The following is a 57,671-nucleotide window of genomic DNA, read 5'->3' as shown; positions in this document are numbered from 1 at the left end:
AATTCTTCCGTTTGAGTGAAATAAGCTCTGATTTAACGTTGTTTCCTAGGGGGTTATACACAACGGCGTTTAGCGTGGTTATGAACATTGACGCATTTGAAGATCTGAGTAAAAAAGACCAAGACGCTATCATGAGAGTCTCCGGCGAGAAACTATCAAGACTGGCTGGCGCGGCTTGGGGTAAAGCGGACGAAAATGGTATATTGGAGGCCAAATCTAATGGCGTCAATGTGGTGTTCCTAACTGAGGATGATCAACGAGTAAAAGATCTTAATAAGTTAACAAAAGGCATTGATCAGCTTTGGATTGATTCTGTCAAAAATCGCGATGTGGATGCAAAAGCCGGTTTGGCGGCATTCCGTAAATACGTGAATGAGATTAATAGCGAAAAATAACGTTATGTTGCTCTGATTTAGGGCGCTTGTTGACAGACTAAAACGCCCGATGGTATTCATCGGGCGTTTTTTTTAAGACGTTTTGATTTATTACTGATCGTATAAACCTTTTGTTTTTGCAAATAACCTGGTTAAGCCAAATAAAGACTCGATGTTAGGTGTGCTTATTTCAAGTCTTTGTGCGAGTTCATAAACGATGCCTAGAATAGAGTCTAGTTCTATGGCACGACCGTTTTCAACATCCTGTAACATGGAGGTTTTAAACGCTCCTAGCTTTTCTGTACCTTCGTGTCGGCTTTCTGGGTCTTCATTGATCTGACAGCCAATCTGCTCGCCTAGGATAGCGGCTTCATTCATAACGGCAGAGCAATACTTTCGAACGAGAGGGTCTTGAAGAATTTTATCCGCTGTGGCGCCTGTTATTGCACTGATTGGATTTGTTGTCATGTTACCCCACAATTTAAACCAAATTTCAGAGCGAATATTCTCTGAATGGTTACAGTCAAAACCGACTTCAGTAAGCATGTCTGCGAGCATTTGAGCTCTAACGGATGTGCCTCCTTCTGGCTCCCCAATCAGCAGACGATTCCCTGCTTTATGTTGAATAAAACCAGGTTTGGTACGGGTGGCGGCGGCATGGACAACTAAGCCAATAATATTTTTGTAGGGAACGGCTAGATGATGAGCGCCTTTGGGGTTTACTGATTGGAAGGGGAGGTTAGATTGCTCTTCAATATCTCGGAAAAACCACCAAGGAATGCCATTCATAGCTGAAACAATCAGTGTGTTTTCACCAATAAGAGGGGCTAAAGTTGGTAAAACTTGCACTAGAGCCGGCGTTTTTAAAGCGATGAAGACAATGTCTTGAAGGCCTAAATCGACAGCAGATTCTGCAGCAACACAAGGTCGTTGAATGATTTCTCCGTCTTGCTCTAATCGCCATCCATGTTCGTTAAGCGCGCGTAGGCTTTCCCCGCGAGCTAATGCATTAACAGTAAAGTGACTGTTTGTTGCAAGGCGTGCACCAATAAATCCGCCGATAGCGCCAACGCCTACGATACATATTTTCATTTTTTTTCCTTTTTTATCTATGTATTGTCTATGTTTATCAACATGTTAAAAAAAGCGTGGAGGGAGCAAAACACTAAAAAATATGGTGGTGCTTATAGTTTTTTATGGAGGACCTAGCTTTGGAGCGAATTGGTGCGTATTTAGATAGAAATACTTGATGGTCTATACCGTGCGACTTGATGTATTAGAATGTTTATTAACATGTTAAATAAATGACTGGCTATAAAAAACTAAAATGATTATGGTGAAGCTCTATATTTTTTATGTAGCTATTTGATTATGAATACTAAGCAGTTACGGTTTTTTCTTAAAACCGCGGAGATTAATAGTATCGCGGCCGCGGCACGGGCGTTAGATGTGGCTCAACCAAGTATTACGCTGCAGATTGAAAATTTAGAGCATGAGCTTGGCGCGAAATTGTTTGATCGCAGCTTTCGTGGTGTGGTGTTGACAGAAAGCGGATTGATTTTTAAAGCGCATGCGGAGTCTATTATTCGCCAAGTCGAACAGGCAAAGTTCGATGTCCATCAATTCGAAAGAGAGCCTGCCGGTCAGTTGTCTATAGGCATGACTCAACCGATAGGGAATATTATTTCTGTTCCCTTATTGGCTTTGGTTGAGCAGAACTATCCTCAGATTAAGTTAGAACTCTATACAGGATTGTCTTATAGCTTGTCTAATCAGCTATTGGCAGGAGAAATAGATGTGGCTATATCGTCACCGGATGGCAGTGACTTAAGCCAAATACGTCAAGAAAAACTGTTTCGAGAAAAACTGTTTATTTCCATGGGCTGTGATCCGAAAGTGCCATCACATAAAGCGCTAAGAGCGAAGTCAACGATTACTTTTGCCGAGTTGGCGAACCACGAAGTAATTGTGACAGGGGAGCGGGATTCATTAGGTTATATCTTGCGTCAGTATGAAGAAAAGACAGGGATCAGGGTGCCTCACAAACCTGCTTTCGGGCAATTGATGACGACGCTGCGTTATGTAATGGATGGTTATGGTATTTTATTGTCTCCCACTTCAGCTTTTTATCATTTACAAAAGACGGATCAGATCCATGCTCTGGAGATCGTGGAACCGACGTTATGGCGAGATGTATACATATCAACTTCCGCTAACCGTCCTGAAACAGCGATGTTAAGAGCGGTTGTTCCGCTGATTCATCAAGTAACTCAGCAAGAGTGTGAGTCTGGTCGGTGGCAGGGTGATATTTTTGATCCTACCGCGTAGGCTTACGGTGGTGTTGCTGGAATGGGAGTAGGGGATGACGATCTATTTTTATTATGAATTCATGAAAATGGTTTCCTCATGAAACCCGTAGTGTTCATTCTTATGGTCTTCAATGAATAGCTTTATTGTTCTACTGACACTGCTGAAAGCGAGCTCATCCCAAGGAATATTATCTAGATCAAAAAGCGCCACTTCAGAACTTTCGTCTGTGGCGTGGAAGTCGTCTCGTTCTAGTTCAGCAAGATAAAATAGGTGAACTTGATTAATATGAGGGATGCTGATCATGCTGAAGGCTTGCTTACAGACTGCGATTGATCCGCTTTCCTCCAGTGTTTCTCTTAATGCGCCTTCACTGGTGGTTTCTTGGTTTTCCATAAAACCTGCAGGCAATGTCCAGAAACCTAAGCGTGGTTCGATATTACGTCGACACAACAAAAGTCGCCCTTTATACAAAGGAATTGTCCCTGTGATGATTCTAGGGTTGTCATAATCTATGTACTCACAACTTGGGCATACCGCTCTAACACGATTATCCCCAATAGGAATTTTCATCTCTACGGCATGACCGCATTGTGGGCAGTATCTCATGAATTTCCTTTAGCGCTTCAGACGAAGCTTGGCGTATTTGACGACTTTATCTTCTATTTCCTGAATTTCAATCATGTAGTGACCCACCCATAAACTAATAGGGTGTTCAGGAATGAATTCTAGCGTTTCAATAATGAGGCCGTTAAGTGTTTTTGGGCCGTCAGTCGGTAAGTGCCAATCGAGTGTTTTGTTGATTTCCCGAATGTGTGTCGAACCTTCTATCCTAAAAGCGCCGTCTTCTAGAGTTTGAATTTCCTCTTCTTCATCCAGTGTTGGCGGAGTGAATTCGCCTACGATCTCTTCGAGTACATCTTCTAGTGCTGCGATGCCTTGAACGTCACCATATTCATCTACTACGATACCCATTTGTTGGTGATCTTTTTGGAAATTGAGTAATACGGTGTTTAATGATGTACTTTCAGGGATGAAATACGGTTCAACGGTCGCTTTTAGAAGTGCTGCTTTAGAAGGCGTTGGATCACGAAGGAAAACGGCCGCGTGTCTAGCATGAAGTATGCCAATGACTTTATTAATTTCGCCATTATAAACGGGCATTCGAGTGTGTCTGCTTTGGCAGATTTGCTCAATGATCTCTTCGATGGAGTCTTCGATATCAATACCGATCACTTCATTTCGAGGCACCATGATGTCTTCGACAGACACTTTTTCTAGGTCGAGAATGGAAAGCAGCATGTCTTGGTGCGCAGCTGGTATGAGGCCACTTGCTTCATTAACAACGGTCCTCAGCTCTTCAGAGTCGAGTGTGTTGTGATTGTTTTGAGAAGCATGAACGCCGATTAAGCGTAATAGTCCATTAGACAAGCCATTTACCAACCAGACCAGTGGATACAATACCTTTAATAAAATGGCAAGAATCCAAGAGGCCGGAAAGGCAATTTTTTCTGGGTGTATTGCTGCCAGCGTCTTTGGTGTTACCTCTGCAAAAATTAGCACCACCATAGTGAGTGCGGCGGTTGCTATTGCTACACCGGCATCGCCCCATAGACGAACGGCAATGATGGTTGCTATTGCTGAAGCAAGGATATTAACAAAGTTATTTCCTATTAATATGACGCCAATAAGTCTATCTGGTCGTTCTAGAAGGGAGTTTACCTTGATCGCGGATCGGTTCTTAGTTTTAACAAGGTGCTTTAGTCGATATTTGTTAATCGACAGCATCCCTGTTTCGGAACTCGAAAAGAAAGCAGAAAGTAAAATAAGACAAAAAAGTATTCCACTAAGAACACCTAAGGGTACTTCGTTCAAAAAGGGATCGCCTCAATTATGTAGATAAAAGGATTATTAGTTCTTAAGGTCTTACTGTCAAACATACTTTATCTCATTGTCGACTAGTTGGATAAAATTTGTAGCACAATTTGACTGCCAAAATAGCCTAGCATTAGCAAGAAAAAGCCGCTCAAGGTAAGCTTTACCGCCAATTGTCCACGCCAGCCTACAATATGTCTGCCTAGCAGTAACCCTGCAAAAACAAACCAAGAAGCTATTGTGAAGAATGTTTTATGGACGAGGTGTTGGGCAAACATGTCTTCAATAAAATAAAACCCAGTCGCTATTGTGATGGTTAGCAAGATGAAGGCAGCCCAGATGAATTCAAACATCAGCTGCTCCAATACTTGTAATGGAGGGACTCTGAGTAGTTGTTTAAGCTTATGGTGCTTAAGTTGGTACTCTTGAATAGAAAGGAGTATTCCTACCCCGCAAGCGGTGGTAAATAAACTATAAGCTGCGGATGCTATAAGTATGTGGGCGCTAGTGCCCCATGAACTACTGTGTAGCTGCGTTAAATCCCATGGTTTAATGGCGTTTAGCGCAATGACGATGGCACTCAGCAGTAAAGCAGTGCCTAGTAACAGGGATAAGTCTTTATCGCGATTACTTAACCAAAGTAAACTGTTGCCGATAATGGCGATCAGAAGCCCGATGGTCAAAAAATTAAAACCGTCATAGTTAAGTAATAATTGAGTTAGTGAAAAGGTATGTACGGCGATTGCAATCGCCCCAACATACTGGGTGGAGCGATTTGTCGGACGAAAATAATACGCTGTGCCAGCGATCAAACAAGCAATACAAGCAAGCCAAAGCGATAATTGAGTCATGAAACTAAAGGTTCCGAAGAGTAAAGGTATAGGGTGACAAACATTTATCCGTTATAATAGAGATAATTTCACCTTGGATAAACTGAAACCGTAGGTTTTTTCCATTTAGAGCCAAAATTTGAGGGCAATATGTTCGACAATTTATCGAATCGTTTAACTTCCTCGCTTGATCGTATACGAGGTCGAGCTAAATTAACTGACGACAACATAAAAGAAGTGTTGCGTGAAGTGCGTATGGCACTTCTTGAGGCTGATGTTGCACTGCCTGTTGTCAAAGATTTTATTGAAGCCGTCAGAGAGCGTGCAATAGGGACTGAAGTCTCAAAAAGTTTGAGCCCTGGACAGGTTTTCCTGAAAATTGTTAAGCAGGAACTTGAAAATGTAATGGGTCAGGCTAACGATGGGCTGAATCTTCGTGTTGCTGGCCCAGCTGTTATTTTATTGGCAGGTTTACAAGGGGCGGGTAAAACTACCTCGGCGGCTAAGCTTGCTAAGTACTTAAAAGAGCGCGAGAAAAAATCTGTCTCTGTTGTCAGTGCGGACGTTTATCGTCCTGCCGCTATTAAACAGCTTGAAACACTTGCTGGTGAAGTGGGTGTCGACTTTATCCCAAGCGATTTGTCACAGAAGCCAATTGACATTGTTAATAGCGCAATTGATTACGCCAAAAAAGCCCATAAAGATGTTTTGATAGTCGATACCGCGGGTCGTTTGGCAATTGATGACGATATGATGGCGGAGATTAAGGCGCTACACGCAGCGGCTAATCCGATCGAGACCTTATTTGTTGTCGATGCAATGACCGGTCAGGATGCGGCAAATACGGCAAAAGCATTTGGCGATATTTTACCTTTAACGGGCGTTATCTTAACGAAAACTGACGGCGATGCTCGTGGCGGTGCCGCGTTGTCTGTTCGTCATATTACCGGTAAGCCTATTAAGTTCTTGGGTGTAGGTGAAAAAACCGATGCACTAGAGCCTTTCCACCCTGATCGTTTAGCGTCTCGTATCTTGGGTATGGGTGACATGCTTTCTTTAATAGAGGAGGCAGAACAAAAAATAGATAAAGAAAAAGCTGAAAAATTAGCCGGGAAGCTGAAAAAAGGCAAAGGCTTTGACTTAGAAGACTTTAAAGAGCAGCTTCAGCAAATGAAAAACATGGGCGGTATGAGCTCAATGTTAGATAAAATGCCAGGCATGGGTCAATTGGGTAATGTTAAGGATAAAGTGAATGACAAAATGTTCGTTCAAATGGAAGCCTTAATTAATTCAATGACGTCAGCTGAGCGCCGCAACCCTGATGTTATTAATGGCTCGCGAAAAAAACGTATTTCAACGGGTGCAGGATTGCAAATACAGGATTTGAATCGTTTGCTTAAGCAACATAAGCAAATGCAAAAAATGATGAAGAAGATGACCGCGAAAGGTGGTATGCAAAAAATGATGCGTGGTTTGGGTGGAATGATGCCTGGTGGTGGTATGCCGGGTGGAGGGAATTTCCCTAAGTTTTAAACATATCTTCTTGTTTTTATTAACGGTAGTTAAAAAACTGCCGTTTTTAATGTCTGGGTGAGTGATTCGCCCTTTCGTTTTTCTAGTTTATCGACTAGAATATGCCGCCTTCTTGTAGTATGAGTCAAAAATCGACTCGGCAAGAGGCGTTTCGTTAAGCAATAAGGAACCAATAATATGGTAACTATTCGTCTTTCTCGTGGTGGCTCTAAAAAGCGCCCATTCTATCATTTGAACGTGGCTGATAGCCGTCGTGCACGTGATGGTCGTTATATCGAGCGTTTGGGTTTCTTTAACCCTGTTGCTCGTGGTCAAGAAGAACGTCTACGCATCGATTTAGATCGCGTAAATCATTGGGTTAGCCAAGGCGCTCAACTTTCTGACCGTGCTGCGCAGCTTGTAAAAGATGCTGGCAAAAACGCTTAATATTGAGGTAGTGCTATGTCTGCATTAAAACAAGCGGCCGCTCCTGAGCAAGCGCTTGTCGTTGGACGCATTACATCAGTTTATGGTGTTAAGGGGTGGGTGAAGTTATATTCACACACTGACCCAATGCAAGGAATCTTCGATTACAAGCATTGGTGGTTGAAAACTCCTAGTGGGTGGAAAACCATAGAATTAAGCCAAGGGCGTTTGCAAGGGCGTGGTTTGGTGGCATCGGTAATAGGCTATAGCGACAGAGATCTTGTAAAAGAAATTTGTGGTATGGATGTTTATATTGATGCGGCAGAACTGCCAGAATTGGAAGAAGGTGATTATTACTGGAGCCAACTGGAAGGTCTGAGGGTTATTACCAAAGAGGGTATCCTCTTAGGGAAGGTTTCTCAAATTATGGAAACTGGTGCGAATGATGTGATTGTTGTCCGCGCGTGTGAAGGTAGCTTTGATCGTGAAGAGCGATTGATTCCTTATTCTCCAGGAACTCATGTTTTAAACATCGATTTAGAACAGCAGGAAATGGTAGTTGACTGGGATCCAGAATTTTAAACAGATAAGCTGAGGTCACAACGTGAAGGTTAGCGTTATATCGCTCTTTCCGGAAATGTTTCAGGCCATTACCCAATATGGAGTAACAGGCAGAGCCATTAAGTCTGGGTTGGTTGAGGTGGATTTTTATAATCCCCGAGATTTTACTCATGACAAGCATAAGACAGTAGATGATCGTCCTTATGGTGGTGGTCCAGGGATGCTCATGAAAGTGCAGCCTCTCAAAGACGCCATTGCGAGTGCCAAAGTATCGGTGCCCAATGCAAAAGTTATTTATCTATCCCCTCAAGGGCGTACGCTAACGCAAGAAGGCGTGCAGCAGCTTGCTAAACAAGCAGAATTTATTCTGGTAGCAGGTCGCTATGAAGGCGTTGATGAGCGTTTAATTCAATCTGAGATTGATGAAGAATGGTCCATTGGCGACTTTGTCCTAAGTGGTGGCGAGTTGCCGGCTATGGTGCTCATGGATACTGTATTCCGTATGGTTCCAGGAGTGTTAGGAAAGCAGGCGTCTGCGGATGAGGATTCATTTGCTGACGGTTTGTTGGATTGCCCGCATTACACTCGCCCTGAAGTACTGAATGGTGAACCTGTGCCATCTGTGCTGCTTAGTGGCAACCACGAGGAGATTAGGCGCTGGCGATTAAAACAAAAGCTCGGAAGAACTTTTGAGCGCCGGCCAGACCTTCTGCAATACCTTGAGTTGGACAAGGAACAGCAGTTGTTGTTAGAAGAGTTTATTCGCGAAACTGAAGATTCAACCTCGGCAGAGTAGGAATTGCGAGCTTATCAGAAAGAAGAGCCTTCATGCTGATAAGAAACCATATCATTAGGAGTCACATCCATGAGTAATAAAACTAAACTGATTCAGCAGATAGAAGCTGAACAAATGACAAAAGAAATTCCAGCCTTCGGGACTGGTGATACTATTGTTGTTCAGGTTAAAGTTAAAGAAGGTTCACGCGAGCGTCTACAGGCCTATGAAGGCATTGTAATTGCTAAGCGTAACCGTGGTCTTAACTCAGCATTTACCGTTCGTAAAATTTCTAGCGGTATTGGTGTTGAGCGTGCTTTCCAAACGTACAGCCCTTTGGTTGAAAGCATCGAAGTTAAACGCCGCGGTGACGTGCGTCAAGCTAAGATCTACTACCTACGCGAGCGTTCTGGTAAATCTGCACGTATCAAAGAGAAATTGGCAAAACGTTAATTTTTCTGTTCTAAAAAAAGGCGACGTGAGTCGCCTTTTTTTATGGAACTAACCCCTTTATGTATGGCCTAATAGTAAATAATTCCCTATTTACTTGAGGTGTCCAGTGTCGATTCTTTCCCGTTTTTTGTTTTTATGTGTTTTACCAGTTTTTTTTTCTAATGTCATTTGGGCTGATGAGGCTCAGATCCTCTCATCTTTAAAAAAAGCCCTTCCGCAATATGATGTCGGAAGTGTTAACTTTCACCAAGCATCAGGATTGTATGTTGTTGAAATGAGTGATGGTCCGACGCTACACGTTACCTCGGATGGCCGTTACTTTGTCGCAGGAGATTTGTATAAAATTAATGGTGAGCGATTAGAAAATGAAACCGAGAAAGCGAAGCTTGCTAAGGTTGAAGCTTTACCAGAATCCCAAATGATTATTTATAAAGCGAAAGATGAGAAGGCCCATATTACCGTTTTTACGGATGTGGATTGTGGCTACTGTCGAATGCTGCATAATGATGTTCCTGCATTGAATGAAATAGGCATCACCGTGCGCTACGTGGCCTTTCCTAGAGCGGGTGTTGGCTCAGGTGCTTATAATAAAATGGTGAGCATCTGGTGTTCTGATGATCCTAAATCTTGGCTAACAAAAGTGAAGTTAGGGGAAGAGATACCAGAAAATAAATGTGCAAATCCTATCGCTGATCAATATAATTTAGGTCGGATGGTGGGGGTGCGAGGTACGCCGTCTATTGTTTTACCCAACGGTACGCTGTTACCGGGTTATTTGCCTGTAGATAAACTGGCAAAAGAAGTTGGGTTATAGTCTTATCGCAAAATATTCCATTAAACATGAGGCTTCTTCAGTCTTTTCTACGTTGGGTTTAAATGATACTGGCGTTATAATAAATCAGTTTTTCAGTTAACTAAGTGATCTATAAAAATTAAATTATCTCTGTGGGGTATTGTTTTGAAACCGGTAAAAGTCGGAATTTGTGGGCTGGGGACTGTGGGGTCCGGCAGTTTTAGCATTCTTCGTAATAATGCAGAAGAGATCACACGCCGTGTTGGTCGCAGTATTGTTATCGAACAGATCGGTGCTCGTCGTGACAATGACACGTGCGACACCTCCGGGGTAGACGTTACCCGCGACATTTTTGATGTGGTTAATAATCCAGAGATAGATATTGTCCTTGAACTCATCGGCGGAACAACGGTTGCGAAAGAGCTTGTGCTTACCGCGATTGAAAATGGCAAGCATGTTGTAACGGCCAATAAGGCTTTAATTGCTGAACACGGCAATGAAATTTTCGCAAGAGCCCAAGAGAAGGGCGTTATTGTTGCCTTTGAGGCTGCTGTAGCGGGTGGAATACCAATTATTAAGTTGATACGAGAAGGTCTGTCTGCCAATAGAATTGATTGGTTAGCGGGTATTATCAATGGTACTGGTAATTTCATTCTGTCTGAGATGAGTGAAAAAAATCGTAATTTTGATGATGTGCTAGCAGAAGCGCAAGCGCTTGGCTACGCTGAAGCAGATCCGACGTTTGATATTGAAGGCATTGATGCCGCGCATAAGTTGACTATTTTAGCGTCCATTGCTTTTGGTATTCCATTGCAGTTTGAAAAAACGTATACAGAAGGCATCAGCCGTATTACATCGGAAGATGTCGCGTTTGCGAGTGAACTTGGTTATGCCATTAAGCATTTGGGCATCGCGCGCCGTTCAAAAATGGGTATTGAGTTGCGAGTTCATCCGACCTTAATTTCCCGCAAGCAGCTTCTAGCCAATGTAAATGGCGTCATGAATGCGATTATGGTTCAAGGTGATGTGGTTGGCCCGACGTTAACGTATGGCGCTGGCGCTGGGGCATTACCAACTGGGTCATCTGTTGTCGCAGATGTGATTGATGTTGCTCGTACACTAACTGCGGATCCAACCAATCGTGTTCCTCACTTGGCTTTCCAAGCAGACGCTTTATCCAACGTGCAGATTTTGCCAGTAGAAGAAATTGAGTGTGGTTTCTTCCTTAATATGACAATCAAAGACCGCGCTGGCGTGTTGGCTAATATTACGCAAATTCTGTCAATGAATGATATTAGTATTGAGTCTCTTATTCAGCGAGAGCGTGAGGGTAGTGAGTTGGTGCCCTTGGTTGTGATGACTCATGATGTAAAAGAACGCAACATGAACGCGGCAATTGCAGCGATTGAAGCTTTGCCGGACGTTGCGGGAACGGTGCAACGAATCCGCGTCGAAAACTTGGCGTAAGAGAGAGCAAAATATGAAGTACATTTCTACTCGTGGTAAAGCCCCTGCGCTTTCTTTTGGCGATGTGTTGTTGGCTGGTTTGGCGAATGATGGTGGCTTGTATGTGCCGGAAACCTTGCCGCATTACAGTAAAGAAGAAATAGCATCATGGGCGAGCCTTAGTTATCAAGCACTCGCTTTTAAGATTATGTGGCCCTTTGTTGAAGGCGATATTCCTGCTGATGCGTTTAAGAAAATGATCGATGACGCTTACGCTAGCTTCAACCATTCATCGATTGCACCTATGGTTCAAGTTGGTAATAACGAATGGATACTTGAGTTGTTCCGTGGTCCAACGCTTGCTTTTAAAGATTTTGCATTGCAGCTACTGGGCCGTTTGATGGACTATGTTCTGTCTGAACGCAAAGAAAAACTTGTGATTCTTGGTGCAACGTCAGGAGACACCGGATCAGCTGCTATTGAAGGTTGTCGCCATTCTGAACACCTTAGTATTTTTATTTTGCACCCATATCAACGTGTATCAGAAGTACAGCGTCGTCAAATGACCACAGTGATCGATGATAATGTGTTTAATATTGCCGTCAAAGGTAACTTTGATGATTGCCAAGGTATGGTGAAATCCAGCTTTGCCGATCAGTCTTTCTTGAAAGGCGCCAAGTTGGGTGCGGTTAACTCGATTAATTGGGCGCGCATTATGGCTCAGATCGTTTATTATTTTTCGTCTGCTTTGTCTGTTGGCGCGCCTCATCGTAAAGTGTCTTTCTCGGTTCCAACGGGTAATTTCGGTGATATTTTTGCCGGATATTTGGCGAAAAAAATGGGCTTACCAATTGATCAACTCGTGGTAGCAACAAACAAGAACGATATTTTGCATCGTGTGATTACCCAGAACGACATGAGTCGTCAGTCGTTGAATGTCACTTTATCGCCAAGCATGGACATTATGGTATCGAGCAACTTTGAACGCCTATTGTTCGATGCTCATGGCCGTGATGGCGCCAAAATTGATGATTTGATGGCACGCTTTAATAAAGGCGATGTTTCTCTTGATGATCAAGCATGGTCGTTCGTGAAAGAGAACTTTGATAGCTATAAAGTGGACGATGAAAAAACGTGTGACGTGATTGCGGATGTTTTTGATAAGACTCAGTACTTGCTTGACCCTCACACGGCGATTGGTCTTGAGGCCGCTCGTCATTGTTGGAAAGACAAATCAGTTCCAATGATTACATTGGCCACTGCGCATCCGGTTAAATTTCCTGAAGCCGTTGAAAAAGCAGGCTGTGAAACGCCGGTGTTGCCTGAACACATGGCAGATCTTTTCGAACGAGAGGAATCCTACACTGTGCTTGATAATAATCTGAGCGACGTTCAAGCTTTTGTAACGCAAAAAATATAACTTACGATCTGGCTAGGAATTATCTAGCAACAGTAACAACGGCCAATCAATGATTGGCCGTTTCTTTCCTCTTTAACATGCCCCTCATATGAATCTCATTTTATTAGACCCAAAAAACACATTAGATTCTGGCCAGTATGCTCTAAATACTCGACAGCAAACTCATATTTCGAAAGTGATCAAAGCAGAACAGGGCGATGTACTGCGAGTGGGGATATTAAATGGAAAGATAGGCGAGGGAGTGTATGAGCCACCGAAAGACGATCGGCTGGGGTATATCCATTCTGTATATCTGTCTATTCCTGCGCCTCAACCGCTACCCATGATTTTGGTAATGGCTTTGCCTAGACCCAACATGCTTAAGCGAACTCTGCAGAATATTAGTGCGATGGGTGTGAAGGAGTTGTACTTGATTCACTCTGCCAAAGTAGAAAAAAGTTATTGGCAGAGTCCTGTGCTGCAAACTGAGCCCATTCAACAGTGTTTGCTTGAAGGGCTTGAGCAGGCAAAAGACACCATCATGCCGACATGGTCTTTGATTCCAAGATTTCGCCCCTTTGTTGAAGATCAGTTGCCGGCGTTGTTGATGGACAGAGTGGGCTTGTTAGCTCACCCTTACTTAGCTAAACGCTGTCCGATCGATATACAAAAACCGTGTGTTCTCGCGCTTGGGCCGGAAGGAGGGTGGAATGAATTTGAAGTGGATAAGTGGCACGAGGCTGGTATGGAGTCTGTTCATTTAGGTGATCGTATTTTAAAAGTAGAAACAGTTGTCCCTGTATTATTGTCGCGTCTATATCCAATTTAGAGTTAAATGCATGAAATGTTGTTATTTGTAACGGAATGGCATTAGAGAAGGAGCTCTTTTAGACTTTGCTGTAGGATTATCCTATTCGTAAAGTAACGATCCAGCTTTGCTGGGTCGGAGAGCATTGATGGCAAAAAACGTAGAGCGTATTAAAAAAAATAAAATAAAAGATAAGACGAAATCTACTTGGCTTACATTTTTCTATGTTGGTGAAAACGAAGGTGCGTTCTCTGAGGATGCTCGTCGAGTTTTTATTATTAATCTTTTTGCAACTGTCGGTGTTCTTTTTACGCTTCCTTTAGGCCTTTCTTCATTGTATGAGGGGAAGGTTATCCTCGGTGTAGTGCTGATTTTTATCGCTTTCTTGTATTCGATGAATCATGTCTATTTGCGTTACACTCACAATCATTCCATGTCCGGTAATTTTGTTATTTACCCTTTGTATATCTTGATGGTTTATCTCATTTATACGGGTGGCGTACATGGTACTGGGCATGTTTGGATTTATTGTCTTCCTGCTGTGGCTTTATTCTTACATGGTCTGAAGCGAGGTCTCATAGAGCTTGGGCTTTTTACCTTAGTGCTAGTGATTGTTATGTTTTTCATGGACAGTCATTTTGTCGAGTCTGGTTACCACCCTGCGTTAAAGTCTAGAATCCTATTTTCATTTTTTGTTGTTATTTTTCTTTCTGCCATTTATGAATATTCGATGTCTCGTTCGAATCAAGAGTTAAAAGAGACGACTGCAAAACTTAAATTAGTTGCTAATACGGATGAATTAACCGAACTACTGAATCGTAGGGGGATGATGCAACGTTTAGAAGGTACGACTTATACCAGCTATCACCTATTATTGGCGGATGTGGACTTTTTTAAGCGTATAAATGATGAGTACGGACATGATGTCGGTGATTACGCCTTAGCTGAGTTGGGCAGGATTATTCAGAAGCCGCTTCCAAAGGGCGGCCTGGTTTCTCGTTGGGGAGGGGAGGAGTTTTTGGTTGCTGTATGCGATTGCACAGAGCTTGATGCTTTTAACTTGGCTGAATCCATACGGCAGAAAGTAGAAGAACATGAGTTCGTATATTTGGATCAAAAATTTCGTATGACGCTGAGTTTTGGTGTGGCCACTATGAATGAATTTACGTCTTTAAGAGAAACAATCACCCTCGCCGATAATCGTTTGTATAGTGCGAAACGCGCAGGCCGAAATCAGACGCGAAGACGTTGAGTTGCTATATCGAATGATTTTTAGTGCAGCACCAATAAAACAGTCTACTTCTTCTACAGTAATGTTCGGCATTGGCCTCATAAGCTTGTAATAGTTTCAAGCCTAAAGAAATTGATCAGTCTGCTTCCGATAGCACCTTCCACACCTACAAACCTGAAAATAGTCACAGCTCCTAGTGCAGGTGGCGACCCTGTTGCACAGTCTTGATTACTGCTTCGTTATTGCCTCTTTGGCTTGTACTCGCACGAGAATCGTCGTTTTCATGATACTCTTTTCCTATTTATCATTATTTTGGTTGTTGAGATTTTTATGCGTATTGAACGTCGTCCGGTTCCGGCTGAACAAAATGACTTTCCTAATAGTATGTCCGCGACCTTGCAGCGAGTCTTTATGGCACGTGATGTGATGACCGTGGCTCAACTCGACTACCGACTGCCGCATTTATTAAGGCCGGATTCGTTATTTGATTTAAAAGCAGCTGCCAGTATTTTGGCTGATGCGATTGAGGCAGGGCAGAAGATTCTGATTGTTGGGGATTTTGATGCTGATGGCGCGACGAGTACCAGTCTTGGCATTCTTGCTCTAGAGGCGATGGGGGCGATTTCGCCAGACTATTTGGTGCCAAATCGTTTTGAATTTGGTTATGGACTGACGCCAGAAATTGTCGAGGTGGCGAAAGAAAGGGAGCCGGCGGTATTGGTGACGGTCGATAATGGCATTGCCAGTATCGATGGTGTGTTAGCAGCAAAGTCTTATGGCATGAAAGTGGTAGTAACCGATCATCATTTACCCGGTGATAGCTTGCCAGTGGCCGATGCCATCGTGAATCCGAATCATCCAAAATGCGGTTTTCCAAGTAAAAACTTAGCGGGTGTTGGCGTTATATTTTATGTGATGTCAGCACTTCGCGCAGAATTAAAGCATCGGAATTGGTTCATTGAGCAGCATATTCCTGAGCCGAAAATGGCTGACTATTTGGATTTGGTCGCTTTGGGAACAGTCGCTGATGTGGTGCCTTTGGATGCCAATAACCGAATTTTGGTACAGCAAGGTATTAAGCGTATACAAGCGGGCTTGGCGCGACCTGGTATCTTAGCTTTATTAGAGGTGGGGCATCGAGATCATACCCAATTAAAAGCATCTGATTTGGGTTTTGTTGTTGGGCCAAGGCTAAACGCGGCGGGTCGTCTTGATGACATGTCGGTTGGCATTGAATGTTTGTTGGCGGTGCATCCACATCAAGCGCGCCAATACGCTCAGCAGCTCGATCAGTTTAACCGTGAGCGTAAAGTGATCGAGTCGGATATGAAAGAACAAGCCGAATTAGTGTTGGTTTCTTTATTAGATGACGAACAAGACATGCCTAATGGTATGTGCTTTTACGATGCGGATTGGCATCAAGGCGTCATTGGGATTCTAGCTTCTCGGATGAAAGACAAATGCCATCGCCCTGTGATTGCGTTTGCCCGAGTCGGTGAAGATGAACTAAAAGGTTCAGCTCGTTCTATTCCCGGCGTTCATATTCGGGATGCTTTAGATTTATTGGCCAAGCGTTATCCGCAACTGCTGAGCAAGTTTGGCGGTCATGCAATGGCGGCAGGTATGTCGATTAAAGAATCTCATTATGAAGCATTTCGTTTGGCGTTTGATGCGATCATTACTGAGTGGGTAACGCCTGAGCAACTAGAGGCGACGCTTATGACGGATGGGCCGTTGGCGTCAGAAGACTTTAGTTTGAGTTTTGCTGAGCAAGTTAGATTGTCTGGGCCTTGGGGGCAGATGTTTCCAGAGCCTTGCTTTGATGGTGTATTTGATATCTTGCAGCAGCGGATTGTTGGCGAAAAGCATCTTAAATTGATGGTGCGTGAACCAAGTAGTGGTCTTTTATTAGACGCGATTAGTTTTTTTGTGGATCTGGAAAAATGGCCCAATGATAAGTCGTCACAGGCGCGTCTGGTTTATAAATTGGATATCAATGAGTTTCGAGGTCAACGTAATCTGCAGTTGTTAGTGGACTATTTAGAGCCTGCTTAAACCAAACACAAAGATTGGTTTTTTTGCCGAACAAATTGGATTTGGCACTGCATATCGGATCAAAAGTTGAGGTATAATGCGCCTCCCTCATACATCACTCTATTTTTACTGGAGCTCATTCATGACAGCACTGGTTCTTGACGGCAAACTTTGCGCCAAAGAAACTGAAAACCGCTTACAAGCACAAGTTGCCGAGCTTAAAGAGCGTACCGGTCGTACCCCAATTTTAGCGACCATTTTAGTGGGTGCTGATCCAGCATCAGCCACTTATGTGAAAATGAAAGGCAACGCTTGTCGTCGAGTAGGCATGGACTCTATGGCAATTGAATTGCCAGAAACCACGACGACAGAGCAGCTTTTAGCCAAAATCAACGAATTGAATAATAATCCAGATGTGCACGGTATTTTGTTGCAACATCCGGTGCCAGCACAAGTTGACGAACGTCTTTGTTTTGATGCGATTGCGGCTCATAAAGACGTTGATGGTGTTACTTGCCTTGGCTTTGGTCGTATGGCGATGAAAGAGCCAGCTTACGGCGCGGCAACGCCTGCTGGTATCATGCGTTTGCTTGAAGCCTATGACGTAAATCTAGAAGGTAAACATGTTGTTGTGGTTGGTCGTAGCCCGATTTTGGGTAAACCGATGGCAATGATGATGTTGAACGCCAACGCTACTGTCACTATTTGCCATTCTCGTACGCACAATTTATCTGAGTTTGTAAAACAAGCTGACGTGATTGTTGGGGCAGTGGGTAAGCCTGAGTTTATCAAAGCTGAATGGATCAAAGATGGCGCGGTTGTGGTTGATGCGGGTTATCACCCTGGTGGCGTCGGTGATATTGAACTTTCGCCTTTAGTTAACCGCGTTACGGCTTATACACCAGTTCCAGGCGGTGTTGGACCAATGACGATTAATACACTGATTTTGCAAACTCTAGAATCCGGCCTTAAACAACTAGGCTAATGGACTTGAAAGGTTTGTATCGCTGCCCCATATTATTGATATAGAGTCGAAAAATGGGACAGAAAGGCCGCGCCATTAGGTGCGGCTTATTTTTTATGAATTGAACAGAAATAGGCAGACATTATATGTCCACAGAAATGTTAAAAGATGCGTTGGACTTCGATTTGATCGCCGATGTGTTTGTTACAGAATCCATTACCGCCTCGCCGTCAGAATTACACGGTCAATTATGTGGCTACCTAGCTTCTGGTGTGACCTTGCCGTTGGAAGATTGGTTGACGATGGTGGTTGAGTTTTGTGATATTGAAGGGTGGAAAGAAGACGCTAGCCGTGTGGTTATCGTTGAGCTTTATACCGCGACGCTGACTCTGCTTCAAAATGGTGAGTTTGCGCTTGTGCCAAGTATTTCAGATGAAGACGCGGATTTGTGCGAAAGAGGTGTGACTTTATCGCAATGGGCGCATGGTTTTTTAGCAGGCTATGGTTTGTCTGGACAAAAAAACACCTTATCGGATGAAATCAAACAAATCCTTCGCGACTTTGCCAATATATCGGGTATGCAAGCTGAAATGCGTGCACTTGAAGACAGCAATGACAATGAAGCAGACTTGACTGAATTGGTTGAATACGTGAGATTGTCAGCGATGATGATGTACACAGAACATCATGCTATCAATCCCGATGTGGATCATACCAAGAAGAATTCATTACATTAAAAGCGAGACCTTTTATGAAAATCGACACTCAAACTTATCAGGCGCGCCGTGAACGTTTGATGCAATCCTTACCTGAAAATAGTGTGGTTGTGGTACGTACTGGTGAGTTGTCAACTCGTAGTAATGATTGCGAGTATGAGTTTCGTCCTCATAGCAGCTTTTTCTATTTAACGGGATTTCCAGAGCCAAGTGCGTATGCCTTGATTCATGGGCATGGCGATATGACCTTAGTTACTTTGCCGAAAGACCCTGAGAAGGAGCAATGGGATGGCTTTCGTTTCGGTATAGAAGGCGCAATAGCGAACTTTGGTGCAAATGAAGCCGTGGCATTGGATGAGTTAGACAGTGTCGCTTTTGCTGCATTGGATGGCGCATCACACGTTGCTTACTTATTTGATGATTCTACCTTAAGAGAAAAAATTGCACCTTGGCGCAGTGCTGTTGCGGCTCGCGCTAGAATGGGCGCGGTGGCACCGACGAATTTTATCGATCTGGCGCCTGTGGTCTCAGAAATGCGTTTGCGAAAAGACACTGAAGAAATCGCCATTATGGAAACGGCCGCGCAAATTAGTGTTGAGGCTCATAAACAGGCGATGCGTACAGTTCGTCCTGGAATGAATGAGTATCAGCTCGAAGCTGAGCTTAATTATGTCTTTATGAAATCCGGCGTGCGACAACCTGCGTATAACAACATAGTGGCTTCCGGTAGCAATGCTTGTGTGCTGCATTACATCAAAAATGATGAAGTCATTGAAGATGGCGATCTTATCTTGATTGATGCTGGCGCGGAATTAGGCTGTTACGCCGCCGATATTACGCGTACTTTCCCCGCGAATGGCAAATTCAGTGAACCCCAAGCGGCGTTGTATCAAGTGGTATTAGATGCGTACCATGCCGGTATGGAAAAGCTTACCGTGGGAACCCCTTATGAAGCTTGTCACAATGCAGCGGTACGAACGTTAACAGAAGGTCTGGTCACTCATGGTTTATTAATGGGGGGGGTTGATCAGCTGATCGAGAGCAAGGCATATCGAGATTTTTACATGCACAATACAGGGCATTGGTTAGGGCTTGATGTTCATGATTGCGGCGCTTATAAAATTTCGGGTGAGTCGCGTTTACTTGAGGAAGGCATGGTGTTGACCATTGAGCCGGGATTGTATATTTCTGCTGATAATCAGTCGGTTGATGAAAAATGGCGGGGTATAGGGATTCGAATTGAAGACGATGTGCAAATTCGTGCTGATGGCCCTTATGTATTAACTCATGGCCTACCAAAAGAAATTAAAGAGATTGAAGCTTTAATGGCTGAGAATCGTTAATCAAAAACGCGAAGCGTTGGAGTAAGGTTAGATGGCTAAGTCGTACGATCTGATTATAGTGGGTGCCGGTATGGTGGGTGCTCTGTCGGCGATATTGTTGGCTAAATCTTCTTTACGAATTGCGCTTGTGGATAAACACGATGGTGACTATCGTTTGTCTACGCCCCCCGCTTATGACTCGAGAGTCAGCGCTATTTCCAGTCAGTCAAAAGCCTTGCTTGAAACGGCCGGAGTATGGCAAGGCATTCCCCTAGAACGTATAGCATCTTATGACAATATGGTTGTTTGGGATGGCCTTGGTGACGGTCATGTTGATTTTAATGCTGAAACAACGTCGATGCTTGAACTAGGTTGTTTGGTTGAAAATGCGGTTTTGAATCAACAGCTTATGTTGAAAATTCGAGATGTTAAAAACATCGATCTTTATTTGAGTGATACCCTAGAGTCTCATGAACTGAGTGAATCTGGTGTTAGGGCAGAGCTGTCTTCGGGTCACGTATTAGAAGCTCAGGCAATAGTGGCTGCTGATGGCGCCATGTCCAAACTTCGTACAGAGAATGCGTTTGATACGGTCGAGTGGGATTATGGCCATAGTGCCATAGTGGCAACCATAGAAATTGATAAATCACATCAAAACACCGCGTGGCAAAGTTTTGGCGAAGAAGGTATTTTAGCCTTCCTTCCATTGCCCAGTGTTGACCAAAGGCATTTTGTGTCCATCGTTTGGTCTGTACCGCCCAAAGAAGCCGAATCATTGATGGCGCTAGAGGCTGACGCCTTTTGTCGTCGTTTGCACTACGCTATTGATAAGCGATTTGATGTCTTGGGGGTTACGCAAGCCCGTCAATCGATCCCGTTGCGACAGCGTCATGCCAAAGAGTATGTGAAGCCAGGTATGGTTTTGATCGGTGATGCCGCCCATACGATCCATCCTTTAGCAGGGCAGGGTGCAAACCTAGGTTTTTCTGATGTTAAAGGATTAGTGGAAGTATTAAGCAAGGCGCATCGTCGAGGAGAATGTTTGGGTGCCAGTAACGTCCTAAGGCGTTATCAACGAGCTAGAATGCTAGATAACATTGCCATGTCGGTAGGGATGGAGGCTTTCAAGCGTTTATTTTCGACACAGCAGCCAGTGTTTGTTCAGCTTAGAAATATTGGAATGAAACGTTTCAATCACGATGTCGCGTTAAAGCAAAAACTGATTGCTCGAGCGGCAGGGCTAGCTTCTTTTTCTTGATACATTCTCATTATCCACGTTACTTATAATGGAAATACGCCACTTTTTTTCAATACACTACGTATTTCTTCTTGAAAAAAACGATTGTTGTCATACTCTGCATAACTAGATACATCACTAAACACTTTACAAGGCGGAATGGAATGCAAGTCCAAGATCTTCTAAAACAAACGGATAAACTCCCCAATGTCCCCGACGTCGTCCGCGAACTGATTCAGCTTCTTAACGATTCAAATGCAAAGTATTCGGATATTGCTGAAAGGGTTTCCCACGATCAGACGATTTCACTAAAAGTGTTGCGGGTAGTAAATTCCGCGTATTTTGGTTTGTCTAGAAAGATCTCTTCTATCGATGAAGCGACGGTTTTATTGGGTATCGATAAACTGAAAACCTTGGTAATCGCTTCTGGTTTTTCTAACTCTGTGACCAGCGTAGAGGGTATTAAGCTATCTGAATTTTGGGCCGATTCTTTTCGTGTTGCTGAGTTGGCGCAATGGATAGCAAAGCGGACTTCATTGGTTGAAGCGGAAGAGGCGTTCACGGTAGGGATTGTGCATAATATAGGTCGTTTACTTTTACATCTTACCGAACCAAAGATCGCAAAAGAGATTCAGGTTTTGGTCGCAAATCGAAAAGCGGGCCGAGTGAAGGCAGAAAAAGATTTGCTTGGTTTTACATCTCAGGATGCAGGGAAGGCGTTAATGGATCTGTGGAAGTTTCCTGTTGGGCTTGGTGACGCAATACAGCATCATAAACGACCATTTGATAATGATGAACCAAAACCATTAGCGTGCGTTTTAAATTTAGCCTGTTACTTGAATGCCTGTATTCGTAATGATCGTGACTACGACTTAGTGAGAGAAGGCTTTCCTATGGCAGTGGCTAAAGCGGCGGGCTTACCGGAAGGCATAGTGTATGAACTAGACGATGCACTTATGATCGGTGATGAGCTTAATCAATTGCTTCATTAATGCTTCTAGATTGCTCTTTGAATCGGTTAGTTTGATTGGAAAGGTGATTTAATTCACCCGATTATTATTAGTACGTTAGAGTGCTTTATGGGCCACTTGAATAAATGATAATCGCTAGTGTTTAGTATTGTGTTGTGCTAATTTCTTGTCTCATTTTTTCTGTCCCTATTTTTTTTCTCTATGATGCATGGAAGTGTCTGTGATGCGTAGAGAATGTTTTCAAATTGTGGAAGGTGAGTACGGCGATGAAATCACATAAAACAACTCATATTACAGAGCGTAAGCTTTTTTTCAAAAGGGCTGGATTAATCACTCTGGCATCATTTTTACTTATATCTACTGGTTTGCAGGCGAAAGGAGAGGTCAATATTTACTCTGCTAGAAAGGAGTCTCTTATTGCGCCAGTACTGGATACTTTCTCGAAAGAAAATGATGTTGTTGTAAACTTGATAACCGGCTCAGCCGATGCGTTATTGAGCCGATTGAAAGCCGAAGGCGATGCCAGTCCTGCCGATATGTTTATTACCGTTGATGCTGGCCGTTTACACCGTGCAAAGGCCGCTGGTGTGTTGCGGGCTCTTAATAATAATGTCTTAAATACTAACATTCCAAGTCATTTACGCGACAGTGATGGTTACTGGTTTGGTTTGTCTCAACGTGCTCGTGTTATTTTTTATAACCCTAAAAAAGTATCTCCGAAAGACCTGTCTAGCTACGAAGACCTCGCTAGTTCGAAGTGGAAAGGGCGTATTTGTGTCCGATCCTCTGCCAATATCTATAACCAATCTCTAGTTGCGTCTATGTTAGAAGCGGATGGTCGTGAGAACACACAGACTTGGATTAAAGGCTTGGTATCTAACTTAGCTCGCCCACCTTTTGGTGGAGATATTGATTTATTGAAAGCCGTTTCAGCCGGTGTTTGTGATCTGACATTGGCAAACACTTATTATTACGGCCGCTTAGGGCAGAGTGATAGCGCGGATGAACGAGCGGTGTATAACAGCGTAAAATTATTCTGGCCAAATCAGGGTGAAGGTGAACGCGGTGCTCATGTGAATGTCAGTGGTGCTGGTATTACCGCCGCCGCAACGAATATTGAAAACGCTACTTTACTGCTTGAATTTTTAACGAATCGTGCATCTCAGGAATGGTATGCGCATGTAAATAATGAATACCCTGTTGTAAAAGGCGTTGGAGCACCAGAAATGTTGGCGCCATTTGGGACTTTTCGAGCGGATACCATTTCGTTAAGTCAATTGGGTGAAAACAATCGTGAAGCGGTTGAGCTTATGGACATCGCCGGTTGGAAGTAACCTTTATCTGGCATGGCTCTGTAACGTGAGCTTTCTGAAATTGGCTCTTTGAAATGAGCTTTCTGATAGGATTTTTAATAGTTAATGGCTGATTCAGCTTATTCTAGTGCCGCAAGTAAACCTAAATTTAACGGGTTAAAAATGGCGGCAATGCTTATTGCGGCCATTTTGGCTTTGCCCATATTGGTTGTATTGGTCAACGTCCTGATCGGTGATGGTGATGTGTGGCGACACCTTTACGATACCGTGCTGGCTGAGTACATTTCGAATTCACTTTTACTTATGCTGGGAGTGGGAGTGGGCGTGTTAGTCATTGGCGTACCGTGTGCTTGGTTGACCAGCATGTGTGACTTTCCAGGGCGTTCACTTCTATCTTGGGCGCTGCTTTTACCAATGGCTGTGCCAGCTTACATTATTGCTTATACTTACACTGGTGTACTGGATTTTGCGGGTCCGGTGCAAACCTTTATTCGAGATATTACTGGCTGGCGTTACGGCGAATATTGGTTCTTTGAAATACGTTCGCTTGGAGGCGCCACGGTGATGCTCACCTTGGTTCTCTATCCCTATGTTTATTTAATGAGCCGTGCTGCCTTTTTAGAGCAGTCTGAAAACACCTTAGAAGTCAGCCGTACATTGGGTTACTCAGGTCGTGCTGTCTTCTTTAAGCTTGCTCTGCCACTGGCGCGTCCTGCTATTGTGACCGGCCTTACTTTAGCGCTTATGGAGACATTAGCGGATTACGGCACGGTGCAGTATTTTAGTGTAAATACTTTTACGACAGGAATTCTACGTACCTTTTACGGTTTTGGTGACGTAGCCGCGGCATCACAGTTGGCGGGAGTATTGTTGATGTTTGTGGCCACGCTGATCTTACTAGAACGATATTCACGCCACCGTATTCGCTATCATGCTTCTGGGCTGAAAAAGGCGAGCAATCGACGAATGGCCCTGAAAGGTGGTCGCGGTATTTTAGCTAGCGCTTTTTGTCTGGTGCCTATTCTTGTTGGCTTTATTATCCCTGTCAGTGTATTGGCGTACTGGGCTATTTTTAAAGCAGACCGGCCGGGGGCAAACTTTATCCAGCTGGCTTGGAACTCCTTTTATCTTGCCGCCATTGCATCAATGATTGTGGTGAGTTTGGCGTTGGTACTCAGTTATGCCATCCGTTTGAATAACAGTCGTAGTGTGGGTGTGTCGGTTGGTATTGCAGGTTTAGGCTATGCTTTGCCCGGTACAATTATTGCCATTGGTACTATTGTGCCATTAGCTTGGCTTGACCATAGAATTATTGATTTAGTGAAGTACTACAGTGGTGACAAAGTCGGTTTGATCTTTTCAGGTACCTTGGTTGCACTTTTGTTTGCTTATACGGTTCGTTTTATGGCTGTGTCTTTAGGCGCGGTACAAAATGGCTTGGGAAAAATTAAGCCGAGTATGGACATGGCAGGTCGATCGCTTGGAATGTCGTCCTTTAAGGTGCTGACGCGGATTCATATTCCTCTTCTAAAAGGCTCTGTTCTGACGGCAATATTAATTGTGTTTGTCGATGTATTGAAAGAGTTACCAGCGACCTTAGTGCTTCGGCCATTTAATTTTAATACGTTGGCAGTCAGGGCGTTTGAGTTGGCTTCTGATGAAAGGCTTGTGGATGCGGCTCCTGCCTCGTTAATGATAGTGCTGGTGGGCTTAGTGCCAGTGATTTTACTGAGTCGTTCCATTTCTTCACGCACGGATTACTCTAAATAACGGGTACTTTAAATAGTGAGCACTCTAAATAGGATTCAATATGGCCTCGTTACCTCTTCATAAAACGTTGAAAGAAATGACACTGACCAATGTATCAGTTGGTTATGATGGTGGCGTGGTGGTTAAAAATGCAGCTTTTCAGTTATTGGAAGGACAGATTGGTTGTTTGCTAGGCCCTAGTGGCTGTGGAAAATCGACTTTGCTGCGTGCGATTGCTGGTTTTGAGTCTTTAATGACGGGCGAAATAATGATCGATGATCAGATTATTTCTAATTCTTCGCTTAGCGTTAATCCAGAAGATCGTCACATTGGTATGGTGTTTCAAGACATTGCCTTGTTTCCGCACCTGACTATCGCACAGAATATTGCTTTTGGTTTGTCATCTTGGTCAAAAGAAAGCGCGCAGGAACGTGTTGCTTATTTATTAGAATTGGTTGGTTTAGCGGGCTTTCAATCACGGTATCCTCATTCGCTATCGGGTGGTCAACAACAGCGCGTTGCCCTAGCAAGAGCGATTGCCCCCAAACCAAAGCTGTTGCTAATGGACGAACCCTTTTCTGGCCTTGATGCAAAATTAAGAGAAGAGTTGGTACCGGATATACGTGACATATTGCAGCATGAAAAAATGAGTGCGCTCTTGGTTACGCATGATCAAATGGAAGCGTTTGCCATGGCGGATCAAGTGTCCGTAATGGACGCTGGCGTAATCCATCAAACAGGGTCTCCGTATCAAATTTACCACCGTCCAGAAACACGATTTGTTGCGAGCTTTATTGGTCATGGAGATTTTTTATCTGCTACCGTATGCGGGCCAGACTGTGTGCATTCTGATCTAGGTAATATTCGTGGCGACCTAGATCATGGGTTCGCAGATAATGCGCTGGTGGACTTATTGGTTCGTCCCGATGATATTTTGCACGATGATGATAGTGCATTCGTCGGTGTGATTGTGAGTAAGTGGTTTCGTGGATCGCATTTTTTATATCGAGTAAAACTGTCCTCCGGTAAAGTGGTTTATTGCTTTGCTTCTTCCCATCATAATCACGCTTTAGGGCAGAAAATTGGATTGAGTGTTCATTTAGATCACTTGGTGCTTTTTCCGCGTTAGGAAACGTCTGCGATTTTATAGTATTTAGAGAATACTTGTCTTTTGAAAGGCAAGTAATTTCTGTTGTGTAACTTTCCTTAATAAATGGCAATTGATTCTAGAGTCTCTATAATAGCGTTTTTTTAAACATATACTGGGTGAAAACTTTGAGTGTTATTCGACTAAAGGGTCAGGCTGATCGCCGTCTTCGAGCTGGGCATCAATGGATCTACAGCAATGAGGTGGATACCTCAGCGACGCCATTAAAGCAATTTACGCCAGGGGATCAGGTTGTTGTCGAAACAGCACAAGGAAAACCTCTTGGTATCGCCATGATAAATCCCAATACATTAATTTGTGGACGGCTGATTAGTCGTAGCACCGATACTGTATTGAATAAGTCTACCTTGGCTCATCGTCTTAACATTGCGTTGTCATTACGTGAAATGACGTATCCTGCGCCGTATTATCGCCTTGTCTTTGGCGACTCTGATGGATTGTCCGGTTTGGTAGTGGATCGTTTTGCAGACATTCTTGTTGTTCAAATTTCGACGGCAGGCATGGAGCGCGTAAAAAACGAAATCATTGAAGCTTTGCAAGATGTTGTGAAACCATCTGCTATTTTGATGAAAAACGACGGTAAAATGCGCCAAATCGAGGGCCTGGATAGCTACGTTGAAGAAGCGTTCGGGACAGTTCCAGAAACGGTTTTCTTACAAGAAAATGGCGTTTTATTCGAGGCGCCAGTTTGGGATGGTCAAAAAACAGGTTGGTTTTATGACCATCGCGAAAACCGCAAAACCATGCAGAATTTTTGCGACGGTAAGCGCGTGTTAGATGTATTCTCATATGTTGGTGGTTGGGGGGTTCAAGCGGCTTCTGCTGGCGCCACAGATGTGACCTTTATTGATGCTTCTGAAAAAGCGCTTAATTATGTTACAGGCAATTTACAATTGAATCAGTATGAAGGTGGCTCTAACTTGATGCATGGCGACGCATTTGAAGCCATGCAGTCTTTGATTGACGACAAGCAACGCTTCGATGTGGTTGTTATGGATCCACCGGCTTTCATTGCTCGTCGTAAAGACATCAAAGCAGGTGAAGGGGCTTATCATCGAGCAAATCAATTGGCGATGAGATTGGTCGCGAAAGGTGGAGTTTTAGTCTCAGCTTCTTGTTCTATGCACCTTGAAACAGCGCGTTTACATGACCTTGTTCGAAGTAATAGCCGTCAGCTAGAGCGCTTTTCCCAGCTTATTTATCGCGGCACGCAAGCGCCAGATCATCCAGTGCATCCTGCGATTGAAGAAACAGAATACTTGAAAGCCTTGTTTTATCGAATTCACAACAATATGGGCTTATAAGCGTATTGATTGAATTTGATCTATCAGATCATGGCCAAGATACGAAGTAAAAAACGTGGTTAGAGCCTTTCTAACCGCGTTTTTTTGTTTTAGCGAACGTTTTACCAATGGGTGGCTTAAGTTAATTTCGTAAGGAAATATGTTGCCAGCCTCGGTCTTGTGCAATTTTTGTCAGTGTTTCATCGGCATCAACGGCGATAGGGTGATCGACCAATTCCAATAGCGGCAAATCATTTCGTGAGTCGCTGTAAAAGTAGCTGCCTTCCATTGTGTGTCCTGTTTCGGCTAACCATTCGTTTAAGCGTGTTACCTTGCCTTCTTGAAAGCTGGGAATGCCGATAATCTTTCCTGTGTAATGGCCGTCAATGATTTCTGGTATCGGTGCGATAATATGATCCATGCCTAAAGCATCACTGATTGGACCGGTAACAAATTGGTTGGTGGCGGTGATCATTAATAAGAAATGGCCTTGATTCTTATGGTCTTTTATCAAGTCTTTCGCTTTCTTCAGCATCATTGGCTGCACTTTTTCTTGCATGAATGTCTGATGTAAGTGGTTAAGCTCAGTGCTGGAGAATTGCTTTAATGGCGCGAGGCTAAACGCTAGGTATTCATGGATATTCAGTGTGCCTGATTGGTATTGTTTAAAGAACGTATCGTTCGCTTCTTTGTATGCTTGGGTATCGACTAACCCTTTCTCAACCAGAAATTGTCCCCAAGTGTAATCACTGTCACCGTTTAATAAGGTGCCATCTAAGTCAAATATTGCGAGTGTCACAAGCTGTCCTCAATTCTTCTAAAGTGCGCGAATTATAGCCTTGGCGATAATAAATAACAGTAGTCTTAATTGTGCGGATGGGGGAATTATGGAACAATGAATCTAATTTATTCTTATATAAGAAGGTGATGGCTCGTGATTGATGCAGACGGATACAGACCGAATGTGGGCATCATATTGATGAACGAGCGTGGCCAGCTTCTTTGGGCGAGACGTGTTGGGCAAAATGCTTGGCAGTTTCCTCAAGGCGGCATTAAATCTGATGAAACACCGGAAGAAGCGTTATTTCGAGAACTAAAAGAAGAAGTAGGGCTGGATCCTGATCAGGTTGAAATCGTTGGGAAAACCCGCGGTTGGCTGCGTTATCGTCTTCCTAAGCGCATGTTAAGACACAATAGTAAACCTTTATGTATTGGACAAAAGCAGAAGTGGTTTCTTCTGTCTATTCGTTGTCCTGATGCTTCTGTGTGCGTGGATGGAACTGAAAGTCCTGAGTTTGATGGGTGGCGTTGGGTAAGTTATTGGTACCCACTTGGTCAAGTGGTAGCGTTCAAAAAAGACGTCTACCGAAGAGCCTTAAAAGAGCTTATTCCTAGCGCACATCGTCGACTAGAAAAGTGATAAACTTACAGGCTTAATAATGGAGGTTATGTAGATTGATGGGAGCGCTATGCTAGCTTTGTTAAGACGTATTACACAAGAGGTGACTGCTGCGCAGTCTTTACCGGCTGCGTTGGATATTATTGTCCGACGGGTTCGTAGAGCGATGCGAGCAGAAGTGTGTTCTATTTACCTAGTAGACGCCAATACAAAGGATTATGTCTTGATGGCAACCCGCGGTTTAAATGCGGATGTTGCGGGCAGTGTTAGCTTAAAGGCAGATGAAGGTCTGGTCAGTTTGGTTGGTCGAAGAGCAGAACCTGTCAACCTTGAAGACGCTCATATTCACCCTTCGTTCCATTATTTAAACGGCACAGGTGAAGAACGCTATCGCTCTTTCCTAGGCGTGCCTATTATTCATCATCGACAAGTCTTGGGAGTGCTGGTTGTGCAGCATGAAGACAAGCGTCGCTTTGATGAAGGCGAAGAAGCTTTCCTGATTACCTTGTCTGCGCAATTAGCAGGCGTTATTGCTCACGCTGAAGCGACAGGGGCTATTACCAGTTTAAACTCTAATACTATTCCTAGTGGCTCTGATTTTCGCTACAAGGGCGTTCCTGGTAGTTCTGGTGTTGCGATTGGTCGCGGCATTGTTATTTTCCCTCCAGCCGATTTGGATGTTATTCCGGATCGTCGAACCACCGATTTTGATGAAGAGATTCAAGATTTTTATCAAGCACTTGATGCCGTTCGACACGATATTCGCCGTGCTAGCAATCGTATTAGCCAACATCTTTCTGTCGATGAAAAAGCGCTTTTCGATGTGTACCTTAAAATATTGGATGATAATTCCATTGCTGGCGAAATCGTTCGAAAAATCAAAGAGGGTAACTGGGCACAAGGCGCATTAAGGCAGGTTATTCAGGCACACATTGCCCAGTTTAATCGCATGGATGACCCTTACCTACGAGAACGCGCGTCTGACCTACGTGATCTTGGTCGCCGTATACTGTCTCATTTACAAGAGAAAGCGCCGAATGTTGCTGAGCGCTTTAGCGAACCGTCTATCATTATCGGTGAGGAGCTGACGGCTTCGATGTTGGGTGAAATCCCAATTGATAAGATCAAAGGTCTTGTTTCCGTTATGGGGTCTGGTAACTCGCATGTGGCAATTTTAGCGCGTGCTATGGGTATACCAACCGTCATGGGCGCGTTGGACTTACCTTATGCCCAATTAGACAAAGTCGATCTTATTGTCGATGGTTATCTTGGGAAAATATTTACTTATCCATCTGAAGCGCTGATAGAAAACTACCAGCAAATTGTGGATGAAGAGCGTCAACTAGAAGAAGAATATGAAGCCCTTCGAGATTTACCCTGTGAAACTCTGGATGGTCAGCGTTTATCTTTATTTGTAAACACGGGGTTGTCTGCCGATGTTGCTCGATCTTTGGATCGTGGCGCGGAAGGAATTGGTCTTTACCGAACGGAAGTGCCTTTTATGGTGCGGGATCGTTTTCCAACCGAGGCTGAACAAGTTGTTATTTATCGCCAACAGTTAGAAGGTTTCGCGCCAGCGCCAGTAACCGTTCGTACGCTGGATATTGGTGGTGATAAAGCGTTATCTTATTTCCCTATCAATGAGGCAAACCCTTTCTTAGGTTGGCGTGGGATACGAGTGACGCTCGATCATCTGGAAATTTTCATGGCACAAATTCGTGCCATGATAAAAGCCAGTGCCGATCTTCATAACTTGAAGATCATGCTGCCTATGATTTCAAATGTGGCGGAAGTAGAAGAGGCGTTGGCCTTGATTCGTCGAGGTTATGCAGAGGTTAAAGAAGAAGGTTACAACGTTAAAATGCCTCGCGTCGGTGTCATGATAGAAATCCCCGCCGCGGTTTATCAAGTCAAAGAATTGTCTGAACTGGTCGACTTTTTATCCGTCGGAACGAACGATCTAACCCAGTACTTACTGGCGGTAGATCGAAATAATCCTCGTGTTGCTGACTTATATAACTCGTTTCATCCATCCGTTTTACGCGCGTTGCTTAGCATCGTCGATCAGGTGAGAGGAGAAGGTGTTGGATTAAGTGTGTGTGGTGAAATGGCGGGTGATCCAATGGGCGCTATTTTGTTAATGGCGATGGGATACGAGGTGTTATCCATGAGTTCGACCAGCTTGCCTAAAGTGAAGGCGGTCATTCGAAACATATCCATGAAACAAGCTCAGGACATGCTTGATGAGGTGATGAAACTTTCTCATGCAGAAGCGGTCACACAAACCATGACAAGACTCATGCGTGAAGCCAATATTGAACGTTTGATACGCCCATCCAAAACCACCAATGTGGATTAATATCTACCTGAGGTTCATTACAAAATTATGATTTCATATCCAGACATTGATCCTATTGCTGTATCTATAGGGCCGATTTCCGTGCATTGGTACGGCATTATGTACCTGATTGGTTTTGCCGGTGCGTACTTTTTCGGCATGTATCGAGCTAAGTGTTCTAACGGACTTTGGACACCAGAGATGGTCAGTGATGCCATATTTTATGGTGCACTTGGTGTCATTTTAGGGGGCCGTGTCGGTTATATTTTATTTTATCAATTTCCTGCGTTCATCGATAACCCACTCATAATAGTGCGTATTTGGGAAGGCGGAATGTCTTTTCATGGTGGTTTACTGGGCGTGATTGCTGCCATGCTTCTTTTTTCTCGCCGCTACAAAAAACACCTTGTTGATGTGACCGACTTTATTGCCCCCTTTGTTCCTATTGGTTTGGGCGCTGGGCGTTTAGGTAATTTCATTGGTGGTGAGCTGTGGGGCAAGCCAACAGACGTGTCTTGGGCAATGATCTTTCCAAATGACGCATTACAACTTGCTCGTCATCCTTCTCAACTGTATCAATTCGCATTAGAAGGTGTCGCGCTGTTTTGCATTTTATGGTTCTTTTCTCAAAAAACAAAACCTCGTTATTGTGTTTCCGGTATGTTCCTACTTTGCTACGGCATTTTTAGAATCTTAGTTGAATTTGTGCGCGAACCAGACAGTCAAATTGGTTACCTTGCTTTTGGTTGGTTGACGCAAGGACAACTGTTGTCTTTGCCTATGGTTATTGTCGGTGCCGGTTTGATTATCGCAGGCTTCAAGTTGAAAACATTCCCGAAAAATTAAAACCTTAGAATTGATATAAAAAAACCAGCCGTGTGGCTGGTTTTTTTATATCTAAGCATTTCTACACCGAGAATGGGTAGGCGATGGGGTCGTGAAATTGGTAATCTTCCACTTCAAAATCGTCCATGGTAACCCATGTTTCTATGTCTTTTAGTGTTTTAATCTCTGGGTTGATTTTTAGTGTTGGTAGTGGGTAAGGCTCGCGTTTTAACTGCACGTCACGCATCAATTCTAGCTGATCTTCGTAGATGTGTGCGTTCACTATCTTATGGAACGCTTGGCCTGCTTTTTTGCCTGTAATTTGCGCGACGATGGCGAGGAGTACGTAAACTTGAACCATATTGAAATTGAGCCCCAGCGGAACATCACAGCTGCGTTGGGTACTGTTTAGGTAAAGTGTGTCGCCGAGTAGCGAGAAATGATGGCTGTACAGACACGGACGAAGGCAAGCCATATGGAAAGCACCCGGATGATAAAAGGTGAGGATTTCGCCACGGTTATCAACGCCACGGGTTAGGTCATCGACGATTTGTTTTAATAGATCGATGTGGCCGCCGTCTGGTTTTGGGAAATGACGGCCAATTGCGCCGTAGCAAAGCCCCATGTCATCTTCGCCTTTGCGGTAAGAGTTGTTTAGCCAAACCTCATTTTTATTGGCATTTGCGTCCCATGTTTTAGTGCCTAGTGCTCGAAAGTCGGCGGCGTTGTCGTAACCTCTTAAATAACCAATGATTTCCGCAATCGCAGACTTCCAGAAACTTTTACGCGTAGTGACGAGCGGAAATTCGCCTTTGCTCACATCGTAGGTGAGGTCGGCATTAATGACTGTTAAGCAGCGTTTACCAGTGCGTTCATTGCTTACCCATTCGCCTTCGTTGACGATGCGCTGGCAAAGGTCTAGATATTGTTTCATTGAGGCTTACCTTGTTTTGTATTGAACGACGACTTGTGCTTAGCGTCTCCTGAAGTGTGTCTAGGAAATGCATTCTAAGCTGCCATAGGTATAATGATTATTATCGATTATATCAGAAGCTCTTACTCTTTGATCCCAAGAGTCAGGCTGTCTTACAAGAAAGGTGCTTGCTATGTTGTCACTGATTGTTGCTATGTCTACCAACCGAACCATAGGTATTAATAATTCGTTGCCTTGGCATTTGCCGAATGATTTGAAATATTTTAAGCAGGCGACCATGGGTAAACCCATTGTGATGGGACGCAAAACGTTTGAATCTATTGGTAAACCATTGCCGGGCCGTCGCAATATTGTGATCAGTCGTGATGTCGCTTATCAAGCAGAAGGGATTGATGTTGTGGCTTCTTTGGAAGACGCTATCTCTCTCGGTGAGGATATTTGCTTGGTCAACGGTCAAGAGGAAGTCATGGTGATTGGTGGTGCTCAGATTTATCAGTTAGCACTTGAGCGTGCTGATCGTTTGTATATTACCCATGTGGACGCCGATGTAAAAGGCGACGCGTTTTTCCCAGAAGTAGATTGGCCGTCTTTTACCTTGATGGGGGAAGAGGTGTTTGCGGCAGAAGGGCCCAATCCATACGATTATCGTTTCTCGGTATATCAAAGAACCAGCGCAGAGTAATCCGTATGTGGCAGCAAGTTGAGATTAAATTACCGCCGATGCGTCGTGGTTTTCATTTGATCACCGATCATATTGAGGCTGCTTTACGTAATATGTCGCCTGTTTCTATTGGTTTGTTACATGTTCAATTGCTTCATACTTCCGCGTCTTTAAGCATTAACGAAAACGCAGATCCTTCAGTAAGACGCGACATGGAGCGTCATTTTTCTCATATGGTGCCAGAAAATCAGCCGTATTATGAGCATGTGTATGAAGGAAGTGATGATATGCCAGCACATATTAAGGCAAGTCTGTTAGGGTCATCTTTAACTATCCCTATTCGAGATAAAAGATTGTACTTAGGGGTTTGGCAGGGCGCTTATTTGGGCGAACATCGAGACCATGGTGGTGTTAGATGTATTGTTTTGACCTTGCAGGGCGAACCTTGTAAATGAAGGTAATACAATAGAAGAGTAACAAGCGACATACTGATGAGCATGTCGTTTGTTTTTTTTAGACTTTAATTAACGACGATCTGCTTGCTCTCGGCTTGTCCATCTTCAACCGCCTGGTTAGCGCTTAAAGCCAATTCATCAATGGTTTCACCATCTTCTGGGAAGGTTGCGATCCCGATACAAAAATCCATAGGATCTGAATTGCCTTCTAACAAGACTGTTTTTTCATCTTCGGTTGGATTGATAATGTGGTTAAGCAATTTTTTGGCGTCTTTGACACTGGTATTGGGTAGCAGTAATAGTAATTTATCGCCTTCAACGCGTGCTAGTACATCGGCTTCTCTAATCTTTTTATAGATATGTCGAGCCGAGGTTTGAATCGCAATGTTACGAGCTTCCATAGAAAGTGTTGACAGTCGTTCGTTGGCATCAAGGTGTATTTTAGCCATGGTCAGTGGCGTATACTGACGCTTTGCCAACCCTAGTTGCTTTTTAAAGTGTGTAAGCGCCGCGCCTCTTGTTAACAAACCAGTCAGCTCATCGAAAGTAGCTTGGTTTCTGAGGTGCTCTTCAAGGGCTTTTTGATGACTAATATCGACAACAAATCCGATGACTTTTTTAATGCTACCATCGACTCTTTTAGAGTAAGTCCTTCCGCGTTCTTTGACCCACAAATAGCTTTTATCACTCTTCTGAATTCGGTATTCGACTTCATAGTAGTCTTGATTGTGGGCGACATGTTCATCGACCAAATCTCCCAATCTTTTAACGTCGTCAGGATGAACAATGGCATGCCATTCCGCGGTTGATTGAGGTGTTTTTTCTTGTGGAATCCCCAGTAACGTTGCAATGGATTTTGAGCAAGAAACCAAATCTGATTCCGTTTCCCAAATCCACAAACCTGCAGATGACTCGGTTAGGGCGAATTTAAGTAGCGTATTTTCCGCCGCTGAAAAATCCATGTGATCGGTATTGTAAACGCAAGCTAATACCGATTCGCCAAGATGCTGCAGCTCAAGTTGCATGTTTACTAACTTGTCACCGACTCGGATCAAACTTTCACAGCGTTCAATACTGCCGTTTTGGATCTTGGTGTTGAGCTTGTGCCAATCTTCTACCGACGTGGCATCCGCACAAAGAGATTCCCATGTATTCGAAGGTGTTGCGTTGAAATTCTCAAACATGACTTCAAAGTTGTGATTATATGACACTAATTTTCCGCTACTGCTCTCCACTATAAAAGCGGGCGTAGGCATGTACTTAAACGCTAATTCGAAAGGGGTACTCATAAACGCGCTCCTTTATAATGATGATGGATTATTCTGGCGTGATCCAAGTAACTTGATATGTCGCCTCGCTGTCTTCTGCTAATAGTTTGCTTAGAACTGGTAAAAATTCCTGGGCTTCTTTTTCGAGAGTCCAAGGTGGATTAACAATGATCATACCGCTTCCGGCCATTCCACGCTCTTCTTCTGTGTTTCTAATGCAGAGTTCAAGTGAAAGTACATTACGAATATTCGTTGTTTTTATTGAACTCAAAAAGGCGTTTGCTTGCTGGCGATTTAACACTGGATACCAAATAGCAAAGGTACCTTGAGGAAAACGCTTGTAGCCATCTTCTAATGCTTGAACCACATATTTGTAGTCTTTTTTGACTTCATACGGCGGATCCATTAAAACAAATCCACGTTTTTGTGGTGGTGGTAGCATGGCTTTTACGGCGGCAAAACCATCGTCTTTGACGACATTGGCTTTACGTTTGTTTGGGAACAGCGCGGCCAGCGTTGGGTAGTCGTTCGGATGTAGCTCGCATAAGTGTAGTTTGTCTTTTTGACGTACGTAGTAGTCAACAATTTTTGGGCTGCCAGGGTAAAGACTTAGCGTGTTTTCAGGGTTCATTTCCCGAACAATGTCTAACAGGTTTTCTAAAGGCTCTGGTAGGTTGTCTTCGGTAAATAGACGAGCAATGCCGGAGTGAAACTCTTTATTCTTTTGCGCTTGCTCAGAGTTTAATGAGTATTGACCAATGCCAGCGTGAGTATCTAAATAGAAAAAGGGCGCGTCTTTCTTTATAAAATGACGGCAGATTTGACTTACCGTCAAATGCTTTAAGATATCAGCGTGGTTGCCTGCATGATAAATATGGCGATAGCTGAGCATGCTGTGTCCTGTCGTGAGTAATCTCGTTATGAATGAAAAAGGCCGCGAGCCTAATATGGCAAAGCGGCCTTTTGCGTATTATCTTAAAAATTAGTCTATTTTACTGATGTCGCGTACGGCACCTTTGTCTGCACTGGTGACAAAGTGAGCATACACTTTCAATGCAGGAGAGACTTTGCGAGGACGCGTTTCTGCGGGCTTCCAAGCATCTGCGCCTTTTGCATTCATCGCGTCACGGCGAGTTTGTAGTTCTTCGTCGCTTAGTAATACGTTAATAGTACGGTTTGGAATATCGATGCGGATAATATCGCCATTTTCTACTAATCCGATGGCTCCGCCAGCACCCGCTTCAGGAGACACGTGACCGATAGACAAGCCGGAAGTGCCACCAGAGAAACGTCCATCCGTTAAAAGTGCACAGGCTTGACCTAGGCCTTTAGATTTAATGTAAGAGGTCGGGTAAAGCATTTCTTGCATGCCTGGGCCGCCTTTGGGTCCTTCGTATCGCACGATAACCACTTCGCCTGCTTTGACTTTGTCATCAAGAATGTTCTTAACGGCTTCGTCTTGCGATTCAGTAATGTGGGCTGGGCCTTCAAAGACTAAGCAAGATTCGTCTACGCCGGCGCTTTTTACAACACAGCCATCTAGCGCAATGTTTCCGTACAATACCGCTAAGCCGCCTTCTAAAGAGAACGCGTTTTCAATAGAACGGAAACAGCCGTCTTTACGGTCTCCGTCTAAAGATGGCCAGCGAGTCGATTGGCTGAACGCGGTTTGCGTTGGAATACCCGCGGGGCCCGCTTTGTAAAATTCAATCACTTCTGGCGTTGGTGAACGCATGATGTCCCATGTTTCAAGCGCTTCTTCCAATGTTTTGGAATGAACGGTATGACATTGGTTGTGCAATAGACCGGCACGATCTAGCTCGCCTAGCAGGCCAAAAATACCGCCTGCCCGATGAACGTCCTCAACATGGTATTTAGGCGAGTTGGGTGCGACCTTACACAACTGAGGGACGCGACGCGACAATCTGTCGATGTCTTCCATCGTAAAGTCTACGCCAGCTTCAAGAGCGATCGCTAATAGATGAAGAATGGTATTGGTTGACCCACCCATTGCAATGTCCAGCGTCATCGCGTTTTCAAAAGCGTTAAAATTCGCAATAGCGCGTGGCGCCCAGTGGGCTTCATCATTTTCGTAGAAACGTTTTGTGATGTCGACAATACGACGGCCGGCTTCTAAGAATAAACGGCGACGGTCGGAATGTGTCGCCAGCGTCGTGCCGTTGCCAGGTAAACTTAGTCCTAGTGCTTCGGTTAGACAATTCATTGAGTTGGCGGTAAACATGCCAGAGCAAGAACCACACGTTGGGCAGGCAGAGCGCTCGTACTCGGCCACTTTCTCATCTGATGCCGTTGGGTCCGCTGCGATTACCATGGCATCGACTAGGTCGAGCTTGTTTTCGGATAATTTTGTCTTGCCGGCTTCCATTGGTCCGCCAGAAACAAAAATAACAGGAATGTTAAGACGCATTGCCGCCATCAGCATTCCCGGTGTAATTTTGTCACAGTTAGAAATACATACGAGAGCATCGGCGCAATGCGCATTAGCCATGTATTCCACTGAGTCTGCAATCAAATCACGTGAAGGCAGGCTGTACAGCATACCGTCATGACCCATTGCGATACCGTCGTCGACTGCAATAGTGTTGAACTCTTTCGCTACACCACCTGCAGCTTCAATTTCACGAGCAACTAGTTGGCCCATATCTTTTAGATGAACGTGGCCGGGTACAAATTGTGTAAAAGAGTTGACCACTGCGATGATGGGTTTTTGAAAATCATCGTCTGTCATTCCGGTGGCGCGCCATAGCGCACGAGCTCCTGCCATATTGCGGCCGGAGGTAGTTGTCTTGGAGCGGTATACTGGCATTATTTTCCCCACAGTTTTTTGCTTTATAATCTCACCCATGTTACCAAGATTATTGTCTATGCCCAATGGCAATTTTTAGGCAATATTGAGACACTATTAAAATACGCTACTGTTGCTTTATTGGTGCTCGTTGTTAAGCGGAAATGATATGGACGAAAATGTGTTATTAGCTCACTCTAATATTTCCTTGGCACGACAGCCTATTGTAGATAGTCGTCTTTCGGTTATGGGATATGAACTTTTATACCGTAAGAATGCTATCGCTATGCAGGCGGATGTAATTGATGGCGTGGGAGCGACCGCTCAAGTAATTTCTGCTAGTCTTTTTGAGTTTGGTGTGGAAAATTTAGTGGGCTCCAACAAGGCGTTTGTTAACTTCCCTAGGGCGTATTTATTAAGTCCTAACGGGATGCCTATTCATAAAGAAAACCTCATTATTGAAGTGATGGAAGACGCAGGCTTTGATGCCATTCTACTGTCGTCTTTACGACATTGGGTTAAGGCCGGTTGCTCTATTGCATTAGATGATTTCGTTTTTCACAGTAAATTAACGCCTTTTATTGATCTGGCCGAATACGTTAAATTGGATATGCTAACGTTAGGCAATGAAAAATTTCATCAACAAGTTGAAGCGCTAAGAGGCTTCAACGTCAAAATCATCGCTCAGAAAGTAGAGACATGGGAAGATTATCAATTTTGCCGATTGTTGGGTGTGGAATACTTTCAAGGTTACTTTTTTGAAAGGCCAGAAGTCATAACCAGCAAAACCTCCAAAGTAAACAGCATGACGCTCCTGCAAATTATGTCGTCATTATTGAATACTTCCTCATTTAGTGTGGATGAGCTGGAGAGAATTGTTAGTCAAGATGCTGGGCTTGTGCATAAGCTACTGCGTTATCTGAATTCTCCTTTGACCGGTCTGGTTGCATCAGTAGATTCCGTTCGTTTAGCCATTATGTTGATTGGCGTTGAGCAGCTTAAATCACTGACTAATTTATTGCTAATGTCCGAAATGGTTGGTGATAGGCACGTGCTGCTTGAGCAAATTATGGTGCGGGCTAAGCATGCAGAATTGTTTGCCAAAAACCGAGGGTACGATAATCAAGACAAATATTTTTTAGCTGGAATGTTGTCTATGATTGATGTGTGTACAGGAATGAAGCTGGATGAAGTACTTGGAGAGCTGCCTCTGCCCAATGAGTTTATTAATGCCATTATGTATCGCTCTGGTCGAGTGGGGAATGCTCTTGATTTGGTGGAATATTATAATAATGGTCGAATCATTAAAAACCAGCAAGATTTTGAGGATCTGAAAATAACCTATTTGAGTGCTGTTAAATGGGTAGATGAGTTTCTTGTTGCGATATGAGGCGTTAACATCGGTACTGAATCTTGAGTGCTTGTAGTCTATATCTTACACGCCTGTAGGCTTTCTCCGTTTGTTATGTGATCAAATATAACTTACTGTTGTGATTTAAGTTTATCTATTTGATAAATAAAGAAAAAATATATCTCATCCTTTCTTTTGTCAATTTTGAAAAGCAGACTAAAGCTGGTAAATTTAAGCTTATCCAAACGGATTTCATGGATGAAAAGCGCATGATGTGCTGAATAAGATACCAGTGAAGGTATTTAGGATCGAACTTGGATGTTCGAGAACAAAGGATTGTTCAAAGGGATACCGTGGTTCGATGGAAGGCACCATGTAATAAGGATTGTTTGGATGCTTCATGATGAAGCAAACAGTGATGTTTTACTTATCGGAAGAGTTGCTTAACAGGATGTGAGCAAAATGTAGGGTGGCCAAAAGCCACCCTTTTTTTTGTTTTTGTCTTAAACTGCAAATCTACCAGATACAAAAAAAGCGACACATTGGTCGCTTCCTTATACATTCAAGTACATCAAATTAACGTTCTAAATGTTCCAGCTTGTCTTCCACACCATCCCATTGTGCTGCATCAGGTAGTGCGTCTTTTTTCTCTGCAATGTTGGGCCATATCAAAGATAGGTCTCTGTTTAACTCTACAAATACTTCTTGATCTTCCGGCAATTCGTCTTCAGAGAAGATGGCATTTGCTGGGCATTCTGGTTCGCATAGTGCACAGTCAATGCATTCATCTGGATTGATGACTAAAAAATTAGGGCCTTCGTAGAAGCAGTCAACAGGACAAACTTCAACACAGTCGGTGTATTTGCAGCGAATGCAGTTATCGGTAACGATGAAAGCCATTCGACTTCTCCTTACAAGCTATAAAAATGATTGCGCACTATTTTAGAGGTATAGGCCATTTCGCAGCAAGCAACAATCGCGAATAACCTACATTTATCTGCTATTAGCTTATATCGACAGCAGCTTATATCAACTACAACTGAGATTTTAGTTTGTAAAGAGCATTAATCGCTTCTAGTGGTGTCATGTTATCCAAATCAAGTGCTTCAACCGCATTTTTTAATGCATTTTGTTCTGCTTGGGCAAACATGTCGACTTGTTGTGGCTGATAGCTCGTTTTGTTTTCTTGTACTTTGGTCGAGCGCGACCCTGTATTGGCATAAAGTGCTGTGTCTTCGATATTAATGCCAGTAACCACTTCCAGTTCTTTTAGTTTTTGTTTGGCGTGGCTTATGACACCGCGTGGTACACCGGCAAGTTGAGCAACTTGTAGCCCATATGATTGGCTTGCAGGGCCTTCATGTACTTTATGAAGGAAGATGATTTCATCCTCGTACTCTGTGGCGGTTAGATGAACGTTGGCCGCATTGTCGAGTTGGTCCGCTAAGGCTGTCAGTTCAAAATAATGCGTTGCAAACAGAACGTAGCATTTTAGTTCTTTAGCGAGATAATCCACCGCTGCCCAAGCCAGAGATAGCCCATCGAATGTACTGGTGCCTCGTCCGACCTCATCCATTAATACTAAGCTGTCTTTGCTGGCATTATTTAAGATGTTGGCGGTTTCTGTCATTTCAACCATAAAGGTCGAGCGTCCACCAGCAAGATCGTCTGATGACCCCATGCGAGTAAATATACGATCCACCACGGAGATCGAAGCGGATTCAGCGGGAACAAAACAACCAGTGTGTGCTAATAAGGTGATTAAGGCGATTTGTCGCATGTAGGTCGATTTACCGCCCATGTTAGGGCCGGTAATCATCAACAAAGAGCGTTTTTCATTGAGTTCAAGATCATTGGGAACGAAAGGTTCGGAGATGACAGCTTCCACTACAGGGTGACGGCCACCAATGATTTGAATGCCGCCACGGTTGTGTAATTCTGGGCAGACGAAATTCAAAACATCGGCACGTTCTGCAAAATTATTCATCACATCAAGCTGAGCGAGCGCTTGGCTGGTGGTCTGTAATTCCCTTAATGTTTCATTGAGTCGATCTAATAGTCCTTCGTAAAGCTCTTTTTCTCTTGCGAGTGATTTGGACTTGGCGCTGAGCGCTTTGTCTTCAAATATTTTCAGTTCAGGTGTAATGAAACGCTCAGCATTTTTTAAGGTCTGACGACGAATGTATTCCACCGGTGCCTGGTCTGAGTGTAGACGACTGATTTCAATGTAATAACCATGAACACGGTTAAACCCGACTTTTAGTGAGCTAATGCCAGTGCGTGCTTTTTCGCTGCGCTCCATTTCCGCTAAAAAATCCGTCGCGTTGGTGGATAAGGATAGGAGTTCGTCCAATTCGTCGTCGTAACCTTTTGCGAAAATACCACCATCGCGAACCACAGAAGGAGGATTTTCAACCAGTGCTTGAGTCAATGTTTTGGTGATGTCTGGCTGAGCGAGAATGCGCTGGTTTAGCTCTAAGAGTCGTTCCGTTGTGGCGCCTTCTAATAAAATATTGATCTCAGGTATGGCTTCGAGAGCAAACTTTAGACGCAGTAAATCTCTAGGTCGGGCTGAGCGTAAGGCGACGCGTGAAAGTATACGTTCTAAATCTCCAATTTTTTTCAATGGCGTTTTAAGCGTATCGTAAGCTTGTTTTATTTGTAATTCTGCAACCACTTGCTGGCGTGATTGAATTTCGTTTAAGTCACGGATCGGCGTGTGCAACCAGCGCTTCAATAAACGACTGCCCATCGGCGTGGCACATTCGTCTAACACTTCAACCACGGTGTTCGTCGTGCCACCGGTTAAGTTTATGTCGATTTCCAAATTACGTCGAGTGGCGCCATCTATTAATACTGAGTCATCTTTATGCTCAACCATGATGGATTGAATATGTGGTAACGCCGAGCGCTGAGTGTCTTTGGCGTATTGAAGTAATGCGCCAGCTGACGCGATAGCAGCGGTGAGGGCTTCACAACCAAAACCAGATAAGTCTTTGGTGTTAAATTGCTGAATCAATTGGCGGTAGCTGGATTCATAATCAAAATGCCAAGGACCAAGCTCTGAGACACCTTTCTCAAGTTTTAACCTATCTCGTGCAGGGAAGTCTTCAGAGACTAAAATCTCCATAGGCGATAAACGCTGTAATTCGCTGGCAAGTGCTTCATGACCATCGACTTCAAACAGGCAAAAACGGCCACTGGCCATATCGAGGTAAGAGAAACCAAAAACATCGAGACCTTTGCGAGATTGATGAGCAAGAGACAATAGTAGATTTTCGCGCTTTTCTTCCAGAAATGCCTCGTCACTAATGGTACCTGGCGTGACGATGCGAGCAATTTTTCTCTCAACAGGTCCTTTGCTGGTGGCTGGGTCGCCAGTTTGTTCTGCAATCACAACCGATTCACCCATGCGAACGAGGCGAGCAATGTAGTTCTCGGCAGCGTGATAAGGAATGCCCGCCATTGGAATAGGTTTACCGCCAGAATGACCACGGGATGTGAGTGTAATATCAAGCAATTGAGAGGCACGTTTGGCATCGTCATAGAAAATCTCGTAGAAATCTCCCATTCTGTAAAATAACAATTGGTTTGGATGCTCAGATTTAAGGCCGAAGTATTGGCGCATCATCGGTGTATGGTTATCTTCTGTTACTTTGCTCATTTTGCGATGCTCGATTGTGATCCAAAAAATAGAGCGTTATTCTACGGGATATTGGCTCAGGATTTAAGGGATAAACATAATGAATCAGATGCAAAAAATGACACAGTCAGCCGACCAAGTTGGCGAGATGTTAAAGGCAAAAAACCTTTTATTAGTGACCGCAGAATCGTGTACTGGTGGTCTTATCGGTGCCGTATGTACCGACGTAGAGGGCAGCTCATCATGGTTTTTTGGTGGCGTAATTAGCTACGCGAATGAAGCAAAAATGCAGGGTTTATCTGTAAAAGCGGAGACTTTATCGGTCTTTGGTGCTGTTTCAGAGCAAACGGTGAAGGAAATGTGTGCTGGCGCTTTACAACTAGGTGGTGACCTATCGGTTGCGGTTAGTGGTGTTGCTGGTCCGTCGGGCGGCTCGCCAGAAAAGCCGGTTGGCTGTGTTTATATTGGTTGGCAGTTAACTGGGCGACCCGTCAAAGTAACGCGTTATCATTTTCCGGGAAATCGACAAGCTATCAGAGAAGCAACTGTTTTAGCGGCTCTTCAAGGAATAAAAGAGATGCTTAATAATCTTTAAAAATAATACTGTTTTTATATACAGTATTTCTTGAGCTTCTCAAAAAAAAACGCTAGAGTTACCCCAACGAAAATTAGCCACAAGGATTCCATTATGTCATCTATCGCAGACAACAAGAAAAAGGCGCTGGACGCAGCGCTGTCTCAAATCGAGCGTCAATTTGGTAAAGGCGCCATCATGAAGATGGGCGAAGGCGCTAAGCTCGATATTGATACTGTTTCTACTGGATCGTTAGGTCTGGATATTGCGCTCGGTGCTGGTGGACTTCCTTATGGTCGTATCTGTGAAATTTATGGACCAGAGTCTTCAGGTAAAACAACATTAACCTTAAGTGTTATTGCAGAAGCTCAGAAGCAAGGCAAAACCTGTGCATTTATTGATGCGGAGCACGCGCTTGACCCTTCTTATGCAGAAAAGCTTGGCGTTAATATTGCGGATCTACTGATCTCGCAACCAGACACGGGTGAACAAGCACTTGAAATTGTGGACATGTTAGTCCGCTCAAACAGTGTTGATGTGATCATCATTGACTCGGTAGCCGCGCTTGTTCCTAAGTCAGAAATTGAAGGCGAAATGGGTAGCTCTTCTGTTGGTGTTCAAGCTCGCTTGTTATCACAAGCAATGCGTAAATTAACAGGTTCTATCAAGAATGCTAACTGTCTTGTTATCTTCATCAACCAAATTCGTATGAAAATTGGTGTCATGTTTGGTTCACCCGAAACCACCACCGGTGGTAATGCGCTTAAATTCTATTCTTCTGTTCGTTTGGATATTCGTCGTATCGGATCGGTTAAGCAGGGTGAAGAAGTGATCGGTAACGAAACGCGCGTGAAAGTGGTGAAAAACAAAATTGCACCGCCATTTAAACAAGCAGAGTTCCAAATTCACTACGGTGCAGGTATTTACCGCATGGGTGAGATTATCGACTTAGGTGTTAAGCAAGGCTTTGTAGATAAAGCCGGTGCTTGGTACGCTTATGCTGGTAACAAAATTGGTCAGGGTAAAGCTAACGCCGCACAATATTTATCGGATAATCCGGACATGGCGAAAGAGATTGAAGCTAAAGTACGTGAAGATCTATTGCCTAAGAAAACCAAACCCGAGGGCAAGGTAGACGCTAAAACCGCTGTTGTAGAAGAAGAGACTGAAGAGTCGCTCGACTTCTAAAACGAAACGTATCGTTTACAAAAAACTTAGTTTTTTTGAAAAGCAGGTCTTGTGCCTGCTTTTTTTGTTTTTGTGGTAAATGCGTTTTAAAATGTGGTTTGATGGTTTCTTGAGATATATCCTTCTATTATTGTTTATTTTTAGAGACCTTGTTGCAGTGTAGTCGCCACTAAGGTTCTTTTCTGGTTTTTTGTGTTAAACGGGATTTTGAGAATATGTTGATTTGGCAATGGGGACTTATTGCATCAAGTGTGCTTTTTTTAGTGATATTTATATTTGTTTTGAGGCGGTATTTATCGCTAAAAAAGTCAGTTTCTGAAACTGATGGTATTGCTGATGATAAATCTAGTAAACGAAAGAGATTAAAAAACGATCTGAAAGATGCATCAGCCGAAGAAAAAAAACAGTGGCTGACTTTGCTGGATCAACAGCGAAGTATCTGTGCTCAGCTTCTTGAAGGTTTACCTAAGTCTGACTTTCAGGGGCGTGCCGCTTTGTCTTGTTGGGCAATCTTTTTGGATGTCGAAATACATGTTATTGAGCAATCGGTGCCTAATTCGGACGTGTTAGCGCTCTTGGGGGCATTTAAAGGTATTTTGGACAAAATTGATCGAGCTCAGGAAGTTGATGAACTTTTGAAATCTCTAAAAGTGAATCAAACTTTACTGCGAGAGCTTAATAAGGTTATTCAAAGAACTGGCGAAAAAGTGTTTTCCCAAGTAAATGTCACATCTGAATTGAATTTACAGCTCGAAACACTTCAAGGGCAACTGGCTAAAGAGGGAGAGTTGGATGGGGCGCTTGCCTTGCTTCGAGCTGAAATGGCAAGTATGTGTGAATTTGCAGAACGGTTGAAACTTCACTTAGCTGAAGTTAAGGAAGAGGGTGATAACGCGCTTTACGTTGATGCTCTAGAAGCATTTTTAAGTGATGCCGACGAATCTGTTTTCTTACATTCTGTTCGTTCTGAGTTGGACGATAAAGTGGCAGACCTTAAGCAATTAGCTGCTTATCAAAAAACCATCATTGCAGATTTAAAAGAACATGTTCGTAAGGCTAAGTTGGATCATGAAGGCGATGGAAAACACATTGGTGCCTATGACATTTATATTGCTAGGCTAGAAAAATCGCTATTAGAAAGTAGCCGAGTGGTTAAGCGCTTAGAAGGTAAGCTGGAAAGCTTACAGGCGATTAAATATAATTTAAATATTGATGTAGTTAAGCGTGATGAAGCATTGAGGCAGAAAAAAGCTCAGCTTGAAAAACAGGGTGCAGATCTCACTCAAGGGATGGATATATATGGTGTTTTTGATGAAGAACGCAACACCATGAAAAAAATGGAGGATTTGCTTCATCAAGACTCATTTACTGAAGAGTCTGATGCTTTTGCGAGTGAGCAGGCCTCAAAGCTGAGTTCTTTGCGCTTAATGGTGAATGAGTCTGAGCTTTATGTAGAAATGCTGGAAATGGATTTGGAGAAGGCGCAGGTCTTGCGTGAAAGTCTTGAGCATAAGTTGCTTCATCCAGACTCGGTTATGGAAACCGCAAACGATGAAAGTCTGAAAATGGATGTTTTGATTAACAAAGACTTAGAGGAAATTGAAAATCTTCACGAGATTAATAATGAATTGGAGGCTGAGCGAAAGCGCCTAGAGGTTGATTTGTACGATGTGCAAGTTCAATCGGAAGAATTTACTAAACTACAGGGTAAGATAGATGAATTGGATGGAAAAATTGAGTCTGTTCAAAAAAACTATGTAGAAATGGAGGAGCGCTATCTGGCGGCATTGATGGCTAAAGAGGATGGGTTGTAAAACTGCTCTACCGTACTAGCTAATACATCTCTGCTAATACTCTGAGCCATTTAAAATGGCTTGGTTGTACGTTTTAAAAATATTCTTTTTTAGTATTCATCTGATGGGGATATGGCGTATTTTATTTGTTCGAAGTCAAAACCACGATATTGTAGGTAGCGTGACTGTTTGGCTTTTTCTTTGAAGTCTGTACTAGCTTCTTCTCCAAATTTTCTTTCTTTTAATTTCTTTGCTAATTCGAACCAGTCAGCATTTGCATCTGTAATAGCTTCCTTTGCTTCAGCCTTGTCGATGCCTTTTTGAACGAGCTCTTGTAGTATTCGGTTCACGCCAAGGGGTTTACTTATTCTGCTTCTTATAAAAACTTCAGTGAAGCGCCGATCATTGAGATAATTTATGTCTTGAAGGTGTGTAATAGTCGAACTGATTTCATTTTCTGTGTTCCCTTTTACTTTTAATTTAGTGGCCAGTTCTTTTGAGCTGTGCTCTCTATGGCTTAATAGTGACAGGGCTTGGTCAAGTGCTGATATTTTTTGTTCTTTCATGTCGTTTATTCTTTGTGTCTTTGTGATGTGGGTATTTTATCAGGCTAATGCCGTCTTTTCTTAAATATTTCATTCAACTTTAGTTTACATTTATTTTGGTTTTTTATTCTTAATATATGCTCTAAATAAGATGATAAAACTACAAATCTTATGTAATTATGGGTGATATGACTTTGCCATTATTTGGAGTGTTTCTATGAAGATTTGCGTGCTTGGCGCTGGTGTTGTTGGCCTTACTACTGCGTATTATTTGGTTAAAAAAGGTTTTCAGGTTACGGTCATTGATCGTCAGCCTGGTGTAGCCTTAGAGACCAGCTTCGCTAATGCTGGGCAGATTTCTCCAGGGTATTCGGCTCCTTGGGCTGCGCCAGGTATCCCTCTAAAAGCCATTAAATGGTTAATGCAAAAACATGCTCCATTAAGGGTGAGTGCTGAGCCAGAAATCAAAAAAATAAGCTGGATGGTAAAAATGCTGGGGCAGTGTAATAACGATGCATACAGCGTAAATAAATCCAGAATGATGGCGTTAGCAGAATACAGTCGCGATCAATTTATATCCTTAAGAAAAGACATTGGAATTCAGTATCAGGATGGGCAAGGTGGAACTTTGCAACTTTTTCGAAAAGAAGAGCAGGTTGATGCAGCAGAAAAAGACATCAAAGTATTGAAGGCATTAGGTGTTCCTCATGAGGTATTAACACCAGATCAGATTGCTCAGGTTGAGCCTGGTCTTCGAAGTGTTATCGATAAATTTAAAGGTGGCCTTAGACTGACGGGAGATGAGACAGGGGACTGCTATTTGTTCTGTCAGTCGCTTAAAGAAACGTGTGAAGAAATTGGGGTTACCTTTCAGTTTAATTCGGATATTAAGTCATTGAGTACCCAAGCGAATAAATTGAATGGCGTTATCACAGAGCAAGGCCTGCAAGCGTTTGATAGCGTTGTTGTTTGTTTGGGTAGTTATTCAAAGGAGTTGCTTAAAGCGTGTGATATCGATATTCCTGTTTATCCAGTGAAAGGGTACTCCTTGACGGTTCCTATTTTAGATACTGCTTATGCGCCAATTTCGACGGTGATGGATGAAACTTACAAGGTGGCTGTAACGCGTCTTGGTGATCGTATTCGTGCTGCGGGCACCGCTGAGCTCACTGGGTATAATTTGGACTTGCCTAAATCCAGAACAGAGACGATTAGTCATGTTGTAAATGATTTATTTGGTAAAGGCTGTGACCTCTCAGAGGCTGAGTATTGGACTGGGTTGCGTCCGATGACACCAGATGGCACACCGGTTGTTGGTGCTAGCGGTATTGATGGTTTGTATTTGAATACAGGCCATGGAACGCTTGGTTGGACAATGAGTTGTGGTTCTGCAGCTGTTATTGCGGATATCATTGCTGGTGATGAAACACAGATCAATTCTCAGGATTTGTCTGTTAAACGTTATAAGAAATAAGGACTTGAAATGGCAAGGCCACTAACCGCAACGATAGATTTGAATGCTATTTTGCAGAACTATCGTTATGCCAAAAAGCTTCAGCCGACGTGTAAAGCCTTTGCTGTCGTAAAAAGTAATGCTTATGGGCACGGTGCGATTGAAGTTGCTCGACACCTTGATAATGAAGCAGATGCGTTTGCTGTTGCCGCGATAGAAGAAGCGATGGCACTGCGTGAGGCAGGTATTGTTTCTCCGGTTATGTTGCTTGAAGGGGTTTTTGAAGAATATGAATGGAAGTTGTGCGAACAGCATGGCTTTTGGGCGGCAATTGAAAACACTCAGCAGCTTAATTGGTTGTTAGCTAGCCAAGTAAACATTGAAAAAATATTTGTGAAGCTAGATTCTGGTATGCGTAGATTGGGTGCTGATAAAGCGGGCGCATGTGATTTGGTTAAAAAGCTCAGAGAAAGTAATCAAGTGGGTGATGTGTTGTTAATGACACATTTTTCCTGTGCGGATGATTTATCTGATATCGCGACCATGGAGCAGCTGACGTATTTTGAAAGAGCGCGTCAAGAAATAGGCACCATAGAGGCAAGTGTAGCGAATTCAGCGGCGATCATGAAGTGGGCCATCCCTGAAGGCGGCTGGATTCGCCCAGGAATCATGTTATATGGCATTTCCCCATTTGCTGGCTTAACGGGTCAGCAGTTGGGGTTGGCCCCAGCAATGATATTGTCATCTAAGGTTATTTCTGTACGTTCTTTGAAAAAAGGTGAGAAAGTCGGTTACGGTCTGTCTTATGAAGCAGCAGAAGATCACCAGTTAGCCACGGTTGCTGTCGGGTACGGTGATGGTTATGCCCGTCATACCCAAAGCGGTGCGCCATTAGAAGTGAACGCGTCTCCTGCCATGTTGGCTGGGCGAGTATCGATGGATATGATTACGATCCGTTTTGCTGATGCCAGTCAGTCTTTTGAAATTGGTCAAGAGGTTGTGTTGTGGGGAGGAAATGTTCCGGTTGAAAACGTCGCGGATTATGCCAGTACCATTGGTTATGAGTTGGTGACTAGAATGACCACTCGGCCTCGTTATCAGTACCATACGGTTAGCGAAATCAAATCCTAGCGCTCACTAAAGCCTCAATTCTTCTGGAATAGAGGCTTTAGTTTAAGAATTGCACAAAATAACCTCTAAATTCCTACGGTTTCTTTTGAAAACACCTATCCTTTGCGTGTACTATTTTGTGCTTTTCGTTGCATCGAATAGGTTTTAATTATTCTGCCATTCACGCAATCCAATTCGTCTAGAAAATAGAGATAGAGACTCACCCTATTATGAAGAGTTCTGAATTACGCCAGTCATTTTTATCGTATTTTGAAAGTAAGCAACATCAGATTGTTGAATCCAGCTCATTGATTCCGGGCAATGACCCAACTTTGCTGTTTACAAACGCCGGTATGGTTCAGTTTAAGGATGTGTTTCTGGGCGAAGATCAGCGCCCATATACACGTGCGACCAGCTCTCAGCGTTGTGTTCGAGCGGGCGGTAAGCACAATGACCTCGAAAACGTGGGATATACAGCGCGCCACCACACTTTCTTTGAAATGTTGGGTAACTTCAGCTTCGGTGATTATTTCAAAAAAGAAGCCATTACTTACGCGTGGGAATTTCTAACTGACGTTTTGAAATTACCAAAAGAAAAGCTACTTGTGACTGTTTACGCAGACGACGATGAAGCGTTTGATTTTTGGCATGACATGATTGGTGTGCCAAAAGAGAAAATTATTCGAATTGGCGATAACAAAGGTGGACGTTTTCAGTCAGATAACTTCTGGGCGATGGGCGACACTGGTCCTTGTGGTCCTTGTTCTGAAGTGTTTTACGATCATGGCGAGCATATTTGGGGTGGGCCTCCAGGCTCGCCGGAAGAAGATGGCGATCGCTTTATTGAAATTTGGAACGTAGTTTTCATGCAATTCAATCGTTCTGCCGATGGCACTATGGTGCCGTTGCCTAAGCCTTCTGTTGATACGGGCATGGGGTTAGAGCGTATTGCGGCGATTCTGCAAGGCGTACATAGCAACTACGAAATTGATTTGTTTCAGAATTTAATCAAGGCCGCTGCGAAATTAGTGGATACTGACGATTTAAGTGCTCAGTCATTGCGTGTTATTGCCGATCATATCCGTTCTTGTTCCTTCATGATTGTGGACGGTGTTATTCCTTCTAACGAAGGCCGTGGTTATGTCTTGCGTCGCATTGTTCGTCGTGCGGTTCGTCATGGTAATAAATTGGGTAAAAAAGGCGTTTTCTTCCATAAATTGGTAGACGCGTTAGATCTTGAGATGGGCGATGCCTACCCAGAATTACGCAAGCTGAAAGACCGTGTGGCGTCTATTCTTCTGAAAGAAGAAGAGCAGTTCGCTAAGACGCTTGATCAAGGTATGAAAATTCTTGAAGAGGCGATTTCACAGCTGGGCGATAAAAAAATCATTCCAGGTGAAACCGTCTTTAAATTGTATGACACATTTGGCTTCCCTGCAGATTTGACCAATGACGTTGCCCGTGAAAACAATCTTGAAATAGACGAAGCTGGTTTTGAAGTGGCGATGGATGCACAGCGTGCTAGAGCGCGTTCTGCAAGTAACTTCTCTATGGATATGTCTGGCAGCGTAACGCTCGACAGTGTCACCGAGTTTACAGGTTACGATGACTTGGCCGGTCAATGCGAAGTGGAAACCATTCTTGTGGATGGTGTTTCCGTAGATTCTATTGAAGTGGGCCAGTTTGCAGCGGTTGTTTTAAAAAGTACGCCTTTTTACGGTGAATCTGGCGGACAAGTCGGCGATAAGGGCTGGTTGCGAGGCCCTGGTGCGTTCAAAGTAGCTAATACGACGAAACAAGCGAAGGCGCACTTGCATCAAGGTGAGTTAAAAGAAGGTCGTTTATCGGTTGGTGACGTGCTGACTGGTGAAGTCGATCGCTCGATGCGTATGGCAACAACGTTGAACCATTCTGCTACACATTTAATGCATGAAGCATTGCGTCGTATTCTGGGTGATCACGTGACTCAAAAAGGATCGTTGGTTGACCCTGAACGTTTGCGTTTTGACTTTTCTCATTTTGAAGGCGTTACTGCGGTTGAGGTTGAGCAAATCGAAGACATGGTAAACGAGCAGATTCGTCTAAATCGACCTGTTGAAACTGACATCATGGACGTTGAGTCTGCCAAAGAAAAAGGTGCGATGGCGTTGTTCGGTGAGAAATACGACAGCGAAGTGCGCGTATTGACCATGGGTACGGATTATTCTATCGAGCTATGTGGTGGTACTCATGTTAAGCGCACGGGTGATATTGGTCTCTTTAAAATCATTACGGAAAGCGGCATTGCTGCGGGTGTTCGTCGAATCGAAGCGCTAACCGGAAAAGCGGCTATCGATAGTACTCGTCACACTGAGTCGCTATTAAGTAATGTGGCTGGGTTGGTTAAAGGTAATAAAGAAAACGCGTTCGATAAGGTGGTTGCCTTGAATGAACATGCCCGTAGCCTGCAAAAAGAGCTGGATTTACTGAAAGGTAAAATGGCAGCTTTGGCGGGGGCGGATTTGGCGTCTCAAGCGGTTGCGATTGAGGGCGGTAAATTGCTGGTTGCTCAGGTCGAGGTTGCTGATCCAAAAGAGCTTCGTGATTTGTTGGATGAATTGAAGAGCAAGTTAGAGTCGGCGGTTATTTTACTAGCGGCGGTTAATGATGGCAAAGTTAGCTTGATTGCTGGCGTTACTAAAGAGCTAACGAAAAAAATTAAAGCAGGAGACCTTATTAAGATGGTCGCACCTTTGGTTGATGGTAAGGGTGGCGGTCGTCCTGATATGGCTCAGGCTGGCGGTAATAATCCCGATGGTTTGGCTAATGCGCTGGCATTGGTGCCTGATTGGGTTGTTGAACGGGTATAAGTAGGTCCGCTCGATTTGAGCCTTGAATGTAGGTAGTGGAAAGATTATGGCGTTGTTAGTTCAAAAATACGGCGGAACTTCGGTAGGCACCGCTGAGCGTATTGAGGCGGTTGCTGATAGGGTTTATAAGCACAAGCAGCAAGGTGATGACATTGTTGTTGTTGTTTCTGCTATGAGTGGTGAAACCAACAGGCTGATTGATCTTGCTAAAAGCATTAGTGATTCACCTAGTGCGCGCGAGATGGATGTCCTGTTGTCAACTGGGGAACAGGTTACGATTGCGCTTTTGTCTATGGCGCTAATGAAGCGTGGTCTTGATGCTCGTTCTTATACTGGTTCGCAGATTCGTATTACGACCGACAGCGCACATGGTAAAGCGAGAATTCAAAAAATTGATACCGAGGCGATGCGTGCAGATTTAGACGCTGGGCGTGTGGTCGTGGCGGCAGGGTTTCAAGGTTCAGATGAATTTGGCAATATTACGACGCTGGGTCGTGGTGGTTCTGATACGACAGGGGTCGCCTTGGCGGCTGCTTTAAAAGCAGATGAGTGTCAAATTTATACCGATGTGGATGGTGTTTATACAACGGACCCTCGCGTGGTAGACAGTGCACGACGTTTGGATAAGATCACTTTTGAAGAAATGTTGGAAATGGCAAGCCTGGGCTCTAAGGTATTGCAGATTCGCGCTGTAGAGTTTGCTGGCAAGTATCAAGTGCCACTTAGGGTGCTGTCTAGTTTTGTTGAGGGTGAAGGTACGTTGATAACAACTGAGGGGAGTAATAGTATGGAGCAGCCAGCGGTTTCTGGGATTGCATTCAATAGAGATGAAGCTAAGTTAACTCTAAAAGGTGTGCCTGATATTCCAGGTATTGCTGCGCGGATCCTTGGTCCTATTAGTGATGCGAATATTGAAGTGGATATGATAGTTCAAAATGTGTCTGTCGATGGTACAACCGACTTTACTTTTACGGTGCATCGTAATGAATACAATCAAGCATTGTCCACTTTGAATGGTATCGCGAAAGAGCTTGGTGCGATTGCTGTACTTTCTGACGCAAAAATAGCAAAAGTATCTATTGTCGGTGTAGGGATGCGTTCGCATGCCGGTGTGGCAAGTATTATGTTTAGGGCTTTAGCGGCGGAGTCAATTAATATTCAACTGATCTCTACCTCTGAGATCAAAGTGTCTGTGATTATTGATGAAAAATACATGGAGTTAGCGGTTAGGGCGTTGCACTCTGCGTTTAAATTGAGTGATGTGACATCGAGCGTTCGAGAAGCGTAACAATTGGATACATAAAGCCTGTTATTATGGATGGTTTAATTTTTATTGAGAAGCTACAATTAACTTTGTAGGAATTGCCCTACAGTGTGTGTGGGGCAATTCTTCTATATAACGATTAAAAGCTATTACAGGGAGATATTTTTATGCTTATTCTGACTCGTCGAGTGGGTGAAACATTAATGGTTGGTGATGAAGTATCTGTCACTGTATTAGGTGTAAAAGGCAATCAGGTGCGCATTGGTATTAATGCACCTAAAGATGTGTCTGTTCACCGTGAAGAAATTTATCTTCGCATTCAGCAAGAGCAAGAGCAGCAGCCTGATGTTCAAGACTCTTAATATTATTTTTTAAAAAATCGCCAAAAAGTCTTTACATGATTTTTTAGCGGTATATACTACGCCGCACTTGTTTGGAGAGTTGGCCGAGTGGCCGAAGGCGCTCCCCTGCTAAGGGAGTATGGGGTGAAACTCATCGAGGGTTCGAATCCCTCACTCTCCGCCATTCAAGTTTGTCTTTTCAGAAACTATTCTTTCTGAACTAAAAAGGCTGGAATTGTTGTAGTGCACCCGTAGCTCAGCTGGATAGAGTACTCGGCTACGAACCGAGCGGTCAGAGGTTCGAATCCTCTCGGGTGCACCATTCCAAATAAAGTATTTTAAAGCTATCCACTTTTGAATATTTCGTGAAAAAATATGCTATGCACCCGTAGCTCAGCTGGATAGAGTACTCGGCTACGAACCGAGCGGTCAGAGGTTCGAATCCTCTCGGGTGCACCATTTCAAAAAAAGTATTTTAAGGCTATCCTCTTTAAAATATTTCTTGCAAAAATATTGCTATGCACCCGTAGCTCAGCTGGATAGAGTACTCGGCTACGAACCGAGCGGTCAGAGGTTCGAATCCTCTCGGGTGCACCATTTTTACTTCCCTCCTAGTTAATCTAATATATTTTTTTATTTTCTGACTTTTGTTTTTTTTATGCTTTTGTAATTGATTTTATTACTAGCGATAGTTCACTCACGCTTTTGCAGCGCCTTAGTGTTTGTAGGTTTTCTTTTATAGCATCAAATTCAAAACGCAAATGTCCGCACCATTGTTTTAGCCTTCCTAGTGTTGCCACTTCGTCATAGTCTTGTTGTAGGCTTTTTGTGTAGCTCGTGAAAAGCGCGACTAATTCACGCTGATGGTTCTCTATTGTGTTACCTTGAATGGCGGCTCTTAGGTCTTGATAGATGAATGGGTTGCTAAGTGATCCTCTGCCAATCATGAAATGGTTGCAGCCTGTAATAGCTTGGCATCTTAATAGTGAGTCTGCATCGATGATGTCGCCATTTGCTACCACAGTCATTTCAGTTTTATCTTGTATCTCCCCTATTTTTTCCCAGCGTGCAGGTGGCTTGTAGCCATCTTTTTTAGTTCTGCCGTGTATGGTTAATTTTTCTGTACCCGCACTTTCTATCGCAGCAACATTATCAAACAGTAATATTTCATCCTCGTACCCTAGGCGTATTTTTGCCGATACTGGAATATGTGTCGGTAGTGTTTTTCGGATGGCGTGCATTATGTCGTAAAGAGTGCTTGGAGTTTGCAGTAAGACTGAGCCTCCGCCGTGGCCGTTTACGCGTTTTGCTGGGCAGCCAAAATTGACGTCAATATGAGTAGCTCCAGCTGCAACGGCGTTGAAGGCGCTTTCGGCCATCAGCTCGGCGTTGCTTCCTAGGAGCTGTGTATGAACAGGATGGTTGTGTTCTGTTTTTGCTTTGTTTTTGTTTTCAGGGATAAGGCGTTTAAAAGTGTGTGCGGGTATTGAATATTGGGTGACTCGGACGAATTCTGAGACGAGGTAATCCATGCCGCCAGTTTGTGAAAGCAGTTTGCGCATGGTGTGATCCATGACACCTTCCATTGGAGCGACCGCGAGTATTATTTGATTATTTGGACTGGTATTTTTCAAGAGTAAGGGTGCTTTTGAGGAATTGTTCACGAAATAAGTCTAACTGTTATGCAAAAAAAATATGAAACTGTTCTGGTTTGTGGTAAAAATTATAGCTAATGAAGAGTAACAAATATTATTTGATGTGCATCTGAGCATATCTAATCAGTACAAACAAGTTGAAAGCAAAGGTATCGATGCTATGAGCGGGTTATTTGAAGATGGTTTGGGGTTGATGGTCTTGGGGATGGGGTTTGTTTTTCTGTTTCTGGTTGTCTTGATTTTCGCTACAGGCTATATGTCACGCCTGTTAAATCATTTTTTCCCTGAAGTTTTACCTGAAATAGTAGCACGGCCTGCGGCTGGCGCTTCTAATTCGTCTGGTGTGGATGCGCAGTTGACGGCGGTGATTACTGCTGCGGTGCATCAGCATAGAAACAATAAAAATTCTTAACTTACTAATATTTAATTTCTTTGAGGCTGAACATGACAATAATTAAGCAACCTCTAGGCATTACCGATGTCGTTTTGCGTGATGCTCATCAATCCTTGTTTGCAACACGTATGCGCATTGACGATATGCTTCCTATCGCTGAAAAGCTTGATCAAGTCGGCTTTTGGTCGCTTGAGTCTTGGGGTGGTGCAACGTTCGATTCCTGTATTCGGTTTATTGGTGAGGACCCTTGGGAGCGCATTCGTGAGCTTAAGAAGGCAATGCCAAAAACACCGCAGCAAATGTTATTGCGTGGCCAGAACCTATTAGGTTATCGCCATTATGCTGATGATGTTGTAAATAAATTTGTAGAGCGGGCCGCATTTAATGGCGTAGATGTTTTTCGTATTTTTGATGCGATGAATGATCCTCGCAACTTAGAGACGGCGATCAAAGCGGTTAAGCAGCAAGGTAAGCACGCTCAAGGCACTATTTCATATACCAAGAGTCGAGTGCATACCACTCAGAATTGGGTGGATTATGCAAAGACGCTTGAGGATATGGGGGCTGACTCTATTGCCATTAAAGATATGTCTGGCATTTTAACGCCATACGATGCTTTTGAATTGGTGAGTTTGCTTAAAGCGCAAACGCAGTTAGAAGTTCAGTTACATGCGCATGCTACTTCTGGACTGTCTGATATGACAATTCTAAAGGCAGTCGAAGCGGGAATTGATCGTGTTGATACGGCCATTTCTTCTATGTCGATGACATATGGGCATACGGCGACTGAGTCAGTTGTTGCAGCATTGCAAGGGACGGATCGAGACACTGGTTTGGATCTGGCTTTGCTGGAAGAGATTGCGGCTTACTTTCGCGAAGTGAGAAAAAAATACGCAAAATTCGAAGGTTCTCTTCGTGGTACGGATTCACGAATTCTTATTGCTCAAGTACCTGGCGGTATGTTGACTAATATGGAGAGTCAGCTGAAAGAGCAGGGTGCTGCAGATAAGTTTGATGAAGTATTAAAAGAGATTCCAAAAGTTCGTGAAGATTTAGGTTTGATTCCTCTTGTTACGCCAACCTCTCAGATTGTTGGTACTCAAGCTGTGTTAAATGTCTTGACGGGTGAGCGATATAAATCCATCTCAAAAGAAACGGCTGGTATTTTGAAGGGTGAATATGGCGCCGCACCAGCAGAATTCAATAAGGAGCTTCAGGCTCGAGTGTTGGATGGTGCTGAAGCGATTACTTGTCGCCCTGCGGATTTACTATCTCCAG

At 43.6% G+C, this 57,671-nt stretch carries 51 protein-coding genes and 4 tRNA genes (2 of these 55 running past the window's edge); 42 read left to right on the top strand and 13 right to left on the bottom strand.

Annotated elements, in window-relative coordinates; translation table 11 throughout:
* Positions 1-395 carry the 3' portion of a TRAP transporter substrate-binding protein gene (locus MP3633_RS15075; protein ID WP_176336138.1) on the top strand. Its footprint begins 634 nt before the window's first position, so only the last 395 of its 1,029 coding nucleotides appear in the window; its start codon lies off the left edge, out of view; its stop codon occupies positions 393-395.
* Positions 396-485: 90 nt separating this feature from the next.
* Here MP3633_RS15075 and MP3633_RS15070 read toward each other — a convergent pair whose 3' ends face one another.
* Positions 486-1,466, bottom strand: coding sequence for a 2-dehydropantoate 2-reductase (locus MP3633_RS15070; RefSeq protein ID WP_176336137.1), 981 nt, complete (start codon positions 1,464-1,466; stop codon positions 486-488).
* A 279-nt stretch (positions 1,467-1,745) separates the two neighbouring features.
* On the opposite strand from MP3633_RS15070, the gene MP3633_RS15065 reads away from it, so the two are divergent.
* Complete coding sequence (locus MP3633_RS15065; RefSeq protein ID WP_176336136.1) at positions 1,746-2,702, top strand: LysR family transcriptional regulator; 957 nt, start codon at positions 1,746-1,748, stop codon at positions 2,700-2,702.
* Positions 2,703-2,753: 51 nt separating this feature from the next.
* Here the strand turns inward: MP3633_RS15065 and MP3633_RS15060 are convergent, their stop codons facing one another.
* From MP3633_RS15060 to MP3633_RS15050, 3 genes are all read right to left on the bottom strand, one after another.
* Complete coding sequence (locus tag MP3633_RS15060; protein WP_176336135.1) at positions 2,754-3,290, bottom strand: NUDIX hydrolase; 537 nt, start codon at positions 3,288-3,290, stop codon at positions 2,754-2,756.
* Positions 3,291-3,299: 9 nt separating this feature from the next.
* Positions 3,300-4,556, bottom strand: coding sequence for an HlyC/CorC family transporter (locus MP3633_RS15055; RefSeq protein ID WP_112140935.1), 1,257 nt, complete (start codon positions 4,554-4,556; stop codon positions 3,300-3,302).
* Between the two features lie 83 nt (positions 4,557-4,639).
* Complete coding sequence (locus MP3633_RS15050) at positions 4,640-5,407, bottom strand: cytochrome C assembly family protein (protein ID WP_176336134.1); 768 nt, start codon at positions 5,405-5,407, stop codon at positions 4,640-4,642.
* Between the two features lie 129 nt (positions 5,408-5,536).
* On the opposite strand from MP3633_RS15050, the gene ffh reads away from it, so the two are divergent.
* The 20 genes from ffh to MP3633_RS14950 all read left to right on the top strand — a co-directional run bounded on the left by ffh (position 5,537) and on the right by MP3633_RS14950 (position 27,568).
* Positions 5,537-6,919, top strand: coding sequence for a signal recognition particle protein (gene ffh / locus MP3633_RS15045; RefSeq protein ID WP_112140931.1), 1,383 nt, complete (start codon positions 5,537-5,539; stop codon positions 6,917-6,919).
* A 177-nt stretch (positions 6,920-7,096) separates the two neighbouring features.
* Complete coding sequence (gene rpsP / locus MP3633_RS15040; RefSeq protein ID WP_112140929.1) at positions 7,097-7,345, top strand: 30S ribosomal protein S16; 249 nt, start codon at positions 7,097-7,099, stop codon at positions 7,343-7,345.
* Positions 7,346-7,360: 15 nt separating this feature from the next.
* Complete coding sequence (gene rimM / locus MP3633_RS15035) at positions 7,361-7,906, top strand: ribosome maturation factor RimM (protein WP_112140927.1); 546 nt, start codon at positions 7,361-7,363, stop codon at positions 7,904-7,906.
* A 22-nt stretch (positions 7,907-7,928) separates the two neighbouring features.
* Positions 7,929-8,681, top strand: a complete 753-nt coding sequence (trmD, locus tag MP3633_RS15030; RefSeq protein WP_112140925.1) for a tRNA (guanosine(37)-N1)-methyltransferase TrmD — start codon at positions 7,929-7,931, stop codon at positions 8,679-8,681.
* A 69-nt stretch (positions 8,682-8,750) separates the two neighbouring features.
* Complete coding sequence (gene rplS / locus MP3633_RS15025; protein WP_112140923.1) at positions 8,751-9,113, top strand: 50S ribosomal protein L19; 363 nt, start codon at positions 8,751-8,753, stop codon at positions 9,111-9,113.
* A gap of 106 nt (positions 9,114-9,219) precedes the next feature.
* Positions 9,220-9,927 (top strand): thioredoxin fold domain-containing protein, encoded by a 708-nt coding sequence (locus tag MP3633_RS15020; protein WP_176336133.1) that lies wholly within the window; start codon positions 9,220-9,222, stop codon positions 9,925-9,927.
* A gap of 144 nt (positions 9,928-10,071) precedes the next feature.
* Positions 10,072-11,373 (top strand): homoserine dehydrogenase, encoded by a 1,302-nt coding sequence (locus tag MP3633_RS15015; protein WP_176336132.1) that lies wholly within the window; start codon positions 10,072-10,074, stop codon positions 11,371-11,373.
* A gap of 13 nt (positions 11,374-11,386) precedes the next feature.
* Positions 11,387-12,772 carry a threonine synthase gene (gene thrC, locus MP3633_RS15010; RefSeq protein ID WP_176336131.1) on the top strand — a complete coding sequence of 462 codons (1,386 nt, stop codon included), beginning with the start codon at positions 11,387-11,389 and terminating at the stop codon, positions 12,770-12,772.
* 88 nt (positions 12,773-12,860) lie between these two features.
* Positions 12,861-13,580, top strand: a complete 720-nt coding sequence (locus MP3633_RS15005; protein WP_176336130.1) for a 16S rRNA (uracil(1498)-N(3))-methyltransferase — start codon at positions 12,861-12,863, stop codon at positions 13,578-13,580.
* A 127-nt stretch (positions 13,581-13,707) separates the two neighbouring features.
* Positions 13,708-14,811 (top strand): GGDEF domain-containing protein, encoded by a 1,104-nt coding sequence (locus MP3633_RS15000; RefSeq protein ID WP_176336129.1) that lies wholly within the window; start codon positions 13,708-13,710, stop codon positions 14,809-14,811.
* 309 nt (positions 14,812-15,120) lie between these two features.
* On the top strand, positions 15,121-16,845 hold the full coding sequence (gene recJ, locus MP3633_RS14995; protein ID WP_176336128.1) for a single-stranded-DNA-specific exonuclease RecJ: 1,725 nt from the start codon (positions 15,121-15,123) through the stop codon (positions 16,843-16,845).
* Between the two features lie 121 nt (positions 16,846-16,966).
* Positions 16,967-17,809 (top strand): bifunctional methylenetetrahydrofolate dehydrogenase/methenyltetrahydrofolate cyclohydrolase FolD, encoded by an 843-nt coding sequence (gene folD, locus MP3633_RS14990; protein WP_176336127.1) that lies wholly within the window; start codon positions 16,967-16,969, stop codon positions 17,807-17,809.
* 125 nt (positions 17,810-17,934) lie between these two features.
* Positions 17,935-18,525 (top strand): UPF0149 family protein, encoded by a 591-nt coding sequence (locus MP3633_RS14985; RefSeq protein ID WP_112140909.1) that lies wholly within the window; start codon positions 17,935-17,937, stop codon positions 18,523-18,525.
* Positions 18,526-18,539: 14 nt separating this feature from the next.
* Entirely contained in the window at positions 18,540-19,847 is a 1,308-nt protein-coding gene (locus tag MP3633_RS14980; RefSeq protein ID WP_176336126.1) for an aminopeptidase P N-terminal domain-containing protein, read from the top strand.
* 31 nt (positions 19,848-19,878) lie between these two features.
* Positions 19,879-21,084, top strand: coding sequence for a UbiH/UbiF/VisC/COQ6 family ubiquinone biosynthesis hydroxylase (locus MP3633_RS14975; RefSeq protein ID WP_176336125.1), 1,206 nt, complete (start codon positions 19,879-19,881; stop codon positions 21,082-21,084).
* Positions 21,085-21,227: 143 nt separating this feature from the next.
* Positions 21,228-22,055, top strand: coding sequence for an HDOD domain-containing protein (locus MP3633_RS14970; protein WP_176336124.1), 828 nt, complete (start codon positions 21,228-21,230; stop codon positions 22,053-22,055).
* A 245-nt stretch (positions 22,056-22,300) separates the two neighbouring features.
* The gene (locus MP3633_RS14965; RefSeq protein ID WP_244959672.1) at positions 22,301-23,368 is read left to right on the top strand and encodes a Fe(3+) ABC transporter substrate-binding protein; all 1,068 of its coding nucleotides are present in this window, start codon (positions 22,301-22,303) and stop codon (positions 23,366-23,368) included.
* Between the two features lie 84 nt (positions 23,369-23,452).
* Positions 23,453-25,117 (top strand): ABC transporter permease, encoded by a 1,665-nt coding sequence (locus MP3633_RS14960; protein ID WP_176336123.1) that lies wholly within the window; start codon positions 23,453-23,455, stop codon positions 25,115-25,117.
* 40 nt (positions 25,118-25,157) lie between these two features.
* Positions 25,158-26,225, top strand: a complete 1,068-nt coding sequence (locus MP3633_RS14955) for an ABC transporter ATP-binding protein (protein ID WP_112140899.1) — start codon at positions 25,158-25,160, stop codon at positions 26,223-26,225.
* A 146-nt stretch (positions 26,226-26,371) separates the two neighbouring features.
* Positions 26,372-27,568, top strand: a complete 1,197-nt coding sequence (locus MP3633_RS14950; protein ID WP_176336122.1) for a class I SAM-dependent rRNA methyltransferase — start codon at positions 26,372-26,374, stop codon at positions 27,566-27,568.
* Between the two features lie 121 nt (positions 27,569-27,689).
* Here the strand turns inward: MP3633_RS14950 and MP3633_RS14945 are convergent, their stop codons facing one another.
* Positions 27,690-28,346: a histidinol-phosphatase gene (locus MP3633_RS14945; RefSeq protein WP_112140895.1), complete on the bottom strand. Its 657-nt coding sequence runs from the start codon at positions 28,344-28,346 to the stop codon at positions 27,690-27,692.
* Between the two features lie 135 nt (positions 28,347-28,481).
* Between MP3633_RS14945 and MP3633_RS14940 the strand changes: the two genes are divergently transcribed.
* Genes MP3633_RS14940 through lgt form a run of 3 tightly spaced genes read left to right on the top strand, consistent with a single transcriptional unit; the run spans position 28,482 to position 32,130 of the window.
* On the top strand, positions 28,482-28,967 hold the full coding sequence (locus tag MP3633_RS14940) for an RNA pyrophosphohydrolase (RefSeq protein ID WP_112140893.1): 486 nt from the start codon (positions 28,482-28,484) through the stop codon (positions 28,965-28,967).
* Positions 28,968-29,016: 49 nt separating this feature from the next.
* A complete protein-coding gene (gene ptsP / locus MP3633_RS14935; RefSeq protein ID WP_176336121.1) occupies positions 29,017-31,305 on the top strand; it encodes a phosphoenolpyruvate--protein phosphotransferase in 2,289 nt (762 codons plus the stop codon).
* 27 nt (positions 31,306-31,332) lie between these two features.
* On the top strand, positions 31,333-32,130 hold the full coding sequence (gene lgt, locus MP3633_RS14930; RefSeq protein WP_176336120.1) for a prolipoprotein diacylglyceryl transferase: 798 nt from the start codon (positions 31,333-31,335) through the stop codon (positions 32,128-32,130).
* A gap of 61 nt (positions 32,131-32,191) precedes the next feature.
* Here lgt and MP3633_RS14925 read toward each other — a convergent pair whose 3' ends face one another.
* The gene (locus tag MP3633_RS14925; protein ID WP_176336119.1) at positions 32,192-33,043 is read right to left on the bottom strand and encodes a thymidylate synthase; all 852 of its coding nucleotides are present in this window, start codon (positions 33,041-33,043) and stop codon (positions 32,192-32,194) included.
* A 172-nt stretch (positions 33,044-33,215) separates the two neighbouring features.
* On the opposite strand from MP3633_RS14925, the gene MP3633_RS14920 reads away from it, so the two are divergent.
* Positions 33,216-33,725, top strand: coding sequence for a dihydrofolate reductase (locus MP3633_RS14920; protein ID WP_176336118.1), 510 nt, complete (start codon positions 33,216-33,218; stop codon positions 33,723-33,725).
* Between the two features lie 5 nt (positions 33,726-33,730).
* Positions 33,731-34,159, top strand: a complete 429-nt coding sequence (locus MP3633_RS14915) for a secondary thiamine-phosphate synthase enzyme YjbQ (protein WP_176336117.1) — start codon at positions 33,731-33,733, stop codon at positions 34,157-34,159.
* Positions 34,160-34,224: 65 nt separating this feature from the next.
* Here the strand turns inward: MP3633_RS14915 and MP3633_RS14910 are convergent, their stop codons facing one another.
* From MP3633_RS14910 to ilvD, 3 genes are all read right to left on the bottom strand, one after another.
* The gene (locus tag MP3633_RS14910; RefSeq protein WP_176336116.1) at positions 34,225-35,448 is read right to left on the bottom strand and encodes a sensor domain-containing diguanylate cyclase; all 1,224 of its coding nucleotides are present in this window, start codon (positions 35,446-35,448) and stop codon (positions 34,225-34,227) included.
* A gap of 28 nt (positions 35,449-35,476) precedes the next feature.
* Complete coding sequence (locus MP3633_RS14905; protein WP_176336115.1) at positions 35,477-36,319, bottom strand: 23S rRNA (adenine(2030)-N(6))-methyltransferase RlmJ; 843 nt, start codon at positions 36,317-36,319, stop codon at positions 35,477-35,479.
* A gap of 90 nt (positions 36,320-36,409) precedes the next feature.
* A complete protein-coding gene (gene ilvD / locus MP3633_RS14900; RefSeq protein ID WP_176336114.1) occupies positions 36,410-38,254 on the bottom strand; it encodes a dihydroxy-acid dehydratase in 1,845 nt (614 codons plus the stop codon).
* A gap of 148 nt (positions 38,255-38,402) precedes the next feature.
* Between ilvD and MP3633_RS14895 the strand changes: the two genes are divergently transcribed.
* Complete coding sequence (locus MP3633_RS14895) at positions 38,403-39,623, top strand: EAL and HDOD domain-containing protein (RefSeq protein ID WP_176336113.1); 1,221 nt, start codon at positions 38,403-38,405, stop codon at positions 39,621-39,623.
* A 537-nt stretch (positions 39,624-40,160) separates the two neighbouring features.
* Here the strand turns inward: MP3633_RS14895 and fdxA are convergent.
* The gene (gene fdxA, locus MP3633_RS14890; RefSeq protein WP_112140874.1) at positions 40,161-40,484 is read right to left on the bottom strand and encodes a ferredoxin FdxA; all 324 of its coding nucleotides are present in this window, start codon (positions 40,482-40,484) and stop codon (positions 40,161-40,163) included.
* Between the two features lie 133 nt (positions 40,485-40,617).
* Positions 40,618-43,248: a DNA mismatch repair protein MutS gene (gene mutS / locus MP3633_RS14885; RefSeq protein WP_176336112.1), complete on the bottom strand. Its 2,631-nt coding sequence runs from the start codon at positions 43,246-43,248 to the stop codon at positions 40,618-40,620.
* Positions 43,249-43,327: 79 nt separating this feature from the next.
* On the opposite strand from mutS, the gene MP3633_RS14880 reads away from it, so the two are divergent.
* From MP3633_RS14880 to MP3633_RS14870, 3 genes are all read left to right on the top strand, one after another.
* Positions 43,328-43,822 (top strand): CinA family protein, encoded by a 495-nt coding sequence (locus tag MP3633_RS14880; protein WP_176336111.1) that lies wholly within the window; start codon positions 43,328-43,330, stop codon positions 43,820-43,822.
* 93 nt (positions 43,823-43,915) lie between these two features.
* Entirely contained in the window at positions 43,916-44,989 is a 1,074-nt protein-coding gene (recA, locus tag MP3633_RS14875) for a recombinase RecA (RefSeq protein WP_204359637.1), read from the top strand.
* Between the two features lie 215 nt (positions 44,990-45,204).
* Complete coding sequence (locus tag MP3633_RS14870; protein ID WP_176336110.1) at positions 45,205-46,803, top strand: hypothetical protein; 1,599 nt, start codon at positions 45,205-45,207, stop codon at positions 46,801-46,803.
* Between the two features lie 89 nt (positions 46,804-46,892).
* On the opposite strand, the gene MP3633_RS14865 is transcribed toward MP3633_RS14870, so the two are convergent.
* Positions 46,893-47,348, bottom strand: a complete 456-nt coding sequence (locus tag MP3633_RS14865; protein WP_112140867.1) for a regulatory protein RecX — start codon at positions 47,346-47,348, stop codon at positions 46,893-46,895.
* 196 nt (positions 47,349-47,544) lie between these two features.
* Between MP3633_RS14865 and MP3633_RS14860 the strand changes: the two genes are divergently transcribed.
* The 9 genes from MP3633_RS14860 to MP3633_RS14820 all read left to right on the top strand — a co-directional run bounded on the left by MP3633_RS14860 (position 47,545) and on the right by MP3633_RS14820 (position 54,941).
* Complete coding sequence (locus MP3633_RS14860; RefSeq protein ID WP_176336109.1) at positions 47,545-48,801, top strand: D-amino acid dehydrogenase; 1,257 nt, start codon at positions 47,545-47,547, stop codon at positions 48,799-48,801.
* A 9-nt stretch (positions 48,802-48,810) separates the two neighbouring features.
* Positions 48,811-49,911 carry an alanine racemase gene (gene alr, locus MP3633_RS14855; RefSeq protein ID WP_176336108.1) on the top strand — a complete coding sequence of 367 codons (1,101 nt, stop codon included), beginning with the start codon at positions 48,811-48,813 and terminating at the stop codon, positions 49,909-49,911.
* 209 nt (positions 49,912-50,120) lie between these two features.
* Positions 50,121-52,739, top strand: coding sequence for an alanine--tRNA ligase (gene alaS, locus MP3633_RS14850; protein WP_176336107.1), 2,619 nt, complete (start codon positions 50,121-50,123; stop codon positions 52,737-52,739).
* Positions 52,740-52,785: 46 nt separating this feature from the next.
* The gene (locus MP3633_RS14845; protein ID WP_176336106.1) at positions 52,786-54,027 is read left to right on the top strand and encodes an aspartate kinase; all 1,242 of its coding nucleotides are present in this window, start codon (positions 52,786-52,788) and stop codon (positions 54,025-54,027) included.
* Positions 54,028-54,170: 143 nt separating this feature from the next.
* A complete protein-coding gene (gene csrA / locus MP3633_RS14840) occupies positions 54,171-54,365 on the top strand; it encodes a carbon storage regulator CsrA (RefSeq protein ID WP_176336105.1) in 195 nt (64 codons plus the stop codon).
* A 73-nt stretch (positions 54,366-54,438) separates the two neighbouring features.
* Positions 54,439-54,528: transfer RNA gene (locus MP3633_RS14835), tRNA-Ser, on the top strand.
* Between the two features lie 61 nt (positions 54,529-54,589).
* Positions 54,590-54,666 (top strand) — tRNA-Arg (locus tag MP3633_RS14830).
* A gap of 60 nt (positions 54,667-54,726) precedes the next feature.
* Positions 54,727-54,803: transfer RNA gene (locus MP3633_RS14825), tRNA-Arg, on the top strand.
* A 61-nt stretch (positions 54,804-54,864) separates the two neighbouring features.
* Positions 54,865-54,941: transfer RNA gene (locus MP3633_RS14820), tRNA-Arg, on the top strand.
* A 59-nt stretch (positions 54,942-55,000) separates the two neighbouring features.
* Here the strand turns inward: MP3633_RS14820 and MP3633_RS14815 are convergent.
* The gene (locus MP3633_RS14815) at positions 55,001-56,008 is read right to left on the bottom strand and encodes a tRNA dihydrouridine synthase (RefSeq protein WP_244959670.1); all 1,008 of its coding nucleotides are present in this window, start codon (positions 56,006-56,008) and stop codon (positions 55,001-55,003) included.
* A 151-nt stretch (positions 56,009-56,159) separates the two neighbouring features.
* Between MP3633_RS14815 and MP3633_RS14810 the strand changes: the two genes are divergently transcribed.
* Positions 56,160-56,411 (top strand): OadG family protein, encoded by a 252-nt coding sequence (locus MP3633_RS14810; protein ID WP_176336104.1) that lies wholly within the window; start codon positions 56,160-56,162, stop codon positions 56,409-56,411.
* A gap of 32 nt (positions 56,412-56,443) precedes the next feature.
* On the top strand, positions 56,444-57,671 hold the 5' portion of the coding sequence (gene oadA, locus MP3633_RS14805; RefSeq protein ID WP_176336103.1) for a sodium-extruding oxaloacetate decarboxylase subunit alpha. The gene runs 566 nt beyond the window's last position; the window shows 1,228 of its 1,794 coding nt (coding positions 1-1,228); its start codon is at positions 56,444-56,446; its stop codon lies off the right edge, out of view.

This window comes from Marinomonas primoryensis, from assembly GCF_013372285.1.
Classification (GTDB): domain Bacteria; phylum Pseudomonadota; class Gammaproteobacteria; order Pseudomonadales; family Marinomonadaceae; genus Marinomonas; species Marinomonas primoryensis.
This window is presented reverse-complemented; position numbering and strand designations above follow the sequence as displayed.

What these genes read in the sequence shown, in the direction of transcription:
- MP3633_RS15070 (WP_176336137.1), bottom strand. Translation starts at nt 1,466, where the DNA reads ATGAAAATATGTATCGTAGGCGTTGGCGCTATCGGCGGATTTATTGGT.
- MP3633_RS15065 (WP_176336136.1), top strand. Translation starts at nt 1,746, where the DNA reads ATGAATACTAAGCAGTTACGGTTTTTTCTTAAAACCGCGGAGATTAAT.
- MP3633_RS15060 (WP_176336135.1), bottom strand. Translation starts at nt 3,290, where the DNA reads ATGAGATACTGCCCACAATGCGGTCATGCCGTAGAGATGAAAATTCCT.
- MP3633_RS15050 (WP_176336134.1), bottom strand. Translation starts at nt 5,407, where the DNA reads ATGACTCAATTATCGCTTTGGCTTGCTTGTATTGCTTGTTTGATCGCT.
- ffh (WP_112140931.1), top strand. Translation starts at nt 5,537, where the DNA reads ATGTTCGACAATTTATCGAATCGTTTAACTTCCTCGCTTGATCGTATA.
- rpsP (WP_112140929.1), top strand. Translation starts at nt 7,097, where the DNA reads ATGGTAACTATTCGTCTTTCTCGTGGTGGCTCTAAAAAGCGCCCATTC.
- rimM (WP_112140927.1), top strand. Translation starts at nt 7,361, where the DNA reads ATGTCTGCATTAAAACAAGCGGCCGCTCCTGAGCAAGCGCTTGTCGTT.
- rplS (WP_112140923.1), top strand. Translation starts at nt 8,751, where the DNA reads ATGAGTAATAAAACTAAACTGATTCAGCAGATAGAAGCTGAACAAATG.
- thrC (WP_176336131.1), top strand. Translation starts at nt 11,387, where the DNA reads ATGAAGTACATTTCTACTCGTGGTAAAGCCCCTGCGCTTTCTTTTGGC.
- MP3633_RS15005 (WP_176336130.1), top strand. Translation starts at nt 12,861, where the DNA reads ATGAATCTCATTTTATTAGACCCAAAAAACACATTAGATTCTGGCCAG.
- MP3633_RS15000 (WP_176336129.1), top strand. Translation starts at nt 13,708, where the DNA reads ATGGCAAAAAACGTAGAGCGTATTAAAAAAAATAAAATAAAAGATAAG.
- recJ (WP_176336128.1), top strand. Translation starts at nt 15,121, where the DNA reads ATGCGTATTGAACGTCGTCCGGTTCCGGCTGAACAAAATGACTTTCCT.
- folD (WP_176336127.1), top strand. Translation starts at nt 16,967, where the DNA reads ATGACAGCACTGGTTCTTGACGGCAAACTTTGCGCCAAAGAAACTGAA.
- MP3633_RS14985 (WP_112140909.1), top strand. Translation starts at nt 17,935, where the DNA reads ATGTCCACAGAAATGTTAAAAGATGCGTTGGACTTCGATTTGATCGCC.
- MP3633_RS14980 (WP_176336126.1), top strand. Translation starts at nt 18,540, where the DNA reads ATGAAAATCGACACTCAAACTTATCAGGCGCGCCGTGAACGTTTGATG.
- MP3633_RS14975 (WP_176336125.1), top strand. Translation starts at nt 19,879, where the DNA reads ATGGCTAAGTCGTACGATCTGATTATAGTGGGTGCCGGTATGGTGGGT.
- MP3633_RS14970 (WP_176336124.1), top strand. Translation starts at nt 21,228, where the DNA reads ATGCAAGTCCAAGATCTTCTAAAACAAACGGATAAACTCCCCAATGTC.
- MP3633_RS14965 (WP_244959672.1), top strand. Translation starts at nt 22,301, where the DNA reads ATGAAATCACATAAAACAACTCATATTACAGAGCGTAAGCTTTTTTTC.
- MP3633_RS14960 (WP_176336123.1), top strand. Translation starts at nt 23,453, where the DNA reads ATGGCTGATTCAGCTTATTCTAGTGCCGCAAGTAAACCTAAATTTAAC.
- MP3633_RS14955 (WP_112140899.1), top strand. Translation starts at nt 25,158, where the DNA reads ATGGCCTCGTTACCTCTTCATAAAACGTTGAAAGAAATGACACTGACC.
- ptsP (WP_176336121.1), top strand. Translation starts at nt 29,017, where the DNA reads ATGCTAGCTTTGTTAAGACGTATTACACAAGAGGTGACTGCTGCGCAG.
- lgt (WP_176336120.1), top strand. Translation starts at nt 31,333, where the DNA reads ATGATTTCATATCCAGACATTGATCCTATTGCTGTATCTATAGGGCCG.
- MP3633_RS14925 (WP_176336119.1), bottom strand. Translation starts at nt 33,043, where the DNA reads ATGAAACAATATCTAGACCTTTGCCAGCGCATCGTCAACGAAGGCGAA.
- MP3633_RS14920 (WP_176336118.1), top strand. Translation starts at nt 33,216, where the DNA reads ATGTTGTCACTGATTGTTGCTATGTCTACCAACCGAACCATAGGTATT.
- MP3633_RS14915 (WP_176336117.1), top strand. Translation starts at nt 33,731, where the DNA reads ATGTGGCAGCAAGTTGAGATTAAATTACCGCCGATGCGTCGTGGTTTT.
- MP3633_RS14910 (WP_176336116.1), bottom strand. Translation starts at nt 35,448, where the DNA reads ATGAGTACCCCTTTCGAATTAGCGTTTAAGTACATGCCTACGCCCGCT.
- MP3633_RS14905 (WP_176336115.1), bottom strand. Translation starts at nt 36,319, where the DNA reads ATGCTCAGCTATCGCCATATTTATCATGCAGGCAACCACGCTGATATC.
- ilvD (WP_176336114.1), bottom strand. Translation starts at nt 38,254, where the DNA reads ATGCCAGTATACCGCTCCAAGACAACTACCTCCGGCCGCAATATGGCA.
- MP3633_RS14895 (WP_176336113.1), top strand. Translation starts at nt 38,403, where the DNA reads ATGGACGAAAATGTGTTATTAGCTCACTCTAATATTTCCTTGGCACGA.
- fdxA (WP_112140874.1), bottom strand. Translation starts at nt 40,484, where the DNA reads ATGGCTTTCATCGTTACCGATAACTGCATTCGCTGCAAATACACCGAC.
- mutS (WP_176336112.1), bottom strand. Translation starts at nt 43,248, where the DNA reads ATGAGCAAAGTAACAGAAGATAACCATACACCGATGATGCGCCAATAC.
- MP3633_RS14880 (WP_176336111.1), top strand. Translation starts at nt 43,328, where the DNA reads ATGAATCAGATGCAAAAAATGACACAGTCAGCCGACCAAGTTGGCGAG.
- recA (WP_204359637.1), top strand. Translation starts at nt 43,916, where the DNA reads ATGTCATCTATCGCAGACAACAAGAAAAAGGCGCTGGACGCAGCGCTG.
- MP3633_RS14870 (WP_176336110.1), top strand. Translation starts at nt 45,205, where the DNA reads ATGTTGATTTGGCAATGGGGACTTATTGCATCAAGTGTGCTTTTTTTA.
- MP3633_RS14865 (WP_112140867.1), bottom strand. Translation starts at nt 47,348, where the DNA reads ATGAAAGAACAAAAAATATCAGCACTTGACCAAGCCCTGTCACTATTA.
- MP3633_RS14860 (WP_176336109.1), top strand. Translation starts at nt 47,545, where the DNA reads ATGAAGATTTGCGTGCTTGGCGCTGGTGTTGTTGGCCTTACTACTGCG.
- alr (WP_176336108.1), top strand. Translation starts at nt 48,811, where the DNA reads ATGGCAAGGCCACTAACCGCAACGATAGATTTGAATGCTATTTTGCAG.
- alaS (WP_176336107.1), top strand. Translation starts at nt 50,121, where the DNA reads ATGAAGAGTTCTGAATTACGCCAGTCATTTTTATCGTATTTTGAAAGT.
- MP3633_RS14845 (WP_176336106.1), top strand. Translation starts at nt 52,786, where the DNA reads ATGGCGTTGTTAGTTCAAAAATACGGCGGAACTTCGGTAGGCACCGCT.
- csrA (WP_176336105.1), top strand. Translation starts at nt 54,171, where the DNA reads ATGCTTATTCTGACTCGTCGAGTGGGTGAAACATTAATGGTTGGTGAT.
- MP3633_RS14810 (WP_176336104.1), top strand. Translation starts at nt 56,160, where the DNA reads ATGAGCGGGTTATTTGAAGATGGTTTGGGGTTGATGGTCTTGGGGATG.